General features: G+C 35.5%; 39 protein-coding genes and 1 pseudogene. 26 read left to right on the top strand and 14 right to left on the bottom strand.

Annotated features, from left to right (window positions below):
• Positions 1 to 218: 218 nt before the first annotated feature.
• The 8 genes from ACECE_RS0215725 (at position 219) to ACECE_RS0215685 (ending at position 14,942) form a co-directional block, all read left to right on the top strand.
• Positions 219 to 1,688, top strand: coding sequence for an AGE family epimerase/isomerase (locus ACECE_RS0215725; protein ID WP_010248963.1), 1,470 nt, complete (start codon positions 219 to 221; stop codon positions 1,686 to 1,688).
• A 216-nt stretch (positions 1,689 to 1,904) separates the two neighbouring features.
• Positions 1,905 to 2,267: a YccF domain-containing protein gene (locus tag ACECE_RS0215720; RefSeq protein WP_010248961.1), complete on the top strand. Its 363-nt coding sequence runs from the start codon at positions 1,905 to 1,907 to the stop codon at positions 2,265 to 2,267.
• A 189-nt stretch (positions 2,268 to 2,456) separates the two neighbouring features.
• Entirely contained in the window at positions 2,457 to 3,215 is a 759-nt protein-coding gene (locus ACECE_RS0215710) for an EFR1 family ferrodoxin (RefSeq protein ID WP_010248959.1), read from the top strand.
• Between the two features lie 55 nt (positions 3,216 to 3,270).
• Positions 3,271 to 5,787: a stalk domain-containing protein gene (locus ACECE_RS0215705; protein ID WP_010248958.1), complete on the top strand. Its 2,517-nt coding sequence runs from the start codon at positions 3,271 to 3,273 to the stop codon at positions 5,785 to 5,787.
• A gap of 177 nt (positions 5,788 to 5,964) precedes the next feature.
• The gene (locus ACECE_RS30270; RefSeq protein ID WP_083878669.1) at positions 5,965 to 8,109 is read left to right on the top strand and encodes an ATP-binding protein; all 2,145 of its coding nucleotides are present in this window, start codon (positions 5,965 to 5,967) and stop codon (positions 8,107 to 8,109) included.
• Positions 8,110 to 8,113: 4 nt separating this feature from the next.
• Positions 8,114 to 9,679 carry a DUF3369 domain-containing protein gene (locus ACECE_RS0215695; protein WP_010248954.1) on the top strand — a complete coding sequence of 522 codons (1,566 nt, stop codon included), beginning with the start codon at positions 8,114 to 8,116 and terminating at the stop codon, positions 9,677 to 9,679.
• A gap of 213 nt (positions 9,680 to 9,892) precedes the next feature.
• Complete coding sequence (locus ACECE_RS0215690) at positions 9,893 to 12,619, top strand: MGH1-like glycoside hydrolase domain-containing protein (RefSeq protein ID WP_010248952.1); 2,727 nt, start codon at positions 9,893 to 9,895, stop codon at positions 12,617 to 12,619.
• 127 nt (positions 12,620 to 12,746) lie between these two features.
• Positions 12,747 to 14,942 (top strand): family 10 glycosylhydrolase, encoded by a 2,196-nt coding sequence (locus ACECE_RS0215685; protein WP_010248950.1) that lies wholly within the window; start codon positions 12,747 to 12,749, stop codon positions 14,940 to 14,942.
• An 87-nt stretch (positions 14,943 to 15,029) separates the two neighbouring features.
• Here ACECE_RS0215685 and ACECE_RS0215680 read toward each other — a convergent pair whose 3' ends face one another.
• Positions 15,030 to 16,580, bottom strand: a complete 1,551-nt coding sequence (locus ACECE_RS0215680) for a bifunctional diguanylate cyclase/phosphohydrolase (RefSeq protein WP_010248947.1) — start codon at positions 16,578 to 16,580, stop codon at positions 15,030 to 15,032.
• Between the two features lie 246 nt (positions 16,581 to 16,826).
• On the opposite strand from ACECE_RS0215680, the gene ACECE_RS0215675 reads away from it, so the two are divergent.
• From ACECE_RS0215675 to ACECE_RS27775, 3 genes are all read left to right on the top strand, one after another.
• Positions 16,827 to 18,131, top strand: a complete 1,305-nt coding sequence (locus tag ACECE_RS0215675; protein ID WP_010248945.1) for a glycoside hydrolase family 1 protein — start codon at positions 16,827 to 16,829, stop codon at positions 18,129 to 18,131.
• Between the two features lie 205 nt (positions 18,132 to 18,336).
• Positions 18,337 to 18,702 carry an ArsR/SmtB family transcription factor gene (locus ACECE_RS0215670; protein ID WP_010248943.1) on the top strand — a complete coding sequence of 122 codons (366 nt, stop codon included), beginning with the start codon at positions 18,337 to 18,339 and terminating at the stop codon, positions 18,700 to 18,702.
• Positions 18,703 to 18,729: 27 nt separating this feature from the next.
• Positions 18,730 to 20,841 carry a heavy metal translocating P-type ATPase gene (locus ACECE_RS27775; RefSeq protein ID WP_010248942.1) on the top strand — a complete coding sequence of 704 codons (2,112 nt, stop codon included), beginning with the start codon at positions 18,730 to 18,732 and terminating at the stop codon, positions 20,839 to 20,841.
• Positions 20,842 to 20,955: 114 nt separating this feature from the next.
• Here ACECE_RS27775 and ACECE_RS0215660 read toward each other — a convergent pair whose 3' ends face one another.
• Positions 20,956 to 23,214 (bottom strand): glycoside hydrolase family 9 protein, encoded by a 2,259-nt coding sequence (locus ACECE_RS0215660; RefSeq protein WP_010248941.1) that lies wholly within the window; start codon positions 23,212 to 23,214, stop codon positions 20,956 to 20,958.
• Between the two features lie 399 nt (positions 23,215 to 23,613).
• On the opposite strand from ACECE_RS0215660, the gene ACECE_RS30265 reads away from it, so the two are divergent.
• From ACECE_RS30265 to ACECE_RS0215635, 5 genes are all read left to right on the top strand, one after another.
• On the top strand, positions 23,614 to 23,784 hold the full coding sequence (locus ACECE_RS30265; RefSeq protein WP_010248939.1) for a DUF1540 domain-containing protein: 171 nt from the start codon (positions 23,614 to 23,616) through the stop codon (positions 23,782 to 23,784).
• Positions 23,785 to 23,926: 142 nt separating this feature from the next.
• A complete protein-coding gene (locus ACECE_RS0215650; RefSeq protein WP_010248936.1) occupies positions 23,927 to 26,278 on the top strand; it encodes an ATP-dependent DNA helicase in 2,352 nt (783 codons plus the stop codon).
• Between the two features lie 58 nt (positions 26,279 to 26,336).
• A complete protein-coding gene (locus tag ACECE_RS0215645) occupies positions 26,337 to 31,481 on the top strand; it encodes a protein kinase domain-containing protein (protein ID WP_010248932.1) in 5,145 nt (1,714 codons plus the stop codon).
• Between the two features lie 53 nt (positions 31,482 to 31,534).
• Positions 31,535 to 32,401 carry a hypothetical protein gene (locus tag ACECE_RS29500; RefSeq protein ID WP_010248930.1) on the top strand — a complete coding sequence of 289 codons (867 nt, stop codon included), beginning with the start codon at positions 31,535 to 31,537 and terminating at the stop codon, positions 32,399 to 32,401.
• Between the two features lie 22 nt (positions 32,402 to 32,423).
• Entirely contained in the window at positions 32,424 to 33,071 is a 648-nt protein-coding gene (locus ACECE_RS0215635) for a response regulator transcription factor (protein ID WP_010248929.1), read from the top strand.
• 163 nt (positions 33,072 to 33,234) lie between these two features.
• On the opposite strand, the gene ACECE_RS0215630 is transcribed toward ACECE_RS0215635, so the two are convergent.
• On the bottom strand, positions 33,235 to 35,709 hold the full coding sequence (locus tag ACECE_RS0215630) for a cellulase family glycosylhydrolase (RefSeq protein ID WP_010248927.1): 2,475 nt from the start codon (positions 35,707 to 35,709) through the stop codon (positions 33,235 to 33,237).
• 194 nt (positions 35,710 to 35,903) lie between these two features.
• Here ACECE_RS0215630 and sigI point away from each other — a divergent pair, with 194 nt between their 5' ends.
• Both sigI and ACECE_RS0215620 read left to right on the top strand, forming a co-directional pair.
• On the top strand, positions 35,904 to 36,656 hold the full coding sequence (gene sigI, locus ACECE_RS0215625) for an RNA polymerase sigma-I factor (protein WP_010248925.1): 753 nt from the start codon (positions 35,904 to 35,906) through the stop codon (positions 36,654 to 36,656).
• A complete protein-coding gene (locus ACECE_RS0215620) occupies positions 36,653 to 38,173 on the top strand; it encodes an anti-sigma-I factor RsgI family protein (protein WP_010248923.1) in 1,521 nt (506 codons plus the stop codon). The genes sigI and ACECE_RS0215620 overlap by 4 nt, the downstream gene beginning before the upstream one ends.
• A gap of 99 nt (positions 38,174 to 38,272) precedes the next feature.
• On the opposite strand, the gene ACECE_RS0215615 is transcribed toward ACECE_RS0215620, so the two are convergent.
• On the bottom strand, positions 38,273 to 39,067 hold the full coding sequence (locus tag ACECE_RS0215615) for a dockerin type I domain-containing protein (protein WP_010248921.1): 795 nt from the start codon (positions 39,065 to 39,067) through the stop codon (positions 38,273 to 38,275).
• Between the two features lie 421 nt (positions 39,068 to 39,488).
• On the opposite strand from ACECE_RS0215615, the gene ACECE_RS0215610 reads away from it, so the two are divergent.
• Positions 39,489 to 40,064 (top strand): helix-turn-helix domain-containing protein, encoded by a 576-nt coding sequence (locus ACECE_RS0215610; protein WP_010248919.1) that lies wholly within the window; start codon positions 39,489 to 39,491, stop codon positions 40,062 to 40,064.
• 224 nt (positions 40,065 to 40,288) lie between these two features.
• Positions 40,289 to 42,679: an S-layer homology domain-containing protein gene (locus ACECE_RS29495; RefSeq protein ID WP_010248916.1), complete on the top strand. Its 2,391-nt coding sequence runs from the start codon at positions 40,289 to 40,291 to the stop codon at positions 42,677 to 42,679.
• Positions 42,680 to 42,739: 60 nt separating this feature from the next.
• On the opposite strand, the gene ACECE_RS0215600 is transcribed toward ACECE_RS29495, so the two are convergent.
• The 4 genes from ACECE_RS0215600 to ACECE_RS0215585 form a co-directional block, all read right to left on the bottom strand.
• Positions 42,740 to 44,692, bottom strand: a complete 1,953-nt coding sequence (locus tag ACECE_RS0215600; protein ID WP_010248913.1) for a S16 family serine protease — start codon at positions 44,690 to 44,692, stop codon at positions 42,740 to 42,742.
• Positions 44,693 to 44,730: 38 nt separating this feature from the next.
• Positions 44,731 to 45,234: a hypothetical protein gene (locus ACECE_RS0215595; protein WP_010248911.1), complete on the bottom strand. Its 504-nt coding sequence runs from the start codon at positions 45,232 to 45,234 to the stop codon at positions 44,731 to 44,733.
• A 17-nt stretch (positions 45,235 to 45,251) separates the two neighbouring features.
• Positions 45,252 to 46,064, bottom strand: a complete 813-nt coding sequence (locus ACECE_RS0215590) for a hypothetical protein (RefSeq protein ID WP_010248909.1) — start codon at positions 46,062 to 46,064, stop codon at positions 45,252 to 45,254.
• A 176-nt stretch (positions 46,065 to 46,240) separates the two neighbouring features.
• Complete coding sequence (locus tag ACECE_RS0215585) at positions 46,241 to 47,512, bottom strand: amidohydrolase family protein (RefSeq protein WP_010248908.1); 1,272 nt, start codon at positions 47,510 to 47,512, stop codon at positions 46,241 to 46,243.
• A 226-nt stretch (positions 47,513 to 47,738) separates the two neighbouring features.
• Here ACECE_RS0215585 and ACECE_RS0215580 point away from each other — a divergent pair, with 226 nt between their 5' ends.
• Positions 47,739 to 49,022, top strand: coding sequence for a homoserine dehydrogenase (locus tag ACECE_RS0215580; RefSeq protein WP_010248905.1), 1,284 nt, complete (start codon positions 47,739 to 47,741; stop codon positions 49,020 to 49,022).
• 161 nt (positions 49,023 to 49,183) lie between these two features.
• Here ACECE_RS0215580 and ACECE_RS0215575 read toward each other — a convergent pair whose 3' ends face one another.
• Positions 49,184 to 51,226 carry a thioredoxin domain-containing protein gene (locus ACECE_RS0215575; RefSeq protein WP_010248903.1) on the bottom strand — a complete coding sequence of 681 codons (2,043 nt, stop codon included), beginning with the start codon at positions 51,224 to 51,226 and terminating at the stop codon, positions 49,184 to 49,186.
• A 200-nt stretch (positions 51,227 to 51,426) separates the two neighbouring features.
• Here ACECE_RS0215575 and ACECE_RS0215570 point away from each other — a divergent pair, with 200 nt between their 5' ends.
• A complete protein-coding gene (locus tag ACECE_RS0215570) occupies positions 51,427 to 51,930 on the top strand; it encodes a hypothetical protein (RefSeq protein ID WP_010248901.1) in 504 nt (167 codons plus the stop codon).
• Between the two features lie 115 nt (positions 51,931 to 52,045).
• Here the strand turns inward: ACECE_RS0215570 and ACECE_RS32640 are convergent, their stop codons facing one another.
• From ACECE_RS32640 to ACECE_RS0215555, 3 genes are read right to left on the bottom strand one after another with little or no spacing between them, the layout of a single operon-like run.
• Positions 52,046 to 52,420, bottom strand: a complete 375-nt coding sequence (locus tag ACECE_RS32640; RefSeq protein ID WP_010248899.1) for a hypothetical protein — start codon at positions 52,418 to 52,420, stop codon at positions 52,046 to 52,048.
• On the bottom strand, positions 52,420 to 53,580 hold the full coding sequence (locus tag ACECE_RS0215560) for a zf-HC2 domain-containing protein (RefSeq protein WP_162862559.1): 1,161 nt from the start codon (positions 53,578 to 53,580) through the stop codon (positions 52,420 to 52,422). The genes ACECE_RS32640 and ACECE_RS0215560 overlap by 1 nt, the downstream gene beginning before the upstream one ends.
• Positions 53,581 to 53,589: 9 nt before the next feature.
• A complete protein-coding gene (locus ACECE_RS0215555; protein ID WP_010248894.1) occupies positions 53,590 to 54,141 on the bottom strand; it encodes an RNA polymerase sigma factor in 552 nt (183 codons plus the stop codon).
• Between the two features lie 356 nt (positions 54,142 to 54,497).
• On the opposite strand from ACECE_RS0215555, the gene ACECE_RS0215550 reads away from it, so the two are divergent.
• Both ACECE_RS0215550 and ACECE_RS0215545 read left to right on the top strand, forming a co-directional pair.
• A complete protein-coding gene (locus ACECE_RS0215550) occupies positions 54,498 to 54,701 on the top strand; it encodes a helix-turn-helix transcriptional regulator (RefSeq protein ID WP_010248891.1) in 204 nt (67 codons plus the stop codon).
• Positions 54,698 to 55,108: a hypothetical protein gene (locus ACECE_RS0215545; RefSeq protein ID WP_010248890.1), complete on the top strand. Its 411-nt coding sequence runs from the start codon at positions 54,698 to 54,700 to the stop codon at positions 55,106 to 55,108. Before ACECE_RS0215550 ends, ACECE_RS0215545 begins: the two co-directional genes overlap by 4 nt.
• 188 nt (positions 55,109 to 55,296) lie before the next feature.
• Here ACECE_RS0215545 and ACECE_RS0215540 read toward each other — a convergent pair whose 3' ends face one another.
• Entirely contained in the window at positions 55,297 to 55,548 is a 252-nt protein-coding gene (locus ACECE_RS0215540; protein ID WP_010248888.1) for a type II toxin-antitoxin system prevent-host-death family antitoxin, read from the bottom strand.
• A gap of 502 nt (positions 55,549 to 56,050) precedes the next feature.
• Between ACECE_RS0215540 and ACECE_RS0215535 the strand changes: the two genes are divergently transcribed.
• Both ACECE_RS0215535 and ACECE_RS0215530 read left to right on the top strand, forming a co-directional pair.
• Positions 56,051 to 56,476 (top strand): MarR family winged helix-turn-helix transcriptional regulator, encoded by a 426-nt coding sequence (locus ACECE_RS0215535; RefSeq protein WP_010248886.1) that lies wholly within the window; start codon positions 56,051 to 56,053, stop codon positions 56,474 to 56,476.
• Between the two features lie 66 nt (positions 56,477 to 56,542).
• Positions 56,543 to 57,328 carry an amidohydrolase family protein gene (locus ACECE_RS0215530; RefSeq protein WP_010248884.1) on the top strand — a complete coding sequence of 262 codons (786 nt, stop codon included), beginning with the start codon at positions 56,543 to 56,545 and terminating at the stop codon, positions 57,326 to 57,328.
• Positions 57,329 to 57,491: 163 nt separating this feature from the next.
• On the opposite strand, the pseudogene ACECE_RS30260 reads toward ACECE_RS0215530, so the two are convergent.
• Positions 57,492 to 57,658 (bottom strand): annotated as a pseudogene (locus ACECE_RS30260) (DUF255 domain-containing protein); the annotation flags it as partial.
• Positions 57,659 to 57,671: the final 13 nt, after the last annotated feature.

Below are 57,671 nucleotides of genomic sequence, written 5' to 3'. Positions count from 1 at the left end.
AATTTAGTTGAGGGGTTTATTTTGTTTCTTGGAATGAAAGAGGTGAAGGCGATGGGGCTAAAATGCTACGGAGCTTTTATTTTTTCAGTTAGGAAGGTTGTAATAAACCTATAGGAAGCATCATATATAATTTAAAAGCACATTTACAGAGTTTATATGTAAAATGAAATGAAAAACACTGCTTAAAAAAAATTTGTTAATCGAAAGGTGGAAGGAATATGAAAAGCACTGAAACGTATGATATTAGTCAAATTATTTCAAATCTCCCAGACGGTGTACGGTGGAAAAACCACATTGAATACCAGCTTCTTCCGTACTGGTTAATGCCTGAAGCGTTTGGAGATCCAATTGGTAATTTCCCGACATATAGGGCAAATGACGGGTCATTGATAGATGAAAACAAGCTTCCACCCGAAATAAGTGCCGCCTTAGCATCTGGTGCCGGAAAGGAGATAATAAACCTGGATAGAAATTATATCAGGGTTCATGGCCGTCAAACCTATGCATATGGTGTAGCATACCATGTTTTGGGAGATGAAAAATACCTTGAATACGCAAAGGCAGGGGTAGATTTTTTAAGAGAAGCATTTTTTGATGGAGGCCTAGATAGAGAGGGGAATAAACTAATAGGCGTGCATTCATATTACTCAAAATCAAATAATAGATGGGAACCGGAACCAAGACAGATTAGAAGTCAGGACATGGCATACGCATTATGCGGAATGGGTTTCTATTATTACCTTACAAGAGACAAAGAAGTTTTAGACGATATTCTTGCAATAAAGAACTACATTTTCAAAACATATCTAGACAAAGGCATGGATGTATTTAAATGGGTGCTTGAAAAATCACCGGATGGGGATGATCCTGATCGTATTGAGCTGGTTGCACAGCTCGACCAGATTTACGCATACATGATTTTGTTGACTCCCTCGCTTCCTGAACCACACCAAACAAAGTGGAAAAATGATCTGGTTCATGTGGCAAAAATAATCATTGAACAGTTTTACAGTACAGAATATGGCATGTACTGGGGAGCAATAACAAATCCGCAGATTAAAAGAGTAGGAACTCCACATATGGATTTTGGACATTCTGTAAAAACAATGTGGCTTATCTACCAAATTGGAAAGATGACAAACGATATATCACTTATAAACTTTGCAAAAGAGAAAGCTATAAAAATAGTAAATACGGCTTATATTGAAGAAACCGGATCTTGGGGCAGAGGATTTGATGAAAATGGTATATTTGATCCTGATAAGGAATGGTGGGGACTTGCAGAACTTGACCAAACAACAGCTACTATCAGTCTGATAGAACCGGCCTATGCAAGATATCTCGTAAAGACATACGATTACTGGTTTAATTATATGGTAGATAATATAAACGGTGAAATTTGGCACATGGTGCGTGCGAAAGACAACAAACCGGCTTTGGAATTGCCAAAAATACACTCATGGAAGAATTCATTCCACTCATTTGAGCATGCATTAGTTTCGTATATAACCACACAGGCGCTTAAAGGTGAAAATGTTGAACTTTATTATGCGTTTTGTGATGACTTCAAAAAACAGTTTAATGAACATTTTGAAGAGACAAAACGGCTGATACGACCATACCTTTACGAGGGAAAGATTATAGCTTTTGAAGAGTCCAGGAAAATAAGTTTTACACACATAAGGTAATTAACAGGAGGGGATGTCTCAAAAGCGAGGCATCCCCAAATGATACTAAAAATCGAATTGTAAAGTGCCAATGAGAAGTTTTTATAATGTGGATTTAATTGACAGGTTTATTTATTAAGGATAAAATTTTATTGGGGTTTTATTGATTAGAAAAAGATAAATTAGAAGATTTTGAAAGACAGGGAAGTCTTTTATGATTTGAAGGGGGATAATACTATGAGGTTTTTAGGTAACATTATTTGGCTGTTATTTGGAGGTATTGTTGCGGCTATAGGGTGGTTATTGGCAGGTCTGATTCTATGTATAACAATTGTGGGTATACCATTCGGTGTTCAGTGTATGAAAATTTCGCTATTTGTATTATGGCCTTTCGGAAAAGAAGTTGAAGTTGGTAATTTTGGAGTTGGCGGGTTGCTTTTTAATATCATCTGGCTCATTTTTTTCGGATGGGAGTTTGCCATAGCACATTTTGTTTCAGGTTTGATTTTTTGTGTAACAATTATAGGAATACCGTTTGGACTTCAGCATTTTAAGCTTGCTAAGCTAGGGCTTATTCCGTTTGGTGCAAATATACATTAGGGGTTTTATAGATTTTAATCCAAATATCAGTAATGTGATATTTATAAATGGACAAGCAATTATGCTGTTTTTCGGTTAAAATAAAGGATGCAAGAGCTGGATGTATAAGGGCTGTTGCAATAGTTGAAGAATAATAAAATGTAGTATTAGCGAATAATGTTGATAAATACTTTATAGGAGGCATTTAATATGAATGGATGTATAGTTTACTTTTCAGCTACAGGAAATACTGGATATGTTGCTGATGCCATAAAGGATGAGTTCATGCATAGGGGCATACAGTGCGATATTTATGAAGTTTCTAAAAAAACCGATTTTCAAGATAAATATGATTTTTATGTTTTTGGATCACCTATTCATGCCGAATTGTTCCCGGTCTTTTATACTGAATGGGTAAAGAAAAATATAACAAAAGGTTCGGGTAGAAAGTGTATCGTGTATTCTACGCAAGGGAGCCAATCTGCCTGTGGTCCGACAGTTTTTGCTAACGATCTAAAGAAAAAGGGTTTTGAAGTGATTGTTGAAGATTGCTTTTTTATGCCAAACAACTATTATACAGTAATGTTTAAAAAGTCCTCAGAACAAGAAATCAGAGAGCTTTTGAAAAAATCAAAAGACAAAGCTGGTACTATTGTTGATAAATTTTTAAAAGATGAAAAAATATCTAACACGGCAAAGGGAAGAATATGGTGGGCAAAACCAGTTTTCAAAATGTTTACAATGTGGTCAAGAAAATGGGCAAAAAATAGCCTTACTGTTGATGCTGATAAATGTACCAGATGTGGGTTATGCCAAAGAAATTGTCCTGTGAATAATATAAGCATTGATAAAAATAATATTTCCTTTAAGGACAAATGTATTTCATGCCAGAGATGTATACATAAGTGCCCTACAAATGCGTTTTTACATAAGAAAAAGGTGATTGAACAATATAAGTTGCTAAGTTAAAATAGTATAATGTAAAACAAAAGAGAAAATTTTATTAAATAGGAGGTAGCTAAAGTTGGTAAAATTAAAATGGTTTTCGGGGGTAATAGTACTTTCGGCAATTATCAATTTATTTGCAATTCCGTCAAGTGTAAGTGCAATTACCGAGGTAGAGCAATCGAAAGTAAGTAAAGCTGTAATACTGTACATAGGAAGTTCGGATTCATATGTTAATACAATTAAAACAAAAATAGATTCGGATAACGGGAAAGTAGTTCCGATTGTTAAAAACGGCAGAACATTGGTTCCGGTAAGGTTTATTTCGGAAAGCTTAGATGCTGATGTTGACTGGGATGCTGCTACATCAACTGTTAAAATCACTTTAGGTGAAAATACTGCAATGCTGCAACCAGGAAAGAAGGATATGTTGTTAAATAATAAAAAGACAGAACTTGATGTGCCTGCCGAAATTATAGAAGGAAGAACTTATCTGCCGCTTAGAAGGCTGGTAGAAGATGTTTTGGCGAAGAACATATTCTATGATAGAAATCTTATCATTATTAGTGAAAAGGATAACGTTTTTGACAAAACAGCAGATAAGAGTTTAGTTGATGACTTAATATATTTATATGGAAGTGATAAGGCAACTACACATATTTCCGGTGGTTATTCCCATACTGCGGCAATAAAGAAAGATGGAACTGTCTGGGTATGGGGGGAAAGCTTGAGTGGAAACATCCTTACTCCTGAGAGAGTTAATGGACTGGAGAGGGTTATTGATGTATCAGCTGGGGGTGGGTATACACTAGCACTTAAGGCTGATGGAACAGTTTGGTCATGGGGTGAAAACCAAAACGGGAGACTGGGAGATGGGACAGAAGAAAATAGTGAGACCCCAGTTCAGGTAAAAGGCTTGAAGGAAATTAAGAGGATTGCAGCGTCGTATGGCGGGCATTGTTTGGCATTAAAGAGCGATGGTACTGTATGGGCTTGGGGTAACAATTCATTTGGACAGTTAGGGGATAAAACAAAAGAGACAAAGCTTGAGCCTGTTATGCTTGACACATTGCCTAAGATAGGGGACATTGCAGTTGGTCACAGTTTTTCTGTTGCACTTGATAAGGATGGTTTCGTATGGACTTGGGGATATGATAGAGAACTGCCTCAAAAAGTAGGTGGGATTAGTAATATTATTGATATTTCAGCAGGTCAAAATCATGTACTCGTATTGAAAAGTGACGGGACTTTATGGACCTGGGGAGATATCGAGGGGACTCCGGTTTATAGTGGACAGGTGAAGGGTGGCACGGATTTAACTTTACCTGTGAAGGTTGAAGAACTCCGTGGGGTTGTTGCAATTTCAGCTCAAGGAGGCCACTCGGCTGCTTTAAAAGATGATGGAAGTGTATTCGTATGGGGAGACCTGGGATATGACTCAACAATATCAAACCCACTAGTTCCTTATAAGGTTGATGAATTAAGCGGAGTCAGAGAAATAGCGTCCGGAAGTGGACATTTACTGGCTCTTAAAGATGATGGTACGTTATGGGCGTTTGGTGACAATGGATGCGGCCAGATCGGAGATGGTACTGCTATTTCAAGAAGAAAGCCTTCCGCCACATTATTTAATAGAGATCCGTTACTATTATCTGAAGGTATTGATACAGAGAGTGAGTTTGTATATAAGTTTGATGCCGAAACAGAAAAACAACTTGATAGCGTGGCAAATGATATATTATCCAAATATGGAAGCAATCAATATCAAAAATTTATCCAACGAGATAATATGGAGGTAGTTAATGTAGATAATGCAGTGGATTTTATTAATGCAATCGATTCAAATCGTGAAATAATATTAGATACTGAAGCAGTATATAATATAACAGATGCTTTAAATGAAGGTGCAGGAAGTGAAAAAGCATGCCTTGTTGAGGGGTATGATGGGCCTGAGTTAGTTATAAGTGATGTTGAGAATCTTATAATAAGATCAGAATCAAGTGAATTGGCAAATATATTGGTTAGTCCGAGTTATGTGGATGTATTAAATTTTGAAGATTCAAACAATATAATAATTGATGGGATCAACGCCGGACACGGACCAGAAAAAGGTTATTGCACAGGTGGTGTATTTTCCTTTGCAGGGTGCAAAAATATATATATAAATAATTCAGTTTTATTTGGATGTGGAACTGAAGGCATTGAACTTTCTAATGTTGATAGTTTTGTTTTCAATAATTCAGTAATTGAGGATTGTTCCAGCGATATAATGACTATAGCATCTTCTTGCAATATATTGTTTCAAAACTCGAAATTCAGATATACCGGAATTTTTGATCTTATAAATATTTCGAGTAGCAGGAATATCTTATTTTCATTGTGTGAGATAAGCAATAATGAGGCGTTATCTGGTATAGAAGGTTTTGGATATCACCTGTTCAACCTAAATGAGGTTGAACCGAAACTCATTGTTAAAGATACTGTTATACAGGATAATGAAGTAGACTATATGCAAATTTATAAGGATGACCTTTATTTTAAAAACGCTACTTTTGGTAACAATACATTTTCAAAAGGTATATATGAAATAGATTAATTCATATAATATATAATGTCAGGCTCTTACAAAAAATGTAGGAGCCTTTTTAATTTTGTAATTTGCTTTAATGTCTAATTGCAAATTCAGCCCATAAAAATTATTGAACACTAATTATTTTATTCCCATCTGCCGATAAAAAAGATAGTTTGAATTATTATATGGATGTGAAAAATTATGTCCCGACGGTTAAATATAGGTGTAATCACCCGATGTGAACAGGATAGCTATTTCGGCGTTCTTGTAGACAGTATTCATAGAACACTTAGCCGAGAGAATTGCATAATGTTTGTTATAAATACATTTATGATTTATAGGTTCAATCAAGAGGCAGGTGAGGATTCTGTTTACTATCCTCTTGCAGCGAATCATATAGATGGATGGATTGTGCTGACAGACGGTGCAAGCAACGAATACATAAGTGCTTTATATAAATCGGGAAAACCAGTTGTCCTGATAAGCAGTGAATATTCTGGAAACGGATGTTGTATGATAAATGAAGATAACATGTACGGTGCGGAGGCTGTTACACAGCACTTGATCGACCATGGACATAGGAGAATACTGTTTGTTGGATGGCTTGAAATATTAGATATGGTTCAAAGGCTTGAAGGCTATAAGAGGACGCTTATAAAAAACGGAATTGATTTTGATGAGAATTTGGTTATAAGTGCTCCGGGATCTTTGTCTTCAGATTCATTAAAAGCTATTGGAGATTCAATAGATGCTGGACTTTCTTTTACAGCAATTTTTGCAGCTAATGATCAACTTGCAATTGGAGCTATAGAAGCACTTAAAAGAGTTGGATTACTTGTACCTGAGGACATAGCTGTAATAGGATATGATAATTCCGTACATGCAATAAATTGCTCTCCAAGATTGACAAGTATGGGACAAAATATTATTGGGAAAGGAATTGGAGCTGCGGAAAGTATACTTAAGATGATAAGGGAAGAAAGTTTATGTGGAGAAACCATAAGTATAAGTTCAGATTTGGTTATCGGAAACTCTTGTGGCTGTAAAATTGAAACAAATTGTGATGAGCAAGTCACATTAGATGGCCTAAGAGCAAAAACTTTAATCATAGAAGCTTTGGAAAAATCCCAGGAAAAATACTTTGTTCTAGGCACTCAATTGCTAAATTCTGACATTAACGATATAAAAGAGTTACTTCCGAGTGTTGCAGAAAATTGTTCTTGGAAATGTATGGGCTTTTGGGAGATGGAAACAAACCATGATAGGAAACTTTATATACATAAAGTAATTGATTCCAAGTTAAAAACGGATTTTACCCCAAACATTGTATGCAAGATTGAAGATTTTCCACCTAAAGAGTTTTTACCTGATTTAGATAAACTTAACACCGAGGAGGTCGTTTGGATACGTCCTATTACTTCATCTTCAGTTAACTTAGGGATAATAGTGCATATTTCACCCATAAATATTGCAAGTACTGAGCTTACTTATGACAATACAATAGTCTTATTTAACCTCATTGGAAACGCTATGGACCGTGAGGTAGCAAATTCCAAACTTAAGAAGACTTTGGATACTCTTGAACAGACCCAGGAACAACTTATTAACTCGGAAAAAATGGTAGCTCTTGGCGGGCTTGTGGCCGGGGTTGCGCATGAAATTAATACGCCAATTGGTGTAAGTATCACAGCTGCATCTTATTTAAATGAACGGTCACAAGAATTGATGAAGTTGTTTCAGACAGAAAAGCTAAAACGTACAGACCTTCAAAGCTACCTTGATACAAGTCTGGAGACAATTAAAATCCTGACTTTAAATTTGAAAAGAGCATCGGATCTTGTCAGCAGTTTTAAACAGATTGCAGTAGATCAAACTGTTGGGGACAAGAGGCGGTTTAATGTTAAAGAATATATAAACGAAGTATTATTAAGCTTGAATCCTAAACTAAGGAAAACTATGATACAAGTCAGCGTTAAATGTCCTGATGATCTGGAAATTTACAGCTATCCCGGGTCGTTGTCTCAAATAATAACGAACCTTGTAGTTAATTCTCTTACACATGCATATAGGGACGGGGATACAGGAAAAATAACAATAGACATATATTTAGAAAATAATATAGTAAATTTTGTATATTCAGACGATGGAAGAGGTATTGAACAGAAAAATTTAGGTAAGATATTTGATCCGTTTTTCACAACAAGAAGGGGCAGCGGTGGCACAGGGCTTGGGCTTAATGTTGTATATAATATAGTTACCCAGGAGTATGGCGGCAATATTAGGTGTTCTAGTGAACTTGGGATGGGGACTGTTTTCACAATAAAATTTCCTTTAAAAGAGGGGTAACACAATGCCAAATTTAAATTCAGATGAAAAGTTCATGGATTTTTTTGATGAAACTGGTAACACCAAATCAGCTGAGTACTCAGAAACGAATAAGTGGAAGATAATGATTGTTGATGATGACAGAGAAGTACATACTGTTACCAGGCTTGTTTTAAATGACTTTGTATATAAGAATTGCAGGCTTGAGTTTCTTAGTGCATACTCGGAAAAGGAAGCTAGATTATTAATAGCTGATAATACTGATGTTGCTGTAATGCTACTCGATGTAGTTATGGAAGAGGAAGATTCCGGATTGAAGCTGGTAAATTATATTCGAAATGACCTTGAGAACGATGAGGTAAGGATTATTTTGAGGACAGGCCAGCCAGGACAGGCACCAGAGAAAAAGGTTATTTTTGATTTTGATATCAATGATTATAAGGAAAAAACAGAGTTAACTTCTCAAAAGTTGTTTACAACTATAGTTTCATCGCTTAGAGCATATGAAAGCATTCACTCTGCAAAGGTAAGCAAGAAGGGACTTGAAAAGGTAGTTGAGGCTACTAAGAACCTTTTTGAAGTACAATCTATAGAAAAACTTTCTAATATTGTATTGGAACAGATTACCAATATATATAGTAGTAATATTAAAACACAAACTGCCAACCAATCTGCTTTTGTCACCTTCAAAGACAAGGATGGATTTAAAATAACAGCAGGATCTGGACGTTTTTCAAAGCATATTAATGATTATGTAAAAGATGTTCTGACAAGTGATCAGTATTCAAATATAGAAATTGCAATTAAGGGGGGAAAAATATTATTTGTTGATGACAGTATAATAATTTATTTTAGAAGAAATTCAGATATGGAATGCATCCTTTATATAGATGGTATTCCCGAACATAGTGAAATTGACGAAAGTTTGATGGAGATATTCAGAAACAATATATCCTCAGCTTATGAAAATGCATCTTTAAATAATAAATTACATGATAGCCAGAAAGAAATTATATTTACATTGGGAGAAATTGCAGAGGCGCGATCCAAGGAGACAGGATTCCATGTAAAAAGAGTTGCGGAGTTTTCCAAGCTGCTTGCAATTAAATGCGGTATGTATGAGGAAGAGGCGGAAATAATTTCGCTTGCATCGGCTATGCATGATATCGGGAAATTAGGCATTCCCGGAAGTATACTCAATAAGCCAGGAAAACTTACACAGGAAGAATTTGAGATAATGAAGACTCATGCAACTATTGGATATGAGATGCTGAAGGATTCCGATAAGGATATTATAAAAATAGCAAGTGTTATAGCCTATACTCATCATGAAAAATATGATGGTACCGGATATCCTAATGGTCTTAAAGGAGAAGCTATACATATCTACGGAAGAATTACAGCTATAGCTGATGTTTTTGATGCTCTCTCAACAGCAAGGGTATATAAGCCGGCATGGGAAATAGACAAAGTTTTGCAGCTTTTTAGAGAAGAGAGAGGTAAGCATTTTGACCCGGAAATAATAGATGTGTTTTTTGAGAATATAAATGAAATATTGTCCATTTATGAAAACTTAAAAGACAGAGGATGAACAAGCACACACAGTATATTTTTTGAGAAGATGTGTTGATAATTCATAGTGTCAATGGGAAAACGCTATTTTAAAACAACAAAATAGCGTTTTCCCATTAACTTTTCTAATACCTATTACGATAGTATGGAATATATTGTATTAGTTAAGAAAGAAATATATAATCGTATAAGTGGTGCAGTGGATAAAACATGAACATAGGAGTTTATTATTATGCCGAACAAAATTGTTGATACTAGTGAAGCTAAGAGGTTGGAAGAGTCTAAAAACAACAAATACTCATGGCAGCATTGGGGACCATACTTAAGTGACAGACAATGGGGAACGGTCCGTGAAGATTATAGCGCTGATGGCAGTGCTTGGGAATACTTCCCGCATGACCATGCCAGATCCCGTGCATATCGCTGGGGAGAGGATGGTATAGCTGGAATTTCCGATAACAAGCAAAACCTTTGTTTTGCACTTGCTTTGTGGAACGGTAAGGATCCTATTTTAAAGGAAAGGTTCTTTGGCCTTACAGGAAATGAAGGCAATCATGGCGAGGATGTAAAGGAGTACTACTTCTATTTGGCAAATACTCCTAGTCACTCGTATATGAAGTGTCTTTACAAATACCCACACAACGCATATCCCTACGATTGGTTGGTTCAAGAGAATAAAAACAGACGAAGTTTAGAGGGTCGTGGTGGAAGAGAATTTGAACTGATAGATACAGGGGTATTTGATGAAAATCGGTATTGTGATGTCTTTATCGAATATGCAAAAAATACTCCTGAGGACATATTGATAAAGATAAGTGTGGTAAATCGCGGACCGGAAGCTCAGAGTGTTTATATTCTACCTACGCTTTGGTTTAGAAATACATGGTCATGGGGTTATTCATGGGAATCAAAGCCCTCAATAAAGCTAATTGAGTCAAAAGGAAAATTTGGTGTTCTGGAAGCGGATCACCAAAAGCTAGGTAGCCGATGGTTATATTATGAAGAACCAAACGAAGTTATATTTACTGATAACGAAACAAATATGGAGCGATTCAATAAACCAAATATGAACCCATATGTCAAGGATGGTATAAACAGGTATATCGTTGATGGAGTTAATGATGCTGTAAATCCAGCTAAAACCGGAACAAAGGCTTCTGTGTGCTACAAGCTTAATATAGGGGCTGGGGAGTCTAAAACAATACGCTTGAGGTTAAGTGACAGGAAGGATATGGATAGTCCGTTTGATTTGGATTATGATAATGTGTTTACAACTCGGAAGATTGAAATGAATGCGTTCTACGACTGTGTATGTCCTCCTGATATAACTGAAGATCTTAAAAATATACAAAGGCAAGCGTTCGCTGGTTTGCTTTGGACGAAACAGTTTTACTATTACTCTGTTAAGCAATGGCTTAATGGGGACCCTGCATGTCCGACGCCGCCGCAGGATAGAAAAAAAGGCAGAAACAATGAATGGATACATATACATTGCAAAGATGTTATTTCTATGCCGGATAAATGGGAATACCCATGGTTTGCAGCCTGGGATCTTGCGTTTCATACCATACCATTATGCTTGATTGATCCTGATTTTGCAAAGCAGCAGCTTCACTTGTTTACCAAGGAATGGTATATGCATCCTAATGGACAAATGCCGGCATATGAGTGGGCTTTTGGCGATGTAAACCCACCGGTTACAGCATGGGCTGTCTGGGAAGTTTACAAAATGGAAGAAAAGTTTTATGGGCGTAAGGATACTGATTTCTTAAAGCGCATGTTTAATAAACTTCTGCTGTATTTTACCTGGTGGGTAAACCGTAAGGATACTTATGGAAATAACATATTTGAAGGAGGGTTTCTTGGCCTTGACAATATTTCTATGTTTGACAGAAGTCAACCTGGAATACCCAATATTTTGATAGAGCAATCGGATGGGACAGCATGGATGGGAATGTATTGCCTCAATATGCTTAGAATCTCATCGGAGATTTCAAAGTCAGACCCAGCATATAGGGAATGGGGAGGCAAATTTTTGCAGCATTTCTTCTATATAGCTGATGCTATGAATCATATTGGTGGAGATGGAGTCAACCTTTGGGATGAGGACGATAAATTCTATTACGACTTAATGAGGTTGCCAGGCAGGGTGGAAAGCATTAAGGTGCGTTCAATGGTTGGGCTTATACCTATTTTTGCTGTAGAGAACTTAGGATTTGAAGAATTGTTCAAAGATAACCCTGCAGATTTTTCAAGTTCTTCTGACTATCAAGACTTGAAGACTCAGCTTAACTGGTATATGAAAAACCGTCCTGATTTGATAAGCCACAAGAATATTTTTATTAAAGGGTCAGAAGGTGATTATAACCCTGATTCAAAGGGTGTTTTCTTATCACTTGTAGAAAAGGATAGGCTTGGGCAAATTTTGGAGAAAATGCTTGACGAAAATGAGTTTTTAAGTCCGTATGGAATAAGGTCACTGTCAAAGTACCATGAGAATAATCCTGTTTGTATTAATGTCGACGGAAAGGATTATAGGATGAAATATGAACCGGCTGAGTCCTCTACGGGTATGTTTGGGGGAAATTCAAACTGGAGAGGGCCTATATGGTTTCCGCTGAATTATATGATTATTGAGGCTTTGCAAGAGTTTTATAATTATTTTGGAGACAGTTTCAAGGTTGAGTGCCCGAAAGGCTCCGGTAAAATGATGAATTTGTGGGAAGTCTCAGAAGAATTATCAAAACGCCTTATAAATATATTCCAAAGAGATCTGTCACAAGATGGAAGAAGGCCTGTCTATGGAGATACGGATAAATTTCAGAGTGATCCATCATGGAAAGATCTGATTCTATTTTATGAATACTTTCATGGTGATAATGGAGCCGGGATAGGTGCAAGTCATCAAACTGGATGGACGGGGCTAATTGCCAAATTAATTGGGCAAAGGAACAGCTAAGGAACAGCCAAAGTTATATTTTTAGCCTTCTAAAAAAGCAATGAAAAATATGGTTGTTTCAGTTGCAGTGCAAAAATGATAGACTAGAATAAAATAATGAATAGTTACAATGTTATGGGGGATTAAAATGGTTAATAAGAAGGTTGTAAGGGTGTTTTTTGCAGCTTTTATTGCTGCTGTGATGATATTTGCAGTTTTACCCGTAAATATATTTGCGGAGGCAAACCCTTGGGATGCCTATTCGGATTTTATACCTAATGAAACACCGATAGTGAAAAGGGAACTTAGAGGAACATGGATCAGCACTGTAGTAAATCTGGATTGGCCTACAAGTGATACAAAGAAAATAGCAAATGATGCTGAACGTATACAGAAGAGTAAGGATGAGCTCATTGCAATTTTAGACAGGGTAGTTGAGATGAATATGAATGCAGTATTCTTCCAGGTTAGTCCTGAGGCAGATGCGTTCTACAAGTCAGATATTGTGCCGTGGTCAAGGTATCTTACAGGAACTTTTGGAAAAGATCCCGGATTTGATCCTCTCGCTTTTGCTATTGAGGAAGCACATAAAAGAAATCTCGAATTTCACGCGTGGTTTAACCCTTACAGGGTGTCTGTAGATATAAAGGATACAACGAAGGCATCACTTAATGTAGAAAAGAGTGTTTACAAGGAACATCCTGAATGGATAAAAACCTCCATGAGTAGATATGTAGTCGACCCAGGAATACCTGAAGCGAGAGAGTGGGTAATTGACCGTGTTATGGAAGTTGTAAATAATTACGATGTGGATGGAGTGCATTTTGACGACTATTTCTACTATGAAAAAACTGTAGGTGAACTAAATGATCAGGGCACTTATGAAAAATATAACAATGGGCAGTTTTCAAATATAGGTGATTTTAGAAGAAATAATACTTATCTTCTGGTAAGTAAGCTTTCTCAAGAAATAAGGTCGGCAAAATCATGGGTAAAGTTTGGTATTAGTCCTGCAGGAATATGGGGCAACAAAAAGGATGGTCTTCCAAACGGTTCAAATACCGAGGCGAGTTTTACCAATTATGATAGTTGTTTTGCAGACACTAGAAAATGGGTTGTGGATGAACTTATTGATTATATCGCACCTCAAATCTATTTTTCCTTCGGCTATTCTCGCGCAGCATATGGAGAATTGGCAACATGGTGGTCTAACGTATGCCGGGGCAAAAATGTGCATCTTTATATAGGCGTCGCGCTTTATAGATTAAATGACAGCAGTGATAAATATTTTACGATTGAAAACGGCATTCCTGAGTTTACAAGGCAGCTTAAGTTTAATACTGTTAAGCCTGAAATAATGGGTGATATAATGTTTAGAGTTCAGAATTTAAATGATGCAAAAAAACAGCAGGCTGTGAACACTATAAAGAGCGGTTTAAGATATACCAAAGCACTTATTCCGGTTATGGCCTGGAAAGGTGGCAAAGCTCCTGAGGTTCCTGTAGATGGCAAGATAGAAGCGTTATCAAATTTACTAAAGCTGACATGGACCGATAATGACTCCGATACGGCCTATTATGCAGTTTACCGATTTAATATGGGTGAAAGTATAGATATTACTTCAGATGCAAGTGCAAAGAAGCTTATTGCTACTATCAGGAAGACCCAAAATGGTATGCAGGAGTTTGTAGATACTTCATCTAATGATTCGGAAAAAGTTTTTTACGTTATAACCGCGTTAGATAGGCTTCACAATGAAAGCGGAGGACTAACAATTACTACAAAACAATCCAAATACTTCTCTGATGTAGGTATGAAATACTCATGGGCTATCAATGCTATTGACACACTCTATGAGAAAGGTGTGGTCCAGGGGGTAGGAAAAGGCGCTTTTAATCCAGGAAAGTTTACCAAAAGAGGAGATTTTACCATTATGGTAGTTAAAGCGCTGAGTTTTAATGCCGATTTCACGGAAAACTTCAAGGATGTAAAAAGGGATTCGTATTACTACAATGAAATAGGCATAGCTAAAGAACTTGGAATTGTAAAAGGCAATGGAGAAGGCTTTAACCCTGAAGGAAATATAACCAGACAGGATATGATGGTTATTATACTAAAAGCTCTTGAAGTTAAGGGGGTTAAATATGAAAAGGCCGGTGATGAGTATTTATCGAGATATAGTGATAAAAATAAGATCAGTGATTATGCCAAAGATTCAGTAGCTTTTCTTACGAAGTTGGGGATTGTAAATGGATCCGAAGGGAAGGTAAATCCAAAGCAGCTTGCTACAAGAGCTGAAATTGCTGTAATTCTTCAAAAAGTACTGGATACTGTTCTAAAGTAGTGGCATAACCTGATCACAGGACATCTGCCAAAAGCTTTAGTGGGAGAATTTTAAGAAGGTATTTAAAGGATGAAAAAGCTATCTTGTTTAGATAGCTTTTTTGTATTCTTCACTGTTTTTCATAACATTTATTAAAATGTTGACAATTTCCGGATCGAATTGTGATCCTGAATGGTGTTCAAGTTCCAGAAATGCTTCATTCATGTTCATACTCGAACTATAAGGACGTTCAGATAATATTGCGTCAAAACAATCGGCTACACATAATATTCTTGCACCAAGGCTAATGGATTTACCTGCCAGTCCATGGGGATAACCGTGGCCATCATATCTTTCGTGGTGGTGGATAACATAGTCAATAAGCTGATTCATGTTCAAAGGTTCTAGAATATTGGCGCTATATAATGGGTGTTGTTTAATTATTTCTTGTTCGGCATCAGTCAATTTTTCCTTTTTACTGAGAATCACCTTTGGAATTTCTACTTTTCCGATATCATGAAGCAACCCTGCATATTGGAGCATACTTATGTCTTTTAGATTTAGATTGAGAGCTTCCCCTATCTTTACTGCATAATGAGCTACACGTTCCGAATGCCCGCGAGTGTACATATCCTTGGCTGATATGGTGCTAAGTAGTGCCTTGAATACTCCTATCATATGCTGGTGGTCTGAACTAATATTCTTTTTGAGTTTTACCAATATATCCTGATAAAAGTGAATATTATCTTTGCCCAGGTTCTTGGAGTGATATAGTGCCATATCTGCCTGATTGATAAGTTCATCTTTGTTATCTGCCATATCCGGATAAACAGACAATCCCATTGAAAGGGTTATATTACTGTAAGAGTTTTCTTCAAAGTAGTTGGTCTTTTGTTTTTCAAATAAATTCCGTATTCTATGGGCGATCTGACTTGCAGATTGGAGATTTGAACTTGGAAGAATAATTGCAAACTCGTCACCTCCATACCTGCAGACAGTGTTTCCATCTCCTGCTGCTTCTTTAAGTATTGAGGCTGTTCCTTTTAATATATCATCACCGTAGTCATGTCCACTAATATCATTGCACATCTTAAAATTATCTATGTCTATCATGATTAAAGCAATACAGTCCCTGGTTAATTTTAACTTTTCAATTTCATTATCAAGTGTTGAATTAAAAAATCTATGATTATAAGCTCCTGTCAGATCGTCGGTTACAGAAAGTGTCTCCAGCTTGGATTTTTGCTCTTGCAGTTCTTCTTTTTGCTTTTCTTGCTTATTTGAGAGAATAGCCATAACAATTGAAGAAAGAATAGTAAGCACCTTTGAGGTAAAGCCCGCTAATATACCAATCATAGGGTGTGCCATGTAGGCATAGGAAAGTAATACAATTTCAAATAAGTTTATAAATAATCCAATAAACAGGCCAAAAAATCTGAAACGAAAGGCAAGGTATATTGCGGCAAATATCTGAAACTGTCCGAGTATCTGTTTGAAACTTTGGTCGGATGCGGGAAGCATAAGAAGCACCGACATCAATATATATAGGGCTTCAACTAAAATAAATTCAAAAATTTTAATCTTGGTATTAAAATATTTCGTTTTTAGAAATTTAAAGTCTATATTGAGTGATGAAAAAAGTTTATTTAATATAGTCATTGCTAAGCTCCTAACCTTTTCTAGTGTGCTCTAATGCCATTGCTGCAAAATAAAATTTTACTTTTTATATTTGTGCAGTTGCATAAGTATATCGAGAATTATTGTAATGCTTTATATAATATAAAAGCTTTTATATTATATCACATATTCTGGAATAGCAGAATATGTTTCCACTATTATTCTTAAGTGCACATAAACCCAATAAACTGAATATCTATAAAATAGGTGCTTTATGGGGGTGTAACAATGGAAAGTTTTGTGTTACCTGAAGATTTTTTATTGGGGACAGCTACAGCCAGCTTGCAAATTGAAGGCGGAGATAAGAATAACACATGGTATAAGTGGTGTGAGGAGGGGCATATAAAGGATGGCTCAAGCTGCATTACAGCATGTGACCACTGGAACCGGGTTGAACAGGATACAGAGCTTTTGATCCAGATGAATGTAAATACGCATAGGATGAGCCTTGAATGGAGCAGAATTGAACCGAAGGCAGGAGAGTTTTCCAGTGAGGCTATTGAGCATTACAGGAATGAGATAAATCTGCTAATAAAGAATGGAATAAAACCGCTTATTACGCTTCATCATTTTTCAGAGCCACTTTGGTTTTATGAAATGGGGGGGTGGCTGAAAACAGGCAATTCCAATTATTTTCTCGAATACGTCAAATATGTTATTGAGCATCTTGGTGATGAGGTATGCGAATGGATAACTTTCAATGAGCCTAATGTTTATACTAAGTTTGGTTATATTTTTGGTTTGTGGCCTCCGGGACATAGAAAGCTATCTATGAGCTCGAAGGTTTGTTCAGAAATAATTAAGGCACACGTAAAGGCATATCAAATTATTCATAGTATTAGGAAAGAAATGGGGTTTAACGGCAAAACAAGAGTTGGATTTGCTATGCATATACGTATTTTTTGTGGTGTTACCTTTATGGGAAGATTGCTTTCTAAAGCTGCTGATTATTTTTTTCACGAATTATACATGGAGGGAATGATAAAGAGCAATATAAAGTTCCCATTGTCTGTAAACGGTCACAAACATACCGCAGCTACTTATGCTGATTTCATAGGAATAAACTACTATACGCGGAATATAATAGAGTTTTCATTTAGTCCTTCAAATTTATTTCATTCTATTAGAAATGACAATGAACTTGATAAGAATGACCTTGGATGGGATATATATCCTGAAGGCATATATTCCGTTTGCAAAAAGTATTATGAGCGCTACAGACTTCCAATATACATAACTGAAAATGGAATTAGTGATAAAAGTGATTCAAAGAGACCGAATTTTATATGCAGCCACCTTGCCAATATCGCGAAAGCAATAGGGGAAGGAACTGAGATTCAAAGGTATTACCATTGGACCTTGATGGATAACTTTGAATGGTTGGATGGTCAGGAAGCAAACTTTGGTCTGTATCATTGTAACTTTGAAACTCAGGAAAGGACAATTAGACCTGGGGGCAATCTTTACAGCATGATCTGCAAAGAAAAGAAATTAACTGATGAAATGATGGATGAATTCTTGAAAGCCAAGTAAAATCAAATACGCTAATTTAGAGTTAAGGGCATAGGGGCTTAAAGGGATAGGTCATGCACCATGAACTATCTTAAGCCTCTATTTTGGTAAAAAGTGATATTTAAGAAAAGCAAATCTTGACATGTAACCTTGATGAGGTTTATAATCTCTATAGAACATATGAATACATGTTCAAATATACATGTTTGATTAGAGGAGAATGATAATGGATAACAATAAAGATATTCTTAAATGCGATTGTACTACGATACATCAAGATATTGTTGACAGTGTCAGGTCCAATATGCCTTCGGAAGAAAATCTTTATGATATTGCTGAACTTTTTAAGGTATTTGGAGATACTACAAGGATAAAAATAATCTGTGCTTTGTTTGAGGCTGAAATGTGTGTATGTGATATTGCAAATCTTCTTAATATGACACAGTCTGCAATTTCTCATCAGCTCAGGGTATTAAAGCAAGCACGACTTGTGAAGTATAGGAGGGATGGGAAAATAGTTTACTATTCATTAGATGATGAACATATTAAACATATATTTAATCTGGGTTTGGCACATATAAACGAAGAGTAAATACGAGGTGCGGAAGAAGGGGTTATTATGGATAATAAGAAAGAATTGATATTAGATGGGCTTGGTTGTGCAAGTTGTGCATCGAAAATTGAAGATGAAGTCAGGAGCATCAAGGGTGTTAAAAATGCTTCGGTTGATTTTGTCTCCAGTAAACTTACCATTGAGGCAGAGAATGAAAGTCTTTTAGGGGAAATATCTATTGCGGTAGCAAAGGTTGTAAAGAATATTGAAGTGGATATAAATGTAGTTGAGCCGGGAGAAGGTAGTAAAATTGTAAGTCCATTTAGCATGAGGGTTAACAAAAAGATAGCAATTAAGTTTGCAGCAGGAGCAATATTATTTTTTACGGCGCTGATATTTAACCTTCCATTTTTGTTGGAGTTATTTCTGTTTATTGCGAGTTACTTGATTTTGGGTTTTGATGTAGTTGTTAAGGCATATAAAAATATTGTAAAAGGACAGGTTTTTGATGAAAACTTTTTAATGAGTATTGCAACTATAGGGGCTTTTGCCATCGGTGAGTATCCTGAAGGGGTTGCAGTTATGTTGTTCTATCAGATAGGAGAGATATTCCAGGACATGGCCGTAAATCACTCCAGAAATTCAATCAAGGCATTGTTTGATATTAGACCTGACTATGCCAACCTTAAGGTAGATGGAGATATAAGAAAAGTGTCACCGGAGGAAGTTCATATAGGTAATTTGATAGTGGTTAAGCCTGGAGAAAAGGTACCTTTAGATGGAAAGATTGTTGAAGGTAGATCTGTAGTAGATGCATCAGCTTTGACAGGGGAATCACTTCCGGTTGAAGTTGAAGCCGGAAGTGAAATTCTATCAGGAGTTATAAACAAGAATGGTCTTATTACAGTAGAGGTAACAAAGGAGTTTGCACAGTCTACCGTATCAAAAATTCTTGACCTGGTAGAGAATGCCAGCAGTAAAAAGGCTGCAACAGAGAACTTTATAACAAAATTTGCGAGGTACTATACACCGGCAGTTGTTATAATAGCTGCATTACTTGCAGTAATTCCGCCATTGATAATAAGAGGTGCTTCATTTGCAGAATGGCTAAATAGAGCGCTTGTATTTCTGGTAGTGTCATGTCCATGTGCTTTGGTGGTGTCTATTCCTTTAGGATTCTTTGGAGGGATAGGCGGTGCATCAAAAAATGGTATTTTGATTAAGGGAGGCAACTTCCTGGAAGCATTAAATAGTATCGACACTGTTGCGTTTGATAAAACAGGTACTTTGACAAAAGGCGTGTTTAAAGTCACAGAAGTTAAGCCAATGATCGGTTTTTCAAAAGATGAGGTTTTAAAGTTTGCCGCATATGGAGAAAGTTTTTCAAATCATCCAATTGCAGTATCTATAATAAGTGCATGCAAAACTAAAATTGACAAAGGAAGCATCGAAAACTATACGGAAATTCCAGGCTATGGCTTGAAGGTGAGTGCTGAGGCAAAAGAAATACTGGTTGGAAATTCGAAGTTGATGGATATGGAGAAAATAGAATGGACTAAAGTTGATGACATTGGAACTATAATATATGTTGCTGTTGGAGGTAAGTATGCAGGGTATATTGTCATATCTGATGAGATAAAGGATGACTCTTCAAACACAGTGCAGGCACTTAAGAAAATGGGAGTACGCAGAACCATCATGCTTACTGGCGACAATAGCACTACAGCATCTAAAATTGGAAGGGAATTGGGATTGGATGGAGTATATTCAGAACTTCTTCCAGACCAGAAGGTTGAAAGGTTTGAAGACCTTTATAAGAATAGGTTGACTAAAGGTAATATATTGTATGTAGGTGATGGAATAAATGATGCGCCTGTAATTGCAAGAGCTGATGTAGGGATTGCAATGGGGGCATTGGGGTCGGATGCAGCAATAGAAGCGGCAGATATTGTTCTGTTAACTGATGAGCCTTCAAAGCTGTTAAGTGCAATTAAGATTGCAAGAAGAACTCGTAACATAGTATGGCAAAACATTGTTTTTGCTTTGTCTATTAAAGCTTTAGTGCTGATATTTGGAGCTTTTGGGATTGCAACAATGTGGGAGGCAGTATTCGCTGATGTTGGAGTAGCATTGTTGGCAGTACTAAATTCCATGCGTGCGATGAATGCAGGTAAATAAATCTCGGGGGCATTTAGCCCTGCTCGATTTCGTCTCTTCACTTCGTTCGAAAGAGGCAAAATAAAAGCCGATCCTTTAAAGAATCGGCTTTTATAGCATGGTGATAATTAGCAATTAGCTGATTAGGTCTGGTATAGGGAACCTACTTATCATTCCTAATAGACGCTGTCTCATATATGCCAGGTCTATTGAAGTAACACCGCCAACTCCGTCAACATCTGCAACCATTTTGGATTTGCTGTTTGTATTAATAATAGTTGGCATTCCGAGAAGATGTTGTCTTACAATTCCCATGTCAATTGAATTAAAAGTACCTGATAAATCTACATCTCCAACAATGATAGAGGATGTAGTACCTGGGCTAGGTACATTTGACGGGGAAGGTGTAGCAGGTTTGGTTGTAGGAGTTGGTGAGGCAGGTTTTACTGTAGAGCTTGGTTGTGGTGTGCTTCCATCCGGCTCAACTCCAAAAATAAATTTACCGGCATCATAAACAGGTATGTTGGCTACTACAGCACTATTTTTTGTAGCACCTATATATGACCAGTCATTTGTGTTATCCCATGGTGCGCCTGATGGTGGCTGGATGTACATCTGAATTTCCTTCTGGTGATCTGAGTTGCTTCCTGGGAAAATATTGGTTCCTGTCAGGTCAGCTTCAACATAATAAATGTTCTTGGCTTCATCATAAACGATAGGTTTTGATATTTTCTTTGAAGTTGCAGCAGTGTAGTTAAAACCTGTTGTTATCTGATCAGGGTCATATCCTGCAGAAACATATTCTGAAAGGTCCATAAAATATCTGTATGAAAGTGTTTTTATATTTCTTGCAGGCCAACCTGATTTGTTGAATACTTTTGCATTTATTTCTGCCTTATTTGCACCTGTTACAGTAGCCTGAACATAAATTTCGTCATTTGTTGGCTTTTCTATCGCATTAAAGTTTGCAATTGGGTCTCCGCCATACTCATCATACATTTTTGCAAGAACCCCAACAAAACCTGCATTGTAGTCACATGCAACCTCATTTGTTACATAATCTGATACCATATCACTGTATGCATCTGCAGCACTTGGACCTCCAACAAGAGCACCAACCAATGTGTGTCTGTGATATGTAGGAACATTCATGCTATCGCACCACGAACTTTGAGCGGTTCTGTGGTGAGGGTGTTGAGGATATTTATCTCCGTAACCGATTTCATAGCTCATTCCTGAACTTCCGAGACAGTAATCAACTTGCTGTTTTGCAAAGTTCATATATGTAACTTTTTTATCAGAAGAACAGCCCTCGTAGTCTGAGTACAAAGCTGCAAGAAAAGCTGTAGTTGTTGAATATCTTAAAGGACCCCATGAAGTGAGATGTGCTAAACCTTTAGGGCTGTATGTTATACGAGCGTCTCCATATCCAACAGACCAGAAATCAAGATGCCTTTCTAAAGTATCTTTATATAAATCCTTACCGGTAATCTTTAGCAATAGAAGTGCGGCTCCTAAGTGAACATCATCCCAACAATGTGCCCATTTGTAAGCGATGTCAGTAGTACGTTCTTCTACGGCCCAATTAGCTACATTTGCTTCAGCTTTTTCAAGATATGTTTTATCTCCGGTTGCCATATAGAGAAATGTACCAGCCCACGAAAGTTCATCGGACCATCCGCTCCATGATCTATAGAAGTTCATTGCTTCAATATAGCCGGCATCACTTTTTGATGTTTCAGCAAAACTATAGAGTTCTGCTGCGTGCTTTAAGCAAAGTTCAGCATAATCAGGATTTGTGTCCTTATACACAATAGCTGTTGCTGCAAGAGCAGCAGCTGTCTCTGCACAAACAGTAGAACCAGGTGCAGCAGAAGTTACCTTGTATGAAGGTCTCGCTGCCTGAAGATCTATACATTCGGCAGGTACCCACCATCTGTGGTCAGCATCACCGTTACCAACCTGATAGTAATATACATCTTTTGATGGGTGGCATTTAATAAAGTAGTCTGATGCCCATTTGATCTGATCCATCATGTATTGAAGTTGCCCAGATTTTTCAAATGCGTCCTTGTACTCAATTACTTCCCACGCAAGCATTGCAGTTGTGTAAGCCATAGGGAGATTAAATTTAACATGATCTCCTGCATCAAACCAACCACCTGTAAGGTCAAGACCTGCATCCGAACCGTCACCCAGACAGGCATCTCCACGCCAGTTAGTACGCATATTGTCGGGAAGTTTGCCTGCCATTTGGAATTCATAGAACATTATTGCTTTTTGGAGTGCTTCTCCATAGTTATAACCTGCTGCCGCTGATACAGTTGCTGATGGAGCGACAAGAAGAGTTGACAGAATTGCAGCGATTATAAATGTGCTGATAAGTTTTTTCATACTTCATTTTCCTTTCTTAAATTTATTTAATACAGTATACGAAAATGCCATATACAGCATTAGAAGGCGATAAACTTAATAATTGGCGTTTAAAAAACTTGATTTAATGGACTTATGTCAATATTAAATAAGTAATTTTCAAAACGCCATTTTTAGAAATAATTATCCGATTTTAAATTGTATTTTTGTGTGAGGTTTGCTACATTGAATGTTGGGAGGAATAGATTGACAATCAAATTCTAAGTCAATTATATAATAATTTGGTGTTGATGTAAACTTATAAGTAATTAATATAGTTAATTGCAATCAGTTTTTGAAATTTGTGGATGTATCAAAAAAACTCTTTTTTATAAAAATATTATTGCAGGCAAATCACTTCAAAAACGGGAGGAAAATATAATGAGAGCTAGTAAAATGAGCCACGCTAATGAGGGAATAAAGTGTGAAGTAAATACTTGTTACTTCTATATGAATGGCGACCACTGTACTGCTGACATGATTGAAGTCCAGCACAAAAATGCACACACTTCACAGGAAACAGACTGTGCAACATTTAAACCACAGGCATAAAGTATTTAGATTTAAATTCTGCCGGCAAAGTTCGATTCTTAGCCGGCAGAGCTACATTCATAAGGTTTTTTTTCCTGATTTAATTTGAGCTATACTTGGGTTATAATAGGAATACAGTCAATTAATAAAAGGTTGAATACTTATGAATATGGATAAAAAGGAAATAAAGGTATCTGTCCGGAATTTGGTAGAGTTCCTTTTGCGTGAGGGTGACATCGACAGCAGCTTTTTTCGTGTCAATAGAGCTGTAGAGGGAACCAGAATTCACAAAAAGATTCAAAAATCCCAGAAGGAAGACTATAGACCGGAAGTTACTCTTAAATATAATGTTGAATATGAGGAATTTGTACTGTCTATTGAAGGTCGTGCAGATGGAATTATTGAAGACAGTAACGGTGTTGTAATTGACGAGATAAAGAGTACTATGTCGCCACTTGAGACTATTGATGAAAACTACAGTAAAGTGCATTGGGCGCAGGCAAAGTGCTACGCTTATATATATGCAACTTTAAATAACATTGAAGAAATTAATGTGAGACTTACCTATTGCCATTTGGATACCGAAGAGATCAAATATTTAGTCAGAACTTTCACTATTCTCCAGTTGAAAGAATTCTTCGATGGGCTGATTCAAACCTACTATAGTTGGGCAAAACTCGTATATGATTGGCAGGAAGAAAGAGAACAATCCATAAAAAATATGAAATTTCCTTTTGAAGTGTATAGAAAGGGTCAGAGGGAGCTTGCGGTTGCTGTTTATAAGACGATAACTTCAAGTAAAAATATATTTGTGAAGGCTCCTACGGGAACAGGAAAAACTATTTCAACGCTTTTCCCAGCCATAAAGGCGATGGGTGAAGGTCATACCTCTAAAATATTCTACCTGACTGCAAAGACTATTACAAGAAGTGTAGCTGAAGAAGCTTTTTCAATAATGAGATCAAAGGGGCTTAAATTTAAAACAGTTACCCTTACCGCAAAAGAGAAAATTTGTATCAAGGAAAAGCCCAGCTGTAATCCTATAGACTGTGAGTTTGCAAAAGGACACTTTGATAGGATTAACGATGCGGTTATGGATATATTGACTCATGAAAATGAGTTGAAGAGGGACACTATTGAAATGTATTCGAGAAAGCATAGGGTGTGCCCTTTTGAATATTCACTCGACCTTACTCTGTGGGCGGATGCAGTTATTTGCGACTATAATTATGTTTTTGACCCAAGGGTATATTTAAAAAGGTTTTTTACTGAAAAGGGTGATTATACTTTTTTGGTTGACGAGGCTCATAATTTGGTTGACCGGGCTAGAGAGATGTACTCGGCGGAACTTTACAAAAAGCCTGTTCTTAAGATGAAGAATGAAATGAAGGAGCTAAGTCCTAAAATATCAAAAGTTCTTGGCAGGTTAAATATATTCATGCTCAATATGAAGAAGCTGTGTAATGAAAAAGGCTTTTATGTAAGTAGTGAAGGGGATAAGGATATTTATTCTATATTAAGGAAGTTTGTAAGTGAATGTGAGGAGTATCTTGCAAAAAATGAAAATACAAAAATGGGAGATGAACTTTTAGAGCTCTATTTTGATGCACTTATATGCATAAAGATTTGTGAACTCTATGATGAAAGATATGTTACCTATATAGAAAAGCAGGGTGACGATGTCAAGCTTAAGTTGTTTTGCCTGGATCCAGCATACCTTTTGGGTGAAGCGTTGAAAAAGGGAAAGTGTGGCATCTTTTTTTCTGCAACTCTTATTCCTTTGGATTATTATAGAGGGATATTGGGAGGAAATACTGATGACTATACAATGAGCATTGAATCACCTTTTAGTGTTGACAATAGAAAGCTTCTGGTGGCAGACAGTATATCTACAAGGTATATAAACAGGGAGAGAAGCTATAAGCATATAGTTGAATCAATAAGGAATTTGACACATTGCAAATGTGGGAATTATCTCATATTCTTTCCATCATATCAGTACATGAACAATGTCTATGACGTCTTCTGCAAAGAATACCCTGATGTTAAAGTTCATGTTCAGTCCAATATAATGACTGAAGAAGAGCGGGAGAATTTCCTTGGATTTTTTATTCCAGATCCATCTGAGACTACAATTGGTTTTTGTGTGATGGGTGGAATTTTCTCTGAGGGAATAGACCTTAAGAGTGATAGATTGATAGGTACTGTTATTGTAGGTGTTGGATTGCCTCAAGTATGCCTGGAAAGGGATATTATCAGGGATTATTTTCAGGAAAGAAACAGTCAGGGGTTTGAATTTGCTTATATGTTTCCGGGAATGAACAAGGTTATGCAGGCAGCTGGCAGGGTTATAAGATCGGAGACAGATAAGGGAATTATTTTACTTATAGATGAGCGGTTTACCAATAGGAGCTATCTTAACCTGTTTCCAAAGGAATGGTTTCCATATGCCAGAGTGGTTAAAACAAATGATATAATCAAGTATGTAACTGAGTTCTGGAGAGAAGAGATATGATGGAACAAATAAGATGCACAGTTCAATAAGATAAATTTTGTTTACTGGGGGAGATATTATGAGGCTGGAAGGTAAAATGGTTAATAACAGATACAAACTGTTGGGCATATTGGGAGAGGGGACTTCCAGCAGTGTTTTCAAGGCAAAAGATATCAAAAATGATGCCTTTGTTGCTGTAAAGATGATGAAGGGTAATGTAACTACAAAATATATAGATGACATCATAAGGTTTAAAAGAGAGGTTGATATAGTAAGTAAATTCAATCATCCTAATATTATCAAAGTAATTGACATGGGGGAGTATGAAAGTAGACCATTTCTGGTTACGGAGATTTTGGAAGGAGAGAGCCTTCAAGAAAGATTACGAAGAGCAAAAGGGATAAGTTTGAATGAGACACTTAATATAATGAGGCAGCTTGCAGATGCTTTATGCTACGTTCATAGAAAGTCTATAATCCATAGAGATATAAAGCCAGGTAATATATTCCTGGAAAACAGAAATGGCAAAACTAATGTGAAGATAATAGATTTTGGCGTTTCATATGTTCTTGAATTCGGTGAGTTAAACGTAAATGATGAAGTGGCTGGTACTTTTGGATATATGTCACCGGAGGCAACCGGAATATTAAACAGGCGGGTTGATGAGAGAAGTGATCTGTACTCCCTGGGTGTGGTGTTTTATACCCTTATTTCGGGGGAAACACCCTTTAAGGGTAAGGATATCAATAAAATTTTGCATCAGCAGGTAGCTTTCGAACCTACTGAGCTGCACAAGCTTGATAAAGGCATACCTATAATTATTAGTGAAATAATTAAAAAGCTTATGTTTAAGGATCCTGACCAGAGATATCAGAGTGCAGCGGGTCTGTTAAATGATATTGACAAGTATCTGGAAGGAAATTATGAATTTATACCGGGAAAGAGCGATATAAAGGTAAAGTTGACGTATAATGCAGGGGTTGTAGGAAGAGATAACGAGCTGAAGATAATAAAAGAAAATTTTCAGGCAGCTACGGATGGCAGTGGCAGCGTCATATTACTTGGCGGGGAAGCTGGTATTGGAAAGAGCAGTATAGTTGAAGAAATATCAAGATTTGTATTTGAACAAAAAGGTGTATTTTTCAAGGTTAGGTGCATTAACCATAATAATAAAGCCCCTTACCAGCTTTTCAAAGATTTAATTGAAGAGTATATAAGATATGTAGAAAAATCTGAACCGGCAAGGCAGAAGGCTGAGATGGAAAAACTGCTGGAAATGCCGGAAGGATTTAATGAAATCCTTGTTGGACTAAATCCGCATATAGAAAAATATCTTGGGGAATCAGGCAAGTTTTTTTCGCTCGAACCGGAGAGGGAAAGTCAGAGGCTTTTAATGGTTTTGACGAGGTTTTTTTTAAATCTTCCAGGAGATGACAGTGTAATGGTATTTTTTCTTGATGATCTTCATTGGGCAGATGAAAGCAGTCTTAATCTATTACATGAGATAATAAGCAGTATGTATAAACAACGTTTAATTATACTGGGGACTTACAGAGACAACGAAATACACCCTGAACATGGTTTGGAAGTTATAAAATCTCAAGCAAAGGCTAAAAACTATCCATTAACTGATATACAATTGAAACCGTTGAATGAGAAGGCATTGAATAGACTTATATCACGAATTCTTGGAGAAGAGGAAGAAAACGAAGTTGAACTGTCACAGTATATTTACAATAGGACAAAGGGCAATCCTTTTTTTACTGTTAATCTGCTTAGAGAACTTGTAGAAAATGAGGCCGTTTTGAACACTAACGGCTATTGGGAGATAGATAGGGAAAGGATTCAAAGCATATTAATATCAAACAATTTGATAGAGGTTATTTTAAAAAGAATAGATAATCTTTCGGATGAGCAGGTTGATTTGTTATGTAAGGCGGCTGTAATAGGACAGGAATTTGATATTTCATTTCTTTTTAAGTTGGTAAATATAAATATGGATAAGTATATCGACATGATAGATGCATTGATCTCGATGCAGTTCCTTGAAAACGGCAAGGAGAAAGGAACTGTATTGTTTTTGCACGATCGTATTAGGGAAGTGTTTTATCAAAAGCTTGACCCAAGTGAAAAAAATGCTACTCACCTTAAGGTAGCTAAAGTCATTGAGCAAGAAAGCATAGATGATATGGAAAAAGTACTGTTTGAATTGGTGCACCATTATGCAGAAGCAGGCGATGAGGAAAAATTGTTGTATTATATAATTCCTGCAGCGGATAAGGCAAAGCTTTCATATGCAAACGAGGTGGCTGCCAAGTATTATAATATTGCCTTAAACTTGATCGAGAAAAGATATGGGCAAAGTACATCCCAATGGCTTGGATGCTGCTCAAGCCTTGTAGATGTTTACCTTACTATGGGGAAGAATGATGAAGCCATTGAAATGCTCAAAAATGAGCTCTCCTTTATACCGGAGCCTATTAACAAGGCAAGAGTTTATAGGAAAATCGGAATTGCATGTTTTAAGAGGGGAGATTGGGATGGATGTGAAAAAAATCTTTCGATAGGCTTGAACCTTTTAGGAGAGAGGGTACCTCGAAAAAAGGCTGAATGGGGATTCAGACTGGCAGGTGAGCTGCTTATACACCTTTTTCATAGCTTAACAGTAAGCAATTATTTAGGAGGGGAACAATATACATATAAACAGGAAGATAGGGAGATTATCAGATCATATCTTACACTAAACTGGATGTACATTTTGAGTGATACAAACAAACTTGTGTGTAATATATTGAGAATGCTCAACCTATCCGAAACTAAACTTAAGGGAACTGAGGAACTTGGATTAAGTGCAAGCGCATATGCATCAGCCCTTATGACTATTCCGTTTTTTATGAGAGCTCAAAAATATCAAAGAAGAGCTCTTACATTAAGGGAGGATATTAAAGATGAATGGGGCGTTGCGCAGAGTCTTCAATACTTGGGTTTTAGCTATTCATGGATGGGAATGCACAGTGAAAGTATTAAGAAATTTGAAGCTGCCAAAGATGGGTTTGTAAAGATTGGGGATATGTGGGAGCTTGGAATGGTTTTAAGCGGACTTGGTTATGGTTACAGGTATACTTCCGATTATAAGAAAAGTATTCATTATAATGAGGAATATCTTGAATTAAGCACGAAGATAAAAAATACATATGGAATGATATCAGGATATATAGAACTGTCATTTTGCTATATTGAAAATGGAAACTTTGGTAAAGCAAACTCATATATAAATGAAGCATTGGGGCTATGTGATGAATATAAAAACAAATATTTACACTGTTGCATTTTGATATGCAAAGGTTATTTGGAACTCGAAGCAGGCAATGCAGAGAGTGCTATCAACTTTCTTGAGAAGGCAAAAAAAATAAATGAAGAGAATTCGTTTTTGAAAGATTATACAGTAAACATATATACATATTTGACAGAAGCTTACTTAAAGAAAATGGAGCAGCACAATAAGGCGCATACATTAACTTTGCCAGATAGAAAAAAGCTTTATATTCTATGCAAAATAGCATTGAAAAAGACAAAATCATGGCCAAATCACTATGGACCCGCTTTAAAAAATATGGCTAAGTATTTTACAATTGCAGGGCAGATAGAAAAAGCGAGAAAACTGCTTCTAAAAAGTATTTGGCATTCTAACAGGTTGGATAGAAAGTATGAATCTGCAAAAGCCCATTATGAATTGGGTAAACTGCTTACAACATGTAAATCTACTGAGGAAGCTAAGCGTAGTTTTAGAAATGCGTTGACCATTTTTGAAGAAATAGACTCAAAAGAATATATTAAAAAGTGTGTACTCATGCTTGATTCTAAAAATGAAGAATTTTCAACTCCCACTAATACGATATCAAGGTTTAATGCAGAAAGAAAGCTGTCTACCATACTAAATACCAGTAGGTATCTAAGCTCTATACTTGATCTCGATGAGCTCTTGGAAAAGATAATGGACAGTGTACTTGAACATGTAGGTGCGGAAAGAGGGGCTTTATTTTTATACCCTGAAGAACAGGAACGCAAGCTGGAGGTTTTTGTTTTAAGAAATGTTTCAAAAGCTGAAATTCACAGCGAAGGATTTAAAGGAAGCAGAAGCATAATTCGAAAGGTAGAAAATGAGAAAATACCTTTGATTGTTGCCGATGCAATGGTGGATGAAAGTTTTAAAATAGAGTCTAGTGTAGTTGTAAATAAGATACGATCGGTTATGTGTGCGCCAATAATGTCAAAGGGAAGTATGATAGGAGTTATTTATCTGGATAACAGCCTGGTAAGCGGACTGTTTTCCGATGATAACTTAAGTATTTTGAATCTGATTGCGGGCCAGGCAGGAGTATCTGTTGAAAATGCAAGGCTTTATCACAGGCTCAAACTGTATTCTGAGGAAATTGAAAGATCCAGTGATGAAATAAAAATGTGGAACAGGACGCTGGAAGATAGGGTGGCACAGAGGACTGAAGAACTTGAGAAACTTTATAGTGAGTATAAAAGTCTTGCCAATGAATTAAATGAAAAGAATATTGAACTTAAAAAAATGATTGAGAGACTTGAAGAACATGCAGAGACAGTTGAAGAACTTGCAGTTACCAAGGAGAGAAACCGCTTCGCTATGGACGTACATGATACTTTAGGTCATAGCATGGTGCTTTTGATAAAGCTTCTTGAGGTGACCAAAATGGAAATGAAGGACAATCCTCAAAAAGCGGAGGAAAGACTGGTGGATGCGATAAGTACTGCAAGGGAAGGAATGAAGGAACTGAAACGTTCAATTTATGGGCTTGTACCTGAGAAGCTGGAAGTAAACAAGTTTATTACAGCTTTAAAAAAGCTGATTGAAGATTTCAGCGTATCTGGAGTAAATATTGAACTGTCAGTAGATAAAATATACGATTATAGAAATCCTGCTTATTCCTACACATTGTTTAAAGCCTGCCAGGAGGCGTTGACAAACTCTGTAAGGCATGGAAAGGCTAAGAATATATCTGTTGATATGAGGTTTATCAATAATGCAATTAAGCTTACAATTTGTGATGATGGTGCTGGATGCTCTACTGTTAAGAAAGGTTTTGGTATGATGGGAATTGAGGAAAGAATAAATGAACTAAAAGGTAGTGTGAAGTATTTTTCAGAAAAGGATAAAGGGTTCAAATTAGATATTGAACTTCCTCTAGAAGTATAATATTATTTAATTGGTAAGATGTGGGTTAATACTATTAGGCTTGAGGTGAGGTTATGTTAAAAAGAATCTTTGGGTATGAAGTCGAACCGGGCGGTAAATTGGACATGCTTATCAAAAATGCTGCTTTTACATTTCTAAGATTTATTATATATGGAATGATAGGTGTTTTTGCAGAAGTAAGCCAGTATACTATCGTAAAAGTCGGAAGAATGATACCGATAGTTAAGCTCGTATTTCAAGCAGAATGGAAGGTTGACGACAAGCTGAACTTAAATGGAATATGGGACATTCCATGGTATACTTTTTATGGGCAGTGCTCTCTCTGGATGTTTCCGGTTTATGCCTTGTGCTCTGTTTTACTTCTTGAGCAAATCTATAACTTCTCAAAGAAACACAATATCTCTTGGGTGGTGCGGGGAATACTATATGCTTCAGCTATAACAATTTTTGAATTTGTTTCAGGGTTTATACTACTATGGATAACAGGGTATAAGATATGGTATTATTCTGACGCTGCAAATATTTTAAGTATGACGTCATTGTTTTTGTTTGCCACATGGTTTGTAACAGGTATGTTTGTAGAGTTTGTTTACATTGAATTAATGGAAAGCAGCTTGAGAAAAAATGCTGAGGAAATTGCAGAAATGGTTGCAATGAAGAAGTCACTAGAAAAGGATTTAAATATTAAAAACCTGGATATAAAAGATTTAAAAAATATTAAACAGTCAATTGTTGAAGAGCAAAAAATAAATGAGGTAAAAATGACAGAACTGGTTAAAAAGCAGCTAAATAAAAAGGGATTAATAAAAAATAAAATAGAGGAAATAGAGGGGATACAAGGAATACAGGATATAGGAGACCTAAAACATATAAAACATATAAAAGATATAAAAGATATAAAAGATATAAAGAGAAAATAGTAATTAAATTTGGGGGATTTTTATGATAAGGGTAGCAATCGTTGATGACCAAAAGCTTTTGAGCGAGAGCCTAAAAAGCATAATTGAAAATGACCATGATTTGAAGGTTATCGGGTGTGCTTCTAATGGCAGAGAGGCGCTTGAGATATGCTCAAGCAGCAAACCGGATATTGTTTTAATGGATATCAAAATGCCTGTTTGCGATGGTATTGAAGGAACCAGAATGATAAAGGAGAAATACCCTGAAATAAAAGTACTTATTCTGACTACATTTGAGGATGATCAGAATGTGTATGAGGCTCTAAAGAATGGTGCCGATGGATACATATTAAAAGACATAACTCCTGAGGAGTTGATTCAGGCTGTAAAAAATGCATCCAGAGGTTTCAGTATCTTCAGCAGGTCGCCTTTTGGCTCTGTTGTCAAGAAGATAAACGATGCTGATGAATCCGCTGAAAAGAACGATAATCCCATAAGTATTGACCTTAAAGAGCGTGAGGTAGAGATAATACGAATGATTGCTGAGGGAATGAGTAATAAGGAAATTGCATCGAAACTTTGTCTCAGTTTTGGAAGGACAAAGAATATTATATCTGAAATTTTAGCAAAATTGGATTTGAGTGATAGAAATCAATTGGCAAGCTTTGCTTTCAAAAATAAGCTGATTTGACTTGGTGAAGTTTAAGTATAACTCTAAGTTCGACTGCTGTTCTAGCTTTAATTAATAGGACTTAAAAAGCCTTCATGCTTTATTTGCGTGAAGGCTTTTATGTGGAACAATATATTTTTTCGAAAGCTTATGTCATGGCAACTGTATGTTATTAACAGTGATTTTACCAGCCAAGCTTGCTCTGTATTTCTTTTGTAAGCTGGTCTGCCATTATATTGTGAGTTTTAAGACTTGGATGCCAATCTTCACCGTATCCGTTACTTCCTCCATCTTGTTGAGGGAATTCAATAAAATATACTTTTGAATCTCCATTTGAAGTAAACGAACTTACAACCTCTTTAACATTAGTACGGCATGAATCCAAGCCTGTTCCCCAAAGCATAGGTCCAACAGCGCAGAATATATGTGCATTTGGATAGTTGGAACGGACTTTTGTAATTATGTTTTGATATGCTGTTACAAATTTTGTTTTATCAGGGGTTGAAGTTGAGTAATCGTTTGTACCAAGGTTGACAACGACTACCTGAGGTACATAGTTTTTAAAATCCCATTCAACATTGCTATATGGAAGTGTATACAGATATCGTTCACCCATAATAGGTCCTGCTTGACCGCCGTAATTCTGACAAGCTCCTATTCCTGACCAGGAAATGATATTTGAACTTGCATCCAAATTACGTGCTGTAATGGCTGCATAGCTCAAATAACTGTTCTCGTTTTTAGGGGTAAAATGCTCGGCGTTGCTTGTTCCTTCATTTCCGTAACCACATGTGATGGAGTCTCCAATAAATTCTATTTTCCTTTCCAAAGCATCCGGCGCAGCAAGGAGTTTTCCTGAACCGAAATTGAAGCCAAGGAACTGTGCTTCACCTTGTGAAGCTTCTGTTCTTTTCCACAAAACAAGCTTGTGTTGTCCTTCTGTAAGACCACTTGCAAGTTTAACTGTTGATGTAGTTGCGTTAACCTCAAAAGGAGTTTGAGCAACACCATCTACAAAAGCTTGGAAGAAGTTGTCTCCAGAAGATTTTATAGTAACACTTGCTTCTTTTCCATAAAAATTCAGTTCAGCATTAGATCCGGACCAAGCACAAATCGGTCCTGCTGGGTCTGAAGTGCTGAATCTTCCGTTATATAAAATGCTAGGATTACCGGAATTAGGTGTTGGAGATACAACGACAATTCCCTCAGCAGGGAATACTTTGATAATTCCCAATAAATATTGTCTCATATAAGCGAAGTCAAGAGAATTAACACTTCCGCTTCCGTCAACATCAGCAGCTGCTGATCCGTTAGCACCAGGGAATACCTTAATACTTCCCAATAAATATTGTCTTAAATAAGCAAAGTCAAGAGAATTAACACTTCCATTTCCATCAACATCACCATATGTAACAGGATATGAGGATGTTTTTGTTGGAGTGGCTGTAGGAGCTTTTGTAGGAGTAGATGTAGGAGTTGCTGTGTATGTAGATGTAGGTGTATTTGAAACTGTATATCCAGATCCCTTAACAAGTGCTTGAACAATTTCAGGGTAATACCATGTAAGGGAACTTCTGTTTAATAAAGCATATGAATTATCCTTACCTGGACCATAATATCCATTATCCCACCAACAAACAGGGATACCTCTTTTTGTTGCTTCTTGAGCATAATATTGTGCATGAGTTACTCTGGAAGATAAATTACTTTTATCAATTGAGCCAAACTCGCCAATAACTACAGCTCTTCCATTTTTAATGAATTTATTGTAAACAGCATCTAATTCATATGAAAGGGAAGATTTATCAGAGTCAGTTCCCCAAGTAGGTGTACTATTTGAAACCATAGCAAAGTAATATGGTGAGTACATATGTAAGGACACGATTATTTTGCTGTCATTATTTGGGATAACTAAGTCGTTTACTGCATCGGTTAATGAACATGCAGCATGTGTAGGCACCATTAAGAATCTCTTCTCATTATTTCCGCCAGTAGCTCTAATAGTGTTAACAGCAGCTAAACTCAAGCTGTTAATTACAGCGCGGTTTTCGGCTGTTCCACCTGTCCATTCAGCTGAACCTCCAACAACTCTAGGTTCATTCATTGCTTCAAAAATTAAATAGTCACTGTAATCTTTGAAACGAGTTGCAATTTGTTCCCAAAGTTTTGTAATCTGTGCTGTTGCTACCTCTTGGTTTGCATAAGTAGGTACGAGCCATGTATTCTCTTCATGATGAAGGTTAATAATAGCATACATATCATTGTCAAGAACATAATTTACTATTTCTTCTACTCTGCTCAGCCATGCTGAATCTATTGTATAGTTTGGAGCTGAGCCAAAATGGCCTGCCCAAGTTATAGGTATTCTCACAGTATTAAAACCAGCTTCCTTTACCTTATCAATCATTGCCTTGGTTGTTTTTGGATTTCCCCAACAGGTCTCTGTTGCTAATCCGCTTGCTGCACTATAATAAGCGTCCATTGTGTTACCTAAACTCCAACCAAGTCTCATATCTTTTGTAAGCTCTAATGCAGTAATGTCTCTCATGCCTGTTTTTGCAACGGATGCAAATACATTGACATTGCCGAAGAGTGAAACAATAAGTAAAACGAATGAAAATAAAAATGCTTGTCTCCTAATAAAATACTTTTTAAACATTATACAACCTCCAAACAAAAATTTAGAATACCCTTGAATCTTTTTTTAATAAATATTTTTAAACAACCCTCCTCTTATAAAATTCGTTAAGTATTTTTCCTTTAAGTAGGTGAGAAAGTATTTTAATTTTAATAACTTACCTATACAGAAAATTTAGTGTATTATCGAAATATATATAGGGGGAGGATATCAAATTGGCAAAATTAAGTATTTTTAAAATGCTGAAATCCGATTACGATTCTACAAATGACATAGTAAAGAGAATACAAAATGGAGATTGGTTTTTAAAAGAAGAATTTATAAGTGATTATACTCCTTTTATTTTAAAAACAGTTGCCAGAATAACCGGAAAATACGTTGATATTGAAAACAGTGAAGAATATAGTATAGCGCTTATGGCTTTTGATGAAGCTATAAATTGTTTTGATATAGGCAAAAACAAGAGCTTTTTAGGATTTAGCGACCTTGTTATAAATCGGAGAATCATAGACTATATAAGAAAAAATCGGAAAAATAAGAATGTGTTTCCTTTTACCTACTTCGAATGTGAGTCAAACGAGGACTTTAAAGAAAAGTATATGCCTGAATACTTTGTAGGAAGGTTTGATAATATTGAAATAAAGGAGGAAATTATTTTTTTTAAGGAAAAGCTGGCCACATTCGGAATAACCCTCGAAAATTTGGCGAAGAGTATACCAAAACATAAGGACTCCAAAAGACTATGCATCAGAATAGCAAAAATAATAGCTAACGATACTGAGCTATACTATAAATTAAATAAATCAAAGAATATACCAATGACTGATTTAATGAAATTGGTTGATGTACATCATGTAACAGTAGAAAGAAATAGAAAATTCATAATTGCCGTCAGTCTAATAATAAATAGCGGCCTTGATGTCATTAAGAGTTACCTTCAGTTAACAGAGGATGGTGGGGGAGTATGATTATTGGAACTGTAATGGAAGTATATAAAAATGAAGTTTTAGTTATGACTAGTGACTTTGATCTTGTACGTGTGAAAAAAAAGCCTGAAATTTTTCTAGGGCAGCAGGTTAGTTTTAGGAAAAGAGATGTGATAAGACCTGAAGTAAGAAAGATGAAGTTAATTGGGGTGGCGGCTGTTCTGCTGGTTGTTTTTATAGCGTCTTATATTATACAAAACACAAGGTTAAGTATGGTAAATGCCAGCTATGCTTTGGTTGATATGGACATCAATCCTAGTATTGAGTTTTTAATAGATGATGCAAATATTGTTCAAAAGGTCTTACCGTTAAATTCTGATGCCGAAAATTTGACCAAAGTTCTCTCGTTAAAAAAACTGCACATCAAAGAAGCGGTTGAAAAAGTAATTGATGAGTCTGAGGAAAAGGGTATCCTGAGTTCAAATAAAAACAATGTAATCATGCTTTCAGCATCCTTGAACCCAGAAAGCAGTGATTACAAGGATGGGAAAGAAAGAAATGAACTTAAGTTGAATCAATTATTGACCTCGCTAAAAGCTATCGATGATGTTGGATTTAATAAGGAATACACTTTAAATGTAGTCAAAGTTGAACCGGAAATGAAGAAACAGGCATTAAAAAATGGTTTATCGACAGGGCGGCAGCTAATATTTGAGAAAGCTCAAAGTGAAGGGATTAATTTGACCCTGGATGAAGCAAAAACATCGAGTTTATCGGCGCTTTTGGAAAAGATCGGAATGAACGGGCCAAATACTGTTAAAGAGCATTTGAGTTCACCGGCTGTGCAATCTACTGAAAAAGTGACATCAGCAGTTAAGTCAACTTCTGAAAAGGAAACAGCAACAACGCCTACACCTGCTCCTGTATCTGCGGGTATAGAGAATACTGATGCAAAAGCGCCTAGTGTATCCACGAATATAAGGCCTGCTAGTACAAAAATTCCAAATGTATCTACGGGTATTAGACCTGCGAATACAAAAATGCCCGGTGCATCTACAAGTAAAGGAGCTGCAGACGCCAAAATACCTGATTCATCTGCAGGTTCAATAAAGGTACAATATTATAATGCATCCAGGAAAGTAGATAATGTTTTTATTCAGGTTAATGATGTTTTTAATGTTGTTAACACCGGAAGTACAACAATAAACTTAAAGGATATAGCTATAAGATACTATTATACGATTGACGGTGAGAAAGGGCAGGCCTTAGGCTGCTGGGCTCAAGATGATAAATCGAACATTACTTACAGGTTTGTTAAAATGAGTAAACCTGTTGAAAAAGCTGATTATTACCTTGAAATAGGCTTTAAAAGCGGTCAACTGGACCCGGGAAAATCTACCGAAGTTGTTGTGTGGTTTCACAAAGAGGACTGGTCAATCTACAAGCAGGAGGATGATTATTCATACAATTCTCCCGATATAGGAGAATTGTACGATTGGAAATATGTAACAGGTTATATTTCTGGTGACTTAAAGTGGGGGATTGAACCAGGAAAGTAAGCCAGTCCTAATAGCAGAGAGAATTTTTTATTAAAATAAAATAGATGGTGCAGAGGCTGCACCATCTATTTTGCTTCTTAAAGTGGATTAATTCGGTTGTTATTTTTTTGAAATACCTGCAATAGCCCAACATGTCCATCTTCTATAGAAATCTTCTCTAGTTGATTCTCTTTTACCTCCATTCCATTGATCCGGATCCATATATAAAACTTTTTGAAGTTCGGGTGAATCGATATATCCATAAATAAGTACGCAATGTGCCATGGAAGTTGGAGGATCATTTTCTATAGTTGCCTTAATTGGTCGACCTGCATCAATTTCTTTTTTGAGATCATACCAGTCGAGGTTAATATCAACAAGATGTCCAGAAATACCATTGAATTCTAAAGAAATTAGATCCTCTATATCCTCTACTGGACGATTAAGATTATAATAACTTAGTGGCTGATCATTGGGTATTTTTAAAGTATTCCTTACAATGGATTCTTGACTAGGCATTGAGTCTGTATAATAAGCTATTATTGCTTGTGTTGTGGCAGCCCAGCACCAACAATTTGTTTCTTGTATACAAAGAGGCACATCTAATGTTTTTCTAACATATGGAAGAGAGGCAATTTCTTTTAAAAGATATTTACGTAGTAAAGTAAAGTCCGCAGAATCAATTTTACCATCCAGGTTAACATCAGCAGCTTGTGGGTTTGGTAAACTAGATATATTTCTTATTAGATATGACCTAAGCTTTGTATAGTCAGCAGAATCTACTTTACTATCAGCAGTTACATCACCATACAAAATTGAATCTTCTGCCATAACATTTACTTGTGGTGTTAGTAGTGATAAACATAATGTTGGTAAAACCATAAACCTTAATAAACGATTCTTAAAATGTTTCATAATAAATTCCTCCCCGTAATTATCTTGATAGATTTACTATACAATAAAACAATTTTTATTACTTAAATTTTAATTAAATATTTAAGTCTAATTTATGTTGATAACCTGATGAATAGCAGGTTCGTGTTTGTTGAAATTTATTTTTTTATTGAAATTTATTATTCTATAAATTAATAAGCCAATAATGAATCGTAAATGAAAATACATTAAAAGCACTGGTAAAAGAATTCAAGAATAACTAAAGCATTAATTTTTAATAAAAACAATTATTATATCTCAAACCCTTTAAAGCATCTCAAGCAATTTAAAAATAATTTTAAGTATGAGACTATGCTAAAATTCAAAATTAAAATAAAGGGGAGGACAAGATTCATAAATTTTTGAAAGCAAATTTTAAATATATAACAGGAGGTAATTAAAAATGATAAGGAAAACAAATCGATTTAGCTTTTTGCTTGAAAAAATAAAACAGGACTTAAACTATAGAGATATTGATTTGGCGGAATGCTTAAACGTTACTCCTGCAACAATTAGTAATTGGGTAAATTCTAACGGGCTGCCTAGGGGAAAGAATATTAATAAGATATCAAAAATATTGTGCAGGGAGCTGGAAATGAGAAATATTCTAAGTGCCGATTATTGTAATGGATGTATTAAAGGATTGGTTGATAATTACGGTTTGACAGACGACCAAATTCAAAAAATTAAACAATTGATTGAAAAAATGAGATTTAAAGATGCTATTAGTAATATTTTTTCTTCAACTTTTGAGGAGGATATTAAAGAAAAAGGATCAAAGAATATTTGTGAAAGTGAAAAAGGCAGCTATCCTAAGGTAAATGATTATTGTGCAAATGTAGTTATAGAATATAGTAAAGATAATATTGAGACGTTGGCTGGATTCATAGTAAATGCAATATTGCAAAGTAGCCAATTTGTCAAGGAAGAGAATTATATCAAAACTGAACAGAAGTTATATATAAAATATGTAATGTAAAATTTCTGCCACTAAAAAAGTCTTACTGCAATTAACCCTATTTACTTAATGTAATTGCTGTCAGCTTACAGAGTGTTGAAATTAACATAAAGAAATAATATAATGAAAATAAAATTTCAATAATTAGAAATACTTGGTTACCTTAAATTGATAAAACTTATTATGATAACAATACAGTTTTAATGTGATATTTAGGATAACTTAGGTGATGGGGGAGAGCATTAATGAAATTCTTATCAAGGGTTAGAAAGTTTCTGTCTGTTCTTTTATGCATATTAGTAGTACTTCAGACAACAATGTGTTTCCAAAGTGCAGGAAAAGTTGATAGTATTGAGAATGTTGTTTTTTCAGATTCAGAAAGTGACACGCCAATCCCGCAGACTTCAGTAATAAGTGGCGACGTAAATGAAGATTTGTATGTTCGGGCTAATGATTATGCAATGCTGAAAGACTATCTTATTGGAGAAATAGATTTATCAGCGAAAGGTTTGCTCGCTGCAGATGTAAACAAAGATGGATTAGTGGATTCAATAGATTATTATTATATAAAGAAACATATGATTGGAGAAGTTGGTGAATTTCCGGTAGAGCAAGAGCCTATTGATGAGGAAGTTAATGTATCTATAGCCTCTTCTGTTTACGGACGAAATGGCGATATTGTAATTATACCAATACAATTTCAAAAAGGAGAAGTACCTTCAGAGGGGATAAGTACTTTTGGTTTTTCATTAAGCTATGACAGTAATGTATTTGATTTGGTAAGTGTTAATAAAACTATTGATGTGTTCTATAATAATAAAAACAATGGATACATAAATTTTTTATGTGATAAAATTATTGACGCAGATTTTATAGAAAAAAATGATGGGGTAGTTTTAAATATAGAATTTAGGATAAAGGATGACGCACCTCTTGGAACTTATAAAATAGAGGCAGAATCTTTAGGGATGGGTTCTTTTGATAGTGATAGTGAATATATAAATAGAATTAATGATGTGTACACTAGTGGAGAAATAACAATATCACCAATGATACTTGGAGATATTAATGCTGATACACTTGTCAAAATGAATGAAGCAGCAATGCTACGAGATTACATTAATAGGGATATTCCATCTTTGCCATTAAAAAGCAGTTCAATTGCTGCGGATGTTGACAAAAATGGATTTGTTGATGTTATAGATCTAGGCTACATTATTAAATATGTACAAGGGTACATTGAAGATTTTCCAACAGAATCAAATGAAGGTGGCATTAGCGAGACGGTCAATGTATCTATTGGATCTGGTTCCGGGCAAAAAGGTGATGTGGTAAAAATACCTGTACGATTTTTAAAAGAACCCCCAAATTTGGAAGTGCCTTCAAATGGAATAAGTTACTTTGGATTTGTTTTGCGTTATGATAGCAATTTGTTTGAAGAAGCAAGTTTCCTGCAAACAGATATAGTTGTTGCTAACTCTGACGAGTCCGGTTATTATAGTTTTATAGGTACTAAACAAATAAATAAGAATTTTATAGAAGATGGTGGTGTGATTACAGAAATAGGATTCAGGATAAAAGAAGATGTACCTCCTGGAACTTACGAGATAAAAGCAGAATCTTTAGGAATGGGTTCTTTTGATGGAGAATTTATAAATAGAATAACTGATGTATTTAGCATTGGAAAAATTACTGTTTGTTCACCAACATCAACACCAGCATCAACACCAACATCAACACCAACATCAACACCAACATCAACACCAACATCAACACCAACATCAACACCAACATCAACACCAACATCAACACCAACATCAACATCAACACCAACATCAACACCAACATCAACACCAACGCCAACACCAACACCAACATCAACACCAACATCAACACCGACACCAACTCCAGCGATTAAATACCCATCAAGGGATAACCCTATTGTTGATGGAAATGAAATTGTAGTTGCGACCACAATTGTTCCGACAAATACATTGGCTGTAATTACCCCAACGCCAACTCCTATAGAAGTACTAGAACCGACACCTGAGATACCTAACGCTAGATTTGTTGACATAAAAGGGCATTGGGCAGAGGCAGATGTAATTAAGTTATGTGAAAAAGGATATATTAATGGCTATGAAGATGGTACCATTAGGCCTGATAATACTATAACGCGAAAGGAAGCTGCAATAATCTTAACAAAGCTTTTGAATGTTGAACCAGCCAAAAATCCAGAATTATGTTTCAATGATAAAGATGAAATACCTAAGTGGGCAAAGCCTTATGTAGGTGTTGTATTTGATTTTGGAATAATGGTAGGCGTTAAGGAAGATAATACATTCAGGGGAAATGCAAACCTTACAAGGACGCAAGCAGCAATAGTGCTTGTTAAAACAATGGATCGCTTAAATGGTGTAGTAGGAGATGATGTAGGAAGTTTTATACCTCGAAATATTAATAAATATAAGGATTTTAACAAGGTAGCTAAATGGGCAATTGGACCTTTGGATAGAGCAATTGACAAGAAATTAATCAGGGGCTACGAAGATGAGACTATAAGACCGGATAATAGTATCACACGTGCTGAATTTTTTTCCATGTGTGTTAGAATAATGGATTTGCAGAAGAAGTAAACAATTGCTTTTAATTTGTTTCTCATGCCTAGCACCCGGCAGCTTTTTAGCCGGTGCTTTTTATGGAGAAACAATTACGTCATTGAGTAGTATTCTTCCTCTGTCAATGGCAGAATCAGCATTATCAGTTCCTAATGTTCCAATAAAAACTTCAATGGCAGTAATTTTGTTTATTTCTAAATCTTCTATGACTTTTTGGAACCACTTGTTTTCTTTTGAAATATTTTCTGTACTTCCAAGAGGGAATTGTCTAGTCTTATTGTTGCATTGTATTTTTATTAGTACATAGTCTTGTGAGGTAATTTCAGAGGAGCATCTATAACTAAATTTAAGCTTCTTATAGCCAACAGGTAAGTTTCTGAAAACATCCGTTTCTGTTATTACCCTTACACGACCACTTCCTTTTATGTCGTAATTGATTGCTAAGGAATTACGATCTTCATCATTACTGATATCAACACTGGAATATTCACATTTACTTTTCCAATTGGCAGTATCCATCACTTCTTCTATTTGTATAGGCATTAGCACGGGCACTGGTGTATTTGCCAATATACCCTTATTGCTTGGCTTGGAAGTAGTTGTTGGAGCTTCAATAATATTTGAACCCTCAGTAATTGATGGTGTGGTTTTAGTGGCTACTATAGGGGGAGTTAACAGTGTGCTGGAAAGCTGTGGGAGATTTGTAGGCTGCGGTGTAGGTAATAGAGAATTAACCGCTGTAGGTTTTTCAGGTGTATAATTGGAAAGCGGTTTTGGAGTTTCTGTTGTAGTGTGGTTAAGATTTTTTGTTGGTGTGGGCTCATATATTGGTCCTATTACATTTGGACTGTGTGGCGAATTTTTAAAATTTGCAGCATAAGCATAACACGAAAAAATAATAAGTGCGGTAGCCCCTGCTGCAATAAGTAACTTCTTTTTGTTTTTAAAAAAAGATGTAACGGATAGCTCATTCGCTTTTTCTCTTTGATTAAGGGGATTAAGCTGTGATGACCCTTTTTCAGACAATAAAGAAATATCTGAGTTCTTAAGAATAAATCCCCCTGTATTCTTACATGGGAAGTCATTGATACTGCACTCATCTTCACAAAATTCCAATAGATCTGAGGTGCATTTTTTCAAGTTGTCAATAGCTGTAAAATTTATCTTTATAAGAGTAGAATTGTTTTTTAAAACATGTAAAGTTTCCTTTTTTAAATTTAAAGTTAATATAAACTTTTTGTGGATTTTTTCCTGAGAAATAAATTCTAGATATTTACTGTCTTTGATTACAGCACCTTCAAGAATATTCGCAAGTTTTAGCTTTGATGAATCATACATTAATATCAGATTGAAACTTGAAAACTCGATTTTGGACTCATTACTCAATGAAATATCAAAGCTAACGTATTTTTCATTATTTGTTACAGTATTTATTGTCAGTGAAGTATATGGAAATATTCCTATTTCGCAAAAAGCCTGTTTAAGGTTTGAAACATGTTTTAGAGATATGCCGCTGTCTTTAATGGAATTATCTAATTCAATATCCGATTCCCTAAGAAGTGATAATTCAGCATAATTTTCGCTTGGATAAAGTAACAAGCTGACATTTTCTTTTATTGCTGCAATAATCTTCTCTTTCAAGTGTTTTACTTTTGTAACGTTACCATGATTATCCAATTCGCCTGTTGCTGCAATTTTTTCGGGTATATCAAAAGAAGTATCAATTATATTACGAGATTTAAGGGCAACTGCGAATGCCACAGCATATGCCAAACCTGCACTACTTCCGTCGACTTGTTGTTTGAAGTCTTTAGGAGTAATGGATATAGGTGCTTTTTGAATATACTTCTCTATCTCTCCCGAGAATATTATTTCATAAGCACATTCGATCCCGTTTTTGGCAGACTCCCTAACCTTTGGTGAATGAAAACTTTGCATGTATAATTCCAAAAGTTTGTTTGAAGCAGCATTTAAAAAATGTATTGTTACTAATTCAGAAGATTCATTATCAAATAGGGCATATACGTACATTTTATACCTCACTTAAGCATAGGAGCAGTTTTTAAGTATTAGTTATTAGTTATTATAATATTTCTAAGATTAATATTGGAGTCAACCTCAAAACAAACCTGATTTTCATCACTAATTTGCTGAATACCTATCAAAACAGAGCCTGTAGAATCTATTAAGTCTACTCTTATTGATCCTTGTATACTAACATTTGCCAGTTCAATAGCAAGCAGTGCCTTATGACTTTCATCAATGTAGGGAATTAGTTTAAGAATATACTTCCCATCCTTTGATTTGATTTCTGAAGTTACTGTATCATTATAACCTTCGGCAACAGCAACTGTAAAGCTATCAGCATTTGAATTTGACCAAAGCTCCTTTTGTACAGCAGCAGATAGTGTTATTTGCTCTATAAACTCTTCATAGTAAGAATAATTTATTAGACACTCTGTGCAATGTGAAAAATGTTCTTCGATCTCGTTGAGTTCATTCTCTTCAAGCTCCATAGTGTAGTATTTTTTGATTACGGAAGGTTCAGGGCAAGTTTTTTTAGTAATATTCATTTATAATCCACCTCCTATTATGCTTTTATGTAATATCGCTGGTCTTTTAAAAAAGCGACCGTTTTTCTTATGAGAGTTTTTTTGACCCTTTCGCACCATACTGATACCATATGAGCCCGCTTTGGATGTTCTTTTGCTCCAAAGTAGTCTTCTAGTTTTGTTGAACCGATTCTGGTATTCAAAATATGCTTGGTAATCTGTAAAAAGCTTTCATTATCACTTCCATATTGTTGGATGCAATCATTTAATGTTGAATTTAGTGATTTTCGCAGCGGCAGAAACATGTAGTCAATAAAAAGCTTATGTATTCCTGATTCTTCTGAGTATTCTTTTTTTAATAAATCCAGTGCTTCATCTAATTGTGAAGTGCTCAGCTCATTTGCTATCCTTATTGAGGGCCATTCCGTTAAAAGATATTTAAAACAATAGCATAGCACTCTGTTTGGATATCCTGCTTCAGATACCAAAGTCCTTAGTGAGGCTGTAGAAAATTCCAAATTAAAAAAAAGCTGCTCGGGAAAATGTATTTTATAATGCTCAAACTCTGCTTTTTTATAAAAAGGATTAAAATTATATATAAGTTCAATATATAGCTTGTAGAATATATCACTCCTATTTTTCAATTCATCTAATAAAAAAATATGAGCTTGGTATCTAAGCCATAGATCTAAGTTACCAGGAGGAAAATCGGGTATTACAAAAGAACATTTCTCAAATTTAATATATAATAATTCTGCATTCAGATCTTCTAAACGAAAAATCCTTGCGTTGAAATAGCCTATAATCCTATTCCTATACTGAGGAAAGTCGGAGATTTTTTTATAATTCAATGATAGAGCCCCCTTTCAAATGTATTATGTAGATGTTTCTCACTAATTATATACCATAATTAAAACACTGTCTCAAGCTATGAAAAGTTTTTTGTTTGAGGAATTTTCAGCAGTCTTAAACATAATTATTATGTTTTAATGCGTTTTCATATCCTCACTTTTACACTGTTGAATCCTTAGGAAAAGAGAAATTGTTCAGGATTTGTTGAGCAAAAAAGGTTTTTCTCATTTGAATCAAAGTATGAAGTTGAGACAAATATATTATAAAATTCGCAATATGAGCCTATTTTAAGTAGATTAATCATGAAGTCTGAGCCAAATAACAATCTTTCCTTTAACTTATTTATATGAGAGGGCTCTTTGAGATTCTCCAATACACTCTTCAGGTTTTTATAGAAATCATCGGTAATTGCTCTATACGAAATATCGCTATAGACATTATCATATTTTAAAATAAGCTCAATGACTCCTTTTTGCCATTGGACAGAGTTGTCCTGTTTCCCTAAGTGGGCAAGGTTCAATTTCAATTTATTATATTTATTCAATACCTTGTCCCATTTTGCAGGTGTGGTAAAGTTCTCTGATTCCTCCTGACTAACTATAGAAAATCCTTCGTCACTACAGTGAGAAGTGATTGGTATGTTCTTCTCCATACATCGGCTGTAAATCAGCTCAACTTTTTCAAGCTCTTTACTGTCATTTGGCCAGGGGTCAAAGCCCATAAGCGGATAAACTTTTATTCCAGCGAAAGTGTTGCTCCGTACATTATGCATATCGCCGTCAAAAACTCCCATGTTGGATAACAGGGTTTCATGACTTCCATTATAGTCACTGAAATACATATCCAACATGTGCTCAATTTCAGTTAATTCATAATTCTTTGGATTGATTCCCATAAACGGATATATTTCAAATAGTTTGTTTGTAGATTGTTCATTATAGTTTTTTATTCCATTCAAAACATCAATCGTTTGTTCAACAACAGGTTTTTTTACAGGTGTCCTATTATAGTGAAGGTCTCTGTATGATGCAGTTTTGCTTCCAAAGTCCATAATTAACGGCGTAAGAATCACCTTGTCATATTCTTTATCATCAATAATGATTTTCCCATTTTTCATAACATGATTTAAAATACACTCTTCCATAAGCATAAACAAGCTTGCAGCATCGTTTTCCATTGCAGCGAGAAGATTTCTTGGGTAGGCTGTAACATCTCCAAGGCCTGCTTTGCTTAAAAGTGCCATCAAGTTTTCCTTATTGAGTTTTTTGAAGAATAGGAAATTAAATAATGCATAATTAACTCCAAGTAAAGTTTTAAGCCTGTTTTTTTTCAGGAATTTGTCAGCATCTTGAAAAAGTGGATCTTCAAAACGTTTTATAAACGCAAGAAAATTCGGATGGCTCATATTTATTGCATGACAATGGATATCATAAAAGTATTTTCCCATGTTATTTCTCCTTGTAACATTTATATGTTTGACATGCCACTTTTGTGGTTAAATTTAAACTTTTTGCCAACATCTATTATATCATCTACTTGCTAAATAAAGGTAGGAAATTGTATAATTAAACGAATATCTAAAACTTTAGCCTTCGGATTAGAGAGGAATAAAGTTGGGTAAATATAATAAAGCACACTATTAATTTACCATTAATTATTGGGAGGCGTTATTGATGTTTGAAGTCAAGGTAGGATTCCTGGGTTTTGGAAACGTGGGAACCGGTGCATATAGAATAATCAGGGATAATGGAAGTTCAATTACCAAAAGTGAGGGAATTAATTTAAAAGTAGAAAAAATACTTGTACGTAATTCCAAGAAGAAAAGGGAGGTCGAAATAGATCAATCCTTAATAACTGATAATATAGATGATATTATAAATAATCCGGACATCTCAATAGTGGCGGAATTTATGGGTGGGGTAGAGCCTGCTAAGCAATATATCCTGTCTTGTCTTAAAAATAAAAAGACGGTTGTTACAGCTAATAAGGAGTTAATTGCAAGACATTGGCCGGAACTTCAGAAGGCGGCAGAAGAAAATGGAGTAGGTTTATACTATGAGGCTAGTGTTGCAGGTGGTATCCCTGTAATAAAGGTGATTGGTGAGTCGCTCCAGGCAAATAACATAAAAGAAATTATGGGAATAATTAATGGTACGACAAATTATATATTTACCAAAATGTCTGAGGAAGGCCGGGATTTTGGAGATGTACTTAAAGAGGCCCAGGAATTGGGGTATGCTGAGCCAGACCCTACATCAGATATTGAGGGATTTGATGCAATGTACAAATTGTCCATAATGGCATCAATGGCATTTCATTCTAGGGTAAGTATTGATAATATTTATAGAGAGGGTATAACAAAAATATCTGTAGACGATATAGTATATGGAAGAGAATTAGGTTATACAATCAAGCTTTTGGGAATTGCGAAGAGAACCAATGACAAGGTAGAAGTTCGGGTCCATCCTACTTTCATACCTTTAGACCATCCATTGGCTTCAATTCGGGATTCATTCAATGCTGTTTTTATAAAGGGAGACGCTGTCGGCAATATAATGCTATATGGAAGAGGTGCAGGTGACCTGCCAACCGGAAGTGCTATTGTGTCGGACATAATAACAGCATGGAAAAACAGGGATAGGCATACTGGTATTAATTTTTATAATGATGGAGACGGTAAACCAAACTATAGCTTTAACAACGACTGGGAAACAGAATTCTTTATAAGGCTTACAGTGAAGGACAAGCCCGGAGTTCTTGCAAAAATTGCCGGATTGTTTGGAAAATATGATGTGAGTATTGCATCGGTTATACAAAAGGATAGGCTAAAGGGTGTAGCTCCTCTGATTTTTGTAACACATCCTGCAAAGGAACAATCGGTTATGAAGGCTATTGCTGATATAGAATGTGAAAGTGATGTTATTAAGGTTGAAAATGTTATACGTGTAGAGCGATAAATGTTGCCATCAAAGTGTCAGAGCATTTAACTTAGCTGGTTTTTGATATTTGCTTTGTCAATTACTTAAATTAAAAAACGCCTCTTGCATTTTTTATATGAAGAGGCGTTTTATAAATTTTTGTTTTCATATAATATTGAGATTTTTGAAATACTTCAAATTTAACTTGAAATAGCATTTCTAAACAGTGAGTTATCTGTAATTGGTGCCTGGCATGCAAAGTTTTCGCAGACATACGCTGTTGTTTTTCCCTCGACTGTCTTATAGTTTTCGATAAATGGGGCAAGATCTATAAGATCTGTATGCTTATTGGAATAGAACATGGATAGTGTAAATGGCCGGAAGTCTTCTCTGATAATGCTTACCATGCTGCTTTCTTCCAAATTTTCATTGCCCACAATTACTACTTCCTTTGATTTTGATTTTGCAAATAGCAGTGCAGACAGGAAAAATGAATGTCCCCTCGCAAAGCGTTCGATACTTCTTCCAAATGTGGCAAACTGGTTATAGGCTTTTTCTTCCAATTCAGCCTGTCCTGTAAGTCGGGCAAGCCTTAAGAAATTCATTGTTGCAACTGAATTACCAGAAGGTGTTGCTCCATCATAGATTTCCTTTGGCCTTGTTATTAACTGCTCGCTGTCACTTCCATAATGAAAAAGTCCACCATTGGTTTCGTCCCAAAAGTACTTAATGAGGTCGTCATTAAGTTTTAATGACCGTTTTAAGTATATTGGCTTATAAGTTGTCTCATAGAGTTCAATAAGCCCCCATATTAAAAAGGCATAATCGTCAACATAGGCAGGAAAAGCTGAATCTCCGTCACGATAACGTGCAAGTAGTCTTCCATCGCTTGAAATAAGCTTTGAGAATATGAAATCAACGGCTTTTTCTGCGGCTTTTGTATATTTGTCTACACCCAAAACTCTTCCGCCAAATGCCATAGCTGCAATCATCAGCCCATTCCATGAAGTGAGGATTTTATCGTCTTTATAGGGGTGTACTCTTTTTTCTCTGAATTCAAACAGTTTTTTTCTGCACTCCTCTATAAATCCATCATCTTCTTGCGCAATGTTTCCCTTGATTAAATTTGGTATATTAAATCCTTCAAAATTGCCATGTGCAGTTATGTCATATAATTTACAATATTTTTCGCCATCCTTGTTGCCAAGAACGGTTTTTACTTCATTAGCAGACCAAATATAGAATTTTCCTTCTTCACCTTCAGAATCAGCATCCTCAGCGGAGTAAAATCCCCCTTCATTAGAGGTCATGTCTCTTAAAACATAGGTAAAGATTTCTTTTGCTATATCAGCATATTCACTTTTTTTTGTTGCCTGATATACTTCCAAATATGCTATGGCTAGAAGAGCGTTGTCATAAAGCATTTTTTCAAAATGGGGAATCAGCCATTTCCTGTCAGTTGAATAACGGCTAAACCCAAAGCCAATGTGATCATATATTCCACCCTTATGCATAGATTCCAGAGTTTTTTCAACCATCTTCAAAGCATATTCATCTTTGGTATTGTACCAATAGCGGAGTAGAAAAAACAAATTATGCGGTGTGGGGAATTTCGGTGCACTTCCGAAGCCTCCATAATTATTGTCAAAATCATATTTAAATTCGGAGAACGCTTCATAAAAAATATCTTCGGACAGCTCTTCTTCGGAGTCGGGTTCCAAAATGTCATTCCGGTCGCTTAAAGCATTAAGTATCTGTTCGCTTGATCTTGTTAAGATATCCCGATTGCTGACCCACGCGTCATGTACGCTTTCTAAAACCGTAAGCAAGCCAGGCATTCCCATTCTGTTGTTTTTGGGAAAGTAAGTTCCTGCAAAGAATGGTTTTTTATCAGGAGACATGAAAATTGTCAGCGGCCAGCCACCATGTCCTGTAAGTGCCTGACAAACATTCATGTATATATGGTCAATATCCGGACGTTCCTCTCTATCTACTTTTATGGATATAAAGTTCTTGTTTAGCGCGTCTGCGACTTCTTTATCTTCAAAGGATTCCTTTTCCATAACATGACACCAATGACAAGTGGAATAACCGATGGAAAGGAAGATTGGCTTATCTTCTGACTTGGCTTTCTGAAAAGCTTCATCACTCCAAGGAAACCAGTTTACAGGGTTATAAGCATGTTGTAACAGGTATGGGGATTTCTCATGGATTAGTCTATTGGCTTGTTTATTAGTTGACATGTGGGCATCACCTTCCTTTCATAATTTTTTAGTATGTTGGCTTTTTATAGTAAAGTATTATTTATATTTACCACCAAACTATTATTTGAAAGAAAGCAATTATGTATTCAAATAAAATAGGGTATAAAGTCGATTGCCTTTAACAACCAAATTACTAAGAAGTTTAAATGGGCAATATAAACTCAAAGGAGTGAAAAAGAATGAAAAGCATTTACAAATATTTTTCATGTATTTTTGTCTTATTATTGCTTATAATTCCAATAGGCACATACGCAAATAGAGATATTAATAAAGACCCTGAGATAAATCCAGTAAAATTCCAACAAATTAAAGCACAAGTTTATTTGTTTAAACAGGTACTAGATGAATTTGGAGCTACAAGTCGTTCTCAAGCAGTTGAATTGTGGGCAAAAAGTGAAAGTAAAAGAAATGGTGTTTATCAATATGCAGTTTCATGTGATGAACTTAAACAAAAGATAATTGAAAAATGGGGAAAGGCTGAAGAAAATTTTTGGATTATTGGTGGCTCAAGCCCTTCAACATATAAATACGAAATTGTGGAAAATGAAAAAATTAATGAAAATACCTATAAAGTTAAACTCAAATTCTACTGGGCTTCTTCATTAGGAGAAGAAGAACCTACTTATAACCTACTTACAATTGTTAAGGGAGAAAAGTATTGGTGTGTTAAGGATTACAAATAGCTGTAAAATATAGGCAGTTAATTTATTCTATGCTTGCTGATTTTCAAAATTGCTGTTAATAGCTTATGTGACACCAGTAAGCCAGTAACCTCTAAATGATTTTCAATGAAATAGCTTAATCTGTTTTTTCAATACTTTTTGTTCCATCAGGGAAAATTTGTATTGCATACAAATCTTCCTTATTATTTTTATCAATGAAGCCAAAAACCAACAGGCACTCAACCAAACCTTCTGATTTTAAAGTGTAAGTACATGTTTTCCCATTTTCCCGACTAAAGTTTTGGCTTTCTTCAACAAAAGCATGAAAGTTCATAATATTAAGTTTATTTCCCAGATACATTCTTCCACTAACATGGAGATAAAATTTATAACCTTTTGGTAATGCTTTAGGTATAGTGAAACTAAATAAATCTTTGGCTGAGCAAGTAATAAAAATGTAAAGGGCTGTCTCATCAATAGAACAGCCCATAAAAATGCTTAAATATGTCATTATTTCATTATTAGGGGTGTGTTGTCTCCTCCTGAATCGATTTCAACAACATTATCTACAGTAACCCTGTATTTCCAGTAATAGAATAGCACCGGCCCTTTTGAATTCCGACCTCGAAGGTCTTTTGCATTCCAGTATTGGGTCAGTGTAATAGTATAAACCCAATCACTTTCCTTTTCAACCTTTGTCTCGAATTCTGCAGGGATGCTGAGGCCTGGAGCTTTGCCACCAGCATTCAAAATGCCGCTTACTTTTCCTGGGCTATCTGGGAAACCACTGTGGGAATTCAGTTCCAAGACCTTTTTTATTGCATCAGACTGGCTGAAAACACTATATGAAATTGATTGAAGTTCTTCTCCGGTATTTGCGTCAATAAACACATTGGTGTCTGCAATTACCCCTTTTGACTCCTGTACGCCATATGCATTTTTAGGCCCGCCGTGGGTAGTCAGGTGGAGGTTGTAAAAAGTTACAATCCATACAGGGTAATCCTTTAAAACGACACTTGAGCCTGCAATATAGGGGTGGGTTTTGTTGGTCAGGCTTACAAGTATTGCAGTAATTTTCTTTGCATCTTTGTAACTTTTGTCGCCAACTATAGTTTTTGCATTGATTAGAGCTGACAATTTATCGGTATTAACTGGCACTGTTAGTTCTTTGAACTCGTATTCATCAGGGGGAAAGTGGGGGTTCTTTCTCAAATCGTCTATTGAAATGCTTTCGATATTGTTTTCGGTTGCAATTGGAGTATTGGTATTATTGGGTTCTTCTGGAGTAGAAGAAGATACCACAATTTTGTCGTTATACGGCGGTTTTAATGTGGATTTATAAACAATTACAGAAAAGAAAAGAAGACATAAAACAAAAACAGCCGCTGTTAGCTTCAGCACGGGTTTTAACATGTGGTATTGTAAAGTAATTGAAAGCGAAGTTTTTTTGTTTTTATAACGGTTTTTGTCTATTGAAGCCATAATGTTTTTATCTGCGGAATTCCCTGCAAAACATGGTGATTTAATGAATCCGTCTGAAAAAGAAAATAGATAATATGCTTTTTTGCAGTTTTCACATCTCTTTATATGCTCTTTCATTGCATTTGCGGCGTCTGGAGCCATTTTGCCATCGAGGTAATCAATTAAATCTTCAATATCACATCTTTGCACCATTTTCCATTACACCTCCCTATGTTCAGTAAACTTCTTGTAAAGTACCTTTTTAGCCCGCATGACCTTTATGCGGACATTTTCAGGTGATAGTTTAAGTATTTCGGCTATTTCCCTGTACGAAAAACCCTGTATATGCTTTAAAACCAAAATTGTTTTATCTTCAAATTTCAGAGAGTCGAGAATTTTTAGTATTTCAAGATTGCGTTCCTTTATTTCGTAGACTAGTTCGGGGTCATTAATTAGGTTATCCGGAAGTGAGGACAGCACCTCTTGATAATCTATGTTTCTTTGCTTTTTCTTCTTCGCATAATGGCTTTTGAACACATTCAAGGCTATTCTGTAAAGCCAGGTGGAGAAATGCCATCTATTATCGTATTTATACAGGTTATTATATACTCTAATAAAGACCTCCTGAAGAATGTCTTCTGCGTCTTCCTTAGAAAAAGCCATTTTAAATATAAAATTAAAAATACTGTCCCTGTATTTTGAAACAAGTAAGGAAAAGGAGTCTGTGTCCCCATTTAATACATTGGAAACCAGAATGCAGTCATTGTCCAATTTACTTTTCACCACCTGTTCTTGGAGTATAAACCATGTTTAATAATAACACATATTTATACTAGGGAAATTAATAAAACGTTACAAAAATTATATAATAATTATAAACAGTTACTTTGCTGTGAACTTTTCGTTACTTCTGGCGTATGCTTGCTGATTTTAAAATTGCTGTTAATAGCTTACATGGCACCAGTAAGCCAGTAACCTCTAAATGATTTCCAGTTAAGGCAATATTGCTTCATTTGCGAACTTCATTAGAATGAATGTAAAGCCAACTTGACATACTGATTAAATTGTATTATATTAATAATGTAAAGCTAACTTTACATACATGAAGTAGAAAGGAGCATCTATGATTGAAAAACAAAATAAAGGATTTAAGGGAGCAATCTGGTTTTACTCAGCAATATCTGGCAGATAAAGTAAATGTGTCAAGGCAAACAATCATATCCCTTGAAAATGGGAAATATAATCCATCCATATTTTTGGCATATAAAATTGCAAAAGTTTTTAAAATGACAATTGAAGATATTTTTGTATTTGAGGAGGAGTTATTATGAGTATTGAAAAGTATATTAAAAAGGAACTACTATATTCACAGGTATTTATTATTATAGGCTTAATTGCAGGAATATTAGGGTTTATATTTGAATACCAGAAAGGGCTTATGACTGGTTTAACAGCAGGGTTTCTTCCTACAGGGATAGGCACATTGGTGCTCAATAAGTTTGCTAAGAAAAAGCCTGAAATGAAAAAGAATATTGAGCTTGAAAATGAAGAGAGAAATATCTTTATTAATACAAAGGCAGGTCATACTGCATTTTGGGTTTCCTATTGGTATATATTTGCAGCTTTTATTTTGCATTATTCATTAAGAATATCCCTATTACAATTTCTAATTGTAACTATTATCTTTATGCCTGTTGTGTATTTCCTATTTGTGGTTATTTTTCAAAAGAAATATTGACTTTATCAATGAAAGGACTACTGATAATCTATTGAAGAGAAAATTTTAAAAGCAATTGAAGCCTTAACTGGGAAAGTCAGCTGTGCTTTCGTAATATTGAGACAGATATATTTTTATATCTCGAACATCACTTAACGCCATAGGAAGAAACTTTACAGAATAACTCATAAACCTTCACTCACAGTTTTTCAAAATTCATTTTCAGAAAGCCATTTAGTTTCTGGTGCATTGGCTTGTTCTTTTGCTTTTTTTAATTCTGATAGAACATATTTTTTATGGACGTATTCTTCATAATCAGCAAATTCTTCGATGCCTATTAAAACAGCTTCTCCTCGGCCGTTATTTGTTATAATTACATGATTATGCTGTTTGACTATATTAGCAATTTCAGAGTAATTATTTCTTAAATCTCTTAATGGTCTAACATAGGTATTTAACATGATAATCAGCTCCCATTTTCACTTATAATAAAAGTGTATCACAATATGCCTACGCCATCAATTGCAGGTCTAACTCTTATTGGGACATTTTGCTATTAATAGCTTACATGATACCAATTGTAGGTCGAATATCGGATGCTTAGATATATTGCTTATTTAATGCTTTTCTCCTTGCAACAATTGTATTAGATGCATGTATATGTTTTTCTATACATGGATGTTCATCTTCAAATATATGAGAGTCTGAACTGATAATATCCCAGTCTTTGTATAAAGATACCAGTTCTCCCTCATCAGCTAGCCCTTTTACAAATGGTAAAAGTTGTACTAATGGGGCAAATTCATTAGTAATTATAGAAAAACATATTAATGATAAAGGATGCTTCTATTTTAATATTATTCCAATTATTTCAATTTGTGCAAAAAATTATTTGACATTGATATAATGGAATAATATAATATTAATAAATATTTCATATGTGAAATAAATGGTGGTGTTATATTGGATAATGAGCTTCTAAGAAGTATTTATTTAAAAATAAAGAATATTTCTGATATTTCCTCTAAAGATTTTACAAACACCTTATCAGGCTTTACAGTTACGGGGGTTCAATTTGGTGTGTTGAGAAATATATCCGAGAGTGGGGCGAGGATGTCAGAACTTGTGCAGAAGGTTAAATGTGCAGCCAGTAATATGACAAGCATAATCAAAAGGATGGAAAGGGATAAATTGGTTATAACCTCAAAGAATTCAAATGACATGAGGGAGACGTTAGTGTACTTAACTCAGAAGGGGAGGGACACTCTTAATGAGATGGAAGATTTATATAAGGACTTTTTGATGAGAAGCTATGGAAGTCTTTCTCTGGAAGAGCAACATATTTTGAATTTATTACTTATAAAGTTAGAGGAGAATCTAACCAAATAAAATTTTTTACAGAAGTATTTCATATGTGAAATAATGATTCAAACAAACTAATTTAAGGAGTGTAAAATGGTTATTGATGGTCATTCCCATGTAGTATTGCCTACTGAGAGGCAAATAGCTTGTATGAATGAAGCTGGAGTAGATAAAACTGTCTTATTCTCAACTTCTATTCATCCAGAGTTGACAACTTCAGCAGAAGAGTTCGACAAAGAAATGAGTATTCTGGATGAAATAATCTCTGGAAAGCGAAACGCTATTGATGCAAGATTAAAAGCGATGGATGAGCTCTACAGTGTTATTCAAATAAACCCCTCGAAATTTATAGGTTTTGGTGCAGTACCAACAGGTTTGAATTATGAAAAAACCTGTGCATGGATACAAGATAATATTATACCAAAGAAATTTGTTGGGCTTGGAGAGTTTACAGTACCTTCGGGCCAAATACAGGGACTAGATGCTGTTTTTTCGGCATCTACTGAATTTGGTAATTTACCACTATGGATACACGCATTCTTTCCGCTTGCTTTAAATGATATAAAAGATATCGTAACACTTGCGAAGAAATATCCTTATGTGCCAGTAATTATCGGACATTTGGGCGGAATGAATTGGAGGGATACTATCAAGTTGGCAAAATACTATTCCAATATATACCTGGACTTGTCCGCTTTTTTTACTACTATAGCCTTAAAGATGACAATACAGGAGTTGCCAGAAAGAAGTATTTTCGGTGTTGATATGCCATATGGTGATTTGGTAACATCAAGACTGGCTGTTGAAAGAGCATGTGAAAATACTGATGTTAGAGAACAAGTTCTAGGCGGAACGATTGCAGAACTCCTGAAACTATAAAGGTAATTGGTTTATATTACTTAAAGGTATAAGTATACTGAAGGAATCAATATTGATACGGTGGAAAAATAATGACTATTTTAGACAGGTATTTCGAACTTTCAGATTTAGCAGGTAATGATAAAAATGCTTTTCAAGAATTAGTAAGTTTGGATGCGCATCAATGGCAGGTAGAGTAGCCGATAGAAAGGAAGATTGATGTATCTTCTAACTTGGCTTTTAAAAAGCTTCATCACCCCAATGGAACCAGTTTACAGGGGTATGTGCATGTTGCAGTAAGTATGGGGATTTCTCATGGATTAGTCTATTGGCCTCTTTATTAGTTGACATGTGGGTATCACCT

Origin of the sequence: Acetivibrio cellulolyticus CD2 (assembly GCF_000179595.2) — a bacterium.
GTDB classification, from domain to species: domain Bacteria; phylum Bacillota; class Clostridia; order Acetivibrionales; family Acetivibrionaceae; genus Acetivibrio; species Acetivibrio cellulolyticus.
The sequence above is the reverse complement of the archived record's forward strand: the minus strand, read 5'-3'. Positions and strand labels throughout refer to the sequence as shown.

Bases quoted from the DNA above. Each gene is read 5' to 3' on its own strand.
- ACECE_RS0215725 (WP_010248963.1), top strand. From the start codon at position 219: ATGAAAAGCACTGAAACGTATGATATTAGTCAAATTATTTCAAATCTC.
- ACECE_RS0215670 (WP_010248943.1), top strand. From the start codon at position 18,337: ATGGATAACAATAAAGATATTCTTAAATGCGATTGTACTACGATACAT.
- ACECE_RS29500 (WP_010248930.1), top strand. From the start codon at position 31,535: ATGTTAAAAAGAATCTTTGGGTATGAAGTCGAACCGGGCGGTAAATTG.
- ACECE_RS32640 (WP_010248899.1), bottom strand. From the start codon at position 52,420: ATGACATATTTAAGCATTTTTATGGGCTGTTCTATTGATGAGACAGCC.
- ACECE_RS29495 (WP_010248916.1), top strand. From the start codon at position 40,289: ATGAAATTCTTATCAAGGGTTAGAAAGTTTCTGTCTGTTCTTTTATGC.
- ACECE_RS30265 (WP_010248939.1), top strand. From the start codon at position 23,614: ATGAGAGCTAGTAAAATGAGCCACGCTAATGAGGGAATAAAGTGTGAA.
- ACECE_RS0215580 (WP_010248905.1), top strand. From the start codon at position 47,739: ATGTTTGAAGTCAAGGTAGGATTCCTGGGTTTTGGAAACGTGGGAACC.
- ACECE_RS0215690 (WP_010248952.1), top strand. From the start codon at position 9,893: ATGCCGAACAAAATTGTTGATACTAGTGAAGCTAAGAGGTTGGAAGAG.
- ACECE_RS0215650 (WP_010248936.1), top strand. From the start codon at position 23,927: ATGAATATGGATAAAAAGGAAATAAAGGTATCTGTCCGGAATTTGGTA.
- ACECE_RS0215695 (WP_010248954.1), top strand. From the start codon at position 8,114: ATGCCAAATTTAAATTCAGATGAAAAGTTCATGGATTTTTTTGATGAA.
- ACECE_RS0215620 (WP_010248923.1), top strand. From the start codon at position 36,653: ATGATTATTGGAACTGTAATGGAAGTATATAAAAATGAAGTTTTAGTT.
- ACECE_RS0215660 (WP_010248941.1), bottom strand. From the start codon at position 23,214: ATGAAAAAACTTATCAGCACATTTATAATCGCTGCAATTCTGTCAACT.
- ACECE_RS0215615 (WP_010248921.1), bottom strand. From the start codon at position 39,067: ATGAAACATTTTAAGAATCGTTTATTAAGGTTTATGGTTTTACCAACA.
- ACECE_RS0215675 (WP_010248945.1), top strand. From the start codon at position 16,827: ATGGAAAGTTTTGTGTTACCTGAAGATTTTTTATTGGGGACAGCTACA.
- ACECE_RS30270 (WP_083878669.1), top strand. From the start codon at position 5,965: ATGTCCCGACGGTTAAATATAGGTGTAATCACCCGATGTGAACAGGAT.
- ACECE_RS0215680 (WP_010248947.1), bottom strand. From the start codon at position 16,580: ATGACTATATTAAATAAACTTTTTTCATCACTCAATATAGACTTTAAA.
- ACECE_RS0215570 (WP_010248901.1), top strand. From the start codon at position 51,427: ATGAAAAGCATTTACAAATATTTTTCATGTATTTTTGTCTTATTATTG.
- ACECE_RS0215530 (WP_010248884.1), top strand. From the start codon at position 56,543: ATGGTTATTGATGGTCATTCCCATGTAGTATTGCCTACTGAGAGGCAA.
- ACECE_RS0215545 (WP_010248890.1), top strand. From the start codon at position 54,698: ATGAGTATTGAAAAGTATATTAAAAAGGAACTACTATATTCACAGGTA.
- ACECE_RS0215610 (WP_010248919.1), top strand. From the start codon at position 39,489: ATGATAAGGAAAACAAATCGATTTAGCTTTTTGCTTGAAAAAATAAAA.
- ACECE_RS0215630 (WP_010248927.1), bottom strand. From the start codon at position 35,709: ATGTTTAAAAAGTATTTTATTAGGAGACAAGCATTTTTATTTTCATTC.
- ACECE_RS0215710 (WP_010248959.1), top strand. From the start codon at position 2,457: ATGAATGGATGTATAGTTTACTTTTCAGCTACAGGAAATACTGGATAT.
- ACECE_RS27775 (WP_010248942.1), top strand. From the start codon at position 18,730: ATGGATAATAAGAAAGAATTGATATTAGATGGGCTTGGTTGTGCAAGT.
- ACECE_RS0215645 (WP_010248932.1), top strand. From the start codon at position 26,337: ATGAGGCTGGAAGGTAAAATGGTTAATAACAGATACAAACTGTTGGGC.
- ACECE_RS0215585 (WP_010248908.1), bottom strand. From the start codon at position 47,512: ATGGGAAAATACTTTTATGATATCCATTGTCATGCAATAAATATGAGC.
- ACECE_RS0215540 (WP_010248888.1), bottom strand. From the start codon at position 55,548: ATGTTAAATACCTATGTTAGACCATTAAGAGATTTAAGAAATAATTAC.
- ACECE_RS0215720 (WP_010248961.1), top strand. From the start codon at position 1,905: ATGAGGTTTTTAGGTAACATTATTTGGCTGTTATTTGGAGGTATTGTT.
- ACECE_RS0215635 (WP_010248929.1), top strand. From the start codon at position 32,424: ATGATAAGGGTAGCAATCGTTGATGACCAAAAGCTTTTGAGCGAGAGC.
- ACECE_RS0215600 (WP_010248913.1), bottom strand. From the start codon at position 44,692: ATGTACGTATATGCCCTATTTGATAATGAATCTTCTGAATTAGTAACA.
- ACECE_RS0215575 (WP_010248903.1), bottom strand. From the start codon at position 51,226: ATGTCAACTAATAAACAAGCCAATAGACTAATCCATGAGAAATCCCCA.
- ACECE_RS0215685 (WP_010248950.1), top strand. From the start codon at position 12,747: ATGGTTAATAAGAAGGTTGTAAGGGTGTTTTTTGCAGCTTTTATTGCT.
- ACECE_RS0215595 (WP_010248911.1), bottom strand. From the start codon at position 45,234: ATGAATATTACTAAAAAAACTTGCCCTGAACCTTCCGTAATCAAAAAA.